A 55927-nucleotide genomic window follows, 5' to 3' on the forward strand; every position below is an offset into this window, starting at 1 on the left:
CAGGCGGCAAGCAGCGGCTGGGCAGCATCTCGAAGATGGGAGAGCGCACCATCCGCCGATTGCTCATTATCGGCGGCAGCTCAATGGTCCGGAGAGCATGTCGCCACGGTGCGCCAGCAGGCTCGTGGCTGGAGCGAATGCTTGCGCGCAAACCACGCATGCTCGTCACGGTCGCGCTCGCCAACAAGATGGCGCGCATGGCCTGGGCGCTGCTGACGAAAAAGGAGGACTACAGAGCTCCGGCGGCAGTCGCGGCGTAAAGTCGCGGCGGCAGCCAGAGGCGTCGGGGACGTAGGCGGATCGAAGGAGGGTATGGCACAACGGTCGATGAGACGGGGCTGGAAGAACCAGTGAAAGTCAGAGCGCCACCCAAGCGCGCAAAGCTGAAATGGATCCGGTCCGCGAACTCCCATACTGGCCCGCAGCTATGGCGCTGCTCATCGAGGCCGGACAGATGACAGCAACCGACTACGTGCCAACGTTACCCCGATTTACCGCTTGCATCCGAAGGGGCGTCCACAGATGACCTTCGGCCGTCCGAGCCCGGTTGGTCGTGATCCGACCCGTTGCGGACCTCTCCAGTGGGTTGGTAATCGTCGCGGGATGGAGCATGTGACGAAGGCTGCGCGGGTGCACGAGCACCTGCTCTCGCTGTGGGAGATACTCCGCCGAGAGCAGGAACATTCTCTCGCCCGCCTAATCGAAGGGGCCCTTGCCGAGATAGCCGACGAGGACTTGGTTCTCTCTGCTCGTGTTGAGCAAGCCGGGGTGGTCTGGCGGTCGCTATTGAGATCTGCGCGGGGCGGGCTAGCCGACTTCGGAATCTGGCGGGACGATGAGGAGGAGCGGCTTCGGCTCAACGGCGAGTTCCAGCGGCATATCGCTGCCCTCGAGTCCCTGCTGAACTAACGTCCGACTTCCACCCCGAGCCGTCATCCGAACGTCGGCCAAGCCTCAGTCGGCCTATCTGGCGAGAAGCGGACGTTCCCGCCCTGCGGGCGCCAGCTTCCGAGTCCGACCCATTGCTGCCGTCCAAGCGAGGCGGCACAGTCCGGGGCATGAGCGACGACGTCGAGCCTGTGACTAAGATCAAACGCAGGATTCCTCGGGGCATCTGGTTCGACGATGCTGCCGAGGCGCTCGTGACGGAGCGTGAGCTGGTTGCGCTGCTGCAATCCCGCAACGGGCATCTGACCGTTCTGACGACTTGGAACGGGGAAGCCTTGCGGTTCAGGAACGTGGAAGAGGCACCGTGGCTTGACCCGGAGACAGCCGAGTGGGCGCTCTTCGCGGCGCTCGATGGCATCCCGCTCCTGGCAGACGACCGCTACTCCTTCTACTCGACTGAGATCGTCCTGATTGAAGATGGCGCGAGCGGAGCCGTCCTCTTCACGCGCCGCAGCGCGACCAATGAATTTGAATACGACTCCGCTGCCGTCCCCCAAGGAGCATTGTTCGTCGCTGCTGACGAACCGCTGCTGATCTACCCATCGCTCCGCGCCGCAGAGCGCGCTTTGGAAGCCATCGACGTCGAGAACGGTGTCTACCCTGCTGCCTACGGACCGAATGGAGAGCCATACGGCATCGGAACCGATGGCCAACGGGTGGTCATCGAACGGACCGGCCAGTCTGACAAACCCGATGAACTGAAAGCGCTCCTGCTGCGGTATCTGCACGCGAACGGCAGCGCGCCTTCCGAGACGACCTCGCTTGGCGCGCTCACCACGGAGGTGTGGCGCATCGAAAGCGCGTTCTGGCGGGAACATGACCCGTATCGAGAGCGGCCCGGCTCCCGGATACCTTCGTGGGGCCGTATGGCCATCGTCGCCGGCTTCGCCGTGTTTCTCTACCTCGTGTTCCTCTGAGGGCGGGAAGGTCGCCTTTCCAGCCACTGCGGCCGTTCCGCTCGAGGAGGAGCTCGTGGCCGGTCGGTGGCCTGGAAGCGGACCTTCGCACTCAGCCGGCGGCTACTTCCGCTACCGACCCGTTTCAGCCGATCGGCTCGAGCTGAGCCCTATGACGGGTTCGTGGGAGGAAAGCCGACCTTCGGCAGCGCCGGCGCCGTTTGTCGTGCTTCGACCATTGTCGCCCTTCCAGCCCCCCGATACGGTTCAGGTCAGCGCGGGAGGAAGCGGTATGAAGCTTATCGAGTTGGTTGAACAGGCAGCCGGATGGGAAGACGACGACACGACGATCTATGTCTCCAAGCCGTGGACTATCGACGCTGAAGCTACGTTGGTTTGCCCCGCACCAGACGAAACTTCCCCGATCGAGCGCGATGGCCGGGTTTACCACTACTTCTTGGAAACGTTCATCGCTCGGGAGTTTCAAAAGGATTATGCCGCGTCCGTGGAGGGGCGCGATGCATCGACGCTACAGGTCTGCGAGTGGCTGATCAGCTATGCGGAGAACGATGCGTGAGGAAGGGCCGGTTTCCAGCCCAATGCGACATTGCGCGGTCGCTCCGTTGCCGCAGCCGGGAAGGACCGGCAAGGGTGGAAACCAGACCCACCGGTGAGATCAGAGTGGTCTTGGACAACGCTCCATGGCCCACTCGGAAGGGCGGAGATACACGGTTCGGCCGGTCCGCCGATTGGCTACGACGGTCCCCGAGTAGCTCCGCGTGCAAAGCAGAGTAGCCACTACATCCTGTGCCTCGCTCGCTTTCCAACCTGCTTCATCAAGAGCCTTGGCTGCCAGTTTTCCTTCCAACACACTTCGAGGGGCGATGCTGTCCAGCATTGGCCGCACCGCCTCAGGAGGGACGGTGAACGTCAGTTTCTGCTCGTTTGTGTCAAGATCATGGGTGTCGTGGAGGTCGCGCGCGTTCTTCGGGACGAATGGGGGCAGCCAGCCCCTCTCGACTGCTCCTGCGCGATTTGCTTCCGCCCAGGTGGCGTAGCGTTCCTCTTTCTGGTCGCTGCACGCAAAGAGCGACGTAACGACACTGACAGCTACGAGCTTCCTCATCCGACGAGCCTCGCCGAAAAGCTGAAGGGCGGCAATGGGTCGATTCACGTCGTCAGCCGCACGCGAATCCCTTGACGCTGAGCGTCCAGTCCGCCCTTGTGAAGCGGACCTTGGCGATCGTCGGCCGGAACGTCCGCTCAACCGGACAGCTGCGGACGATGGCGGAGCAGGCCTCGCACGTCGGCAATCCCAGGCGAACCCGACCATGCTCATGTCCCGCCCCACCGTCCGCTTCCGAGCAAGCCACCGGGCTCCGGGAAAATCGTGAAGTGGCGCTATGCCGACGGGCTGCTTAGGCGGACGCTGGTGCGGACGCCCAGGCCCGATCGTCAGCGGCCGTGATCGGCGCGGTCCGGATCGAACGCATCGTCCTCGCTGTAGCCCTGTCCGGTCGCGCGGAGGCAGTCGAAAATGAACCACGCGCATTCCGGGAGGAAGACCTTGTGCGCCGCGAACCAGTTGATCGTGTCGCCCACGGTGCACCAGATGACGAACAGCATCCCGCACAGGCCGAAGCTCCAGAGATGGATGGTGAACGGCTTGGCGAAGCCGCCGTGCCAGTTGGCGAACATCAGGAAGAGGAGGCGACTGACCAGGCCGGTCGCCGTGAGGGCGATCGCTAGCTCCACCAAGACCCCTACGCTGTGCACCGCCGGTCCTCCCGTCACGCCCGGACAAGTCTAGCATAATATCGGCGTGGAGTAACGACCCACTATCGCCGCCGCCTGCCACCCCGGCGCCCTCCGTCGACGTCCCTCCGCCCCCAAGATTGGTAGCGATTTCGGGCGGTTGCACCTGTCACGGTAACTCAGGTTACGCGGCCAGTTTACCTGATTCAGTAATTTCGCACGCCGGCCCCGCGTCCGCACCCGGCCGGGAGGGCCCGAGAGTCCGCTTCCGGGAAACTCACCGGTACGGTTGAAGGTCCGGAAATGGCGCATACCGGAAGCGCTTCACCGGCAGGCTCAATGAGGGACGATCCCCATCTCGACGCCGGTTTTGTCGTGCAGCGCGAAGCGGTCGACGAGGTCGGCGCTGGCCTTGTTGTAGCCCTCGATCTCGACCTCGGCGCCGCCGCGCCGCAGCCTGGCGACGATCTTGTCGAGGGCCGCGACCGCCGAGATGTCCCAGAAATGCGCGGCCGAGACGTCGATGCGGATTCGCTCCGCCGGCTCGTCGCCGGTGAAGGCACGGGTGAAACGGTCCACCGAGGCGAAGAAGATCTCGCCGCTCACCCGGTAGTTTGCCACGCGCCCTTCGTCGAAGACGTCCCGCTCGACCGAGAACATGCGCTGCACCTTGCCCGCGAAGAAGATGCCGGAGAGCAGGACTCCGGAGAGCACCCCGAGCGAGAGGTCGTGGGTCGCCACCACGACGACGACGGTGGTCACCATCACCACCGAGGAGGTCGGCGGGTGCCGGCGCAGGTTGGCAATCGAGTTCCAGCTGAACGTGCCGATCGAGACCATGATCATCACCGCGACAAGCGCCGGCATCGGAATCCGCCCGACCCATGGTCCGAGCACGGCGAGCAGGAACAGAAGGAAGGCGCCGGCCGTGAAGGTCGAGAGCCGCCCGCGGCCGCCGGAGGTGACGTTGATCACCGATTGACCGATCATCGCACAGCCGCCCATGCCGCCGAACAGGGCCGCGACGATGTTGGCGCTTCCCTGCCCGGCGCATTCGCGCTTCTTGTCGCTGTCCGTCTCGGTCATGTCATCGACGATCTGCGCGGTGAGCAGGGACTCGAGCAGCCCGACCGCGGCCATCGTGACCGAATAGGGCAGAATGATCCGCAGCGTTTCCCAAGTCATCGGTACATCGGGAAACGCGAGGCTCGGCAGGCCTTCGGGAAGGCGGCCCATGTCGCCAACCGTATTCACCGGCAGGTCGAGGCCGATGCTCAGCGCGCTGAGCAGGAGGATCGCGACCAGAGGCGACGGAATCGCTTTGGTAAGGCGTGGAAAGAGGTAGATGATCGCGAGCCCGGCGGCGACCATCGCGTAGGTCTGCCAGCCGACATGGGTGAGCTGTGGCAGCTGCGCCATGAAGATCAGGATGGCGAGGGCATTCACGAAGCCGGTGATCACCGATCGCGAGACGAACTGCATCAGCAAGTCGAGCCGGAGCAGGCCGGCGACGATCTGGATCAGGCCCATCAAGATGGTGGCAGCGAAGAGATAGGCGACGCCATGCTCGCGAACCAGCGGCACGACGAGCACGGCGACTGCCGCCGTCGCCGCCGAGATCATGCCTGGCCGCCCGCCGGTGAAGGCGATCACGATGGCAATGGCGACGGAGGCGTAGAGGCCGACGCGCGGATCGACGCCGGCAATGATCGAGAAGCCGATCGCTTCGGGAATGAGCGCGAGCGCGACGACGATGCCGGCGAGAATGTCACGGCGCGCGCCGACGGCATCGTTGAACCAGCGCGAGCGGGTAAGTAAGTCTTTCATCGGAAGATCCGCATCAGGGCAGGGCCGCGCCGGGGCAGGCGATCGGGACCAGGCGTGATGTTGTCCGGCGGGTCGGCGGCCGGAATAGCCACCCGGAATCTCACCGGGTCCTTGCGAGTTGCGGGCTGGTAGCCGGCGGAGTGAGCAGAACGCAAGGGCCACCGTCGTGTCAGCGGCTCGCCGGAACGTCGCTTCTCGGGAAGGTCGCGAGGGGTTCCAGCGCGGCGAACCGGCGCATCGCGCACTCCGCCGCTGCTTGAGCAACGCCCCACCCCCGCCGTCGCACGCCCTGTTCACGGCCGGGATCAGCCTCTGTTTCGGGCCTGATCCGCCACGCTCCGAAGCTCTCAAGGCCTGCGCCCGAAGGCCGCCGGCGGTCGCGCGACTCGCCTGCCGGCAGAGCGGATGCGGCCTCCACCCTGCCCCCGCCCCCCCCCTTTCGGCACCGGCGCCACGAGCCCGACTCCTGTAGATTCCCTGTTTTGGCAGGCGAACCGGCTCTGCGATGATCGCAATTTGACACTTGCGAAAATCACTACATCATGCTAGAACAGATAAAGAACATTCGAACAGGGCCGATCAGCGGCGAACGCGCCTGACGCGGCCACGGCAGCAATTTTTCCAGGAAACGCGAACATGCCCGACACGATCGACGCACCGGAAGAGGCCCCGCGCGGCCGTTTCGCGCCCGGGCAGAGCGGCAATCCGCGCGGGCGCCCTGCCGGCTCGCGCAACAAGGCCTCGATCGCAGTCGAGAAGTTGCTCGACGGCGAGGCCGAGGCGATCACCCGCAAGGCGATCGAGCTCGCCCTCGAGGGCGACCGCGCCGCGCTGCGCCTCTGCCTCGAGCGGATCGTGCCGCGGCGCCGCGACGTCCGGGTCACCTTCCCGCTGCCGCCGATCGAGACCGCCGAGGATGCCGAAAAGGCCGGCGCCGCCCTGCTCGCCGCCGTCGCCGCCGGCCAGGTCCCGGTCGGCGAGGCCGGCGCGATCATGGCGCTGATCGTCGCCCAGAAGGGGCTGATCGAGGCCGGCGAGCACGAGCGCCGCCTGACCCGGCTGGAGGAGAAGTTCGGGCGCCGCCGCCGGCCGGGCGGACCGGCGATCGAGCCCCGTCACCCGACGCAGAGCAAATGGGAGAAGACACATGGCGGACACGAAATTGGAAATGTCGATCGTCGACGATGAGCCCTCGCAGGGTTCGTCGCCCGGCGGGGCGGCAGCGCCGCGCTGGCACGTCGTCGTCCAGCAGCCCGGCCAGACCAGGGCCGAGGCGTTCGCAACCTATGGCCGCGATCGGATCGGCGACAACGATGCCGTCATCCTCGGCTTCGCCGATCCGGCCGCCGGCCGAGCGGAGGACGCGCCGCCTTGCCGCCTGCGCTTCCACCTGCCGCCGATCGAGACTGCGCAGGATTCCGAGCGCGGCGGCGCCGCGCTGCTCGCCGCGCTCGGCGAGAGCAGGATTTCGGTCGACGACGCGCTGACCATCATGGCGCTGCTCGTCGGCCAGTCCGAGCTGATCCAGGCGGGGGAGAACGAGCGCCGGATCGAGAGCCTCGGGGCGCAGCTTCGCCGCGGCAGATGATCCGACCGTCCCGATCGGCGCCCGGGGCGACATCGATCGCGCGCCGTATGCGAGAGGAGAAGAATCATGAGCAGGAAGGAAAGCCGGACCGAAGCGCTCGAGGCCGAGGCCGATCCGGCGGAGCAGGCCAGGCCGGTGCAATTCCACTTCGTCAACCTGCGTCCGGGCGAGACGGTGCGCGACGCCTAGGTCCGCTACGGAGAACACCGGATCAAGCCCGGAGATCAACGCATCTGCTGGAAGTATCTCTCGTCCAGCGGCGCTGTGTTCGATCCCGACCTGCTCCCGCAGGGCTGAGGCAAATGCCTGCCCCCGAGCCTTCGATCCATGCCGCGCTCGGCCATGCAACGTCGCGGAGAAGGGCAAGAATCGCCACGCCCCCGGCAAGGCAGGCGCCGCGCCCCGGCCCGGTAAGCGACAGATGAGCGATCGTCTCCCCGCATCTCGCTCGGGCTTGCGCCGCCGTAACGTGACAGATCGGTTACGGACCAAACTGTGGCCGCAAGGACGCATCCTCACGGTCAACATTTGGTTTACCACGATAGTCTGCAACCGCTCGGGACCAATCGGGTTAAACCTGTCTGCCGGGCTGCTTTTTCTTGCACGGCGGCTGTCTGGAGGGCGAGTCGATGGTCCTCAATTGTTGCGTTTACCTGGTCGAGGACGACGAGGCGGTCGCGCGATCGCTGATGGTCCTCCTCCAGATGAAGGACTTTCGGGTCGATCACTTCGCGTCCGCGGACGCGTTCCTCACCCGGGCCGACCAGCTGCCGCGCGGCTGCATCCTGCTCGACGTCTGCCTGCCGGGCACCGGCGGCCTCGAAGCCCTGCGGGAGCTGCGCCGGCGCGCCTGCGCCTGGCCGGTGATCATGATGACCGGCCATGCCGAATTCGACGTGGAGGTCGAGGCCAAGAGCCTCGGCGCCGCCGCGATCCTCGAGAAGCCGTTCGCCCCGGAGCTGCTCTTCCAGGAGGTGGAGAACGTGCTCGGGCTGGTCGCCGCCGGGGCCTAGCCGCGCCGCCGCGGCGCGGCCGCGCTCACCCCGCCGACGGCGTCGGCCGCGCCATGAACGGGCCCTCGACCTCGCCCGCCGCCGCCGCGGCCTCGTCGTCGTGAACGTCGGCCATCAGCAGCAGCAGGTCCACGCCTTCGGGATAGGCGCATTCGCGCGCCAGCCGCCGGTAATGGGCGGCGCGGCGCCGCAACTCCTCCGCGGGAACTCTTCCGGTCTGGTCGGCCATAGGGAGGTAGAACGAGAGCCGATCCGGGCCGTTCCTCGCCGTTTGCACAATCCGGCGGCGCGTTGCGCTGCGGGCACAGGAGCGCAGCCGATTGGGTATAACCTCCCGCGCGCCCGTGACATGCTGGATCGATCCAGCACCTCTTGGCGGCGGTCCGTCTCGACCACGAGCTGCTATTTAGCCCTTTGGCCGCTCGAAGTGATCTGGTACTGCATTGGTACTGTCCAATTTAAGTGCGGAATCGAGGGGCGGGTTTCGAGTGACGACGCGCGGAGGGACTTTATGCCGGCAGCCGGCGGCGCCGTGAGGCAGGGGCTTCGCGAAACCCGGATTGCGCGCGCGGGGCTCCAGGGCTGGGCGCATGCGTTCACCGGCCATCGCTCGGCGGGAGCCTCGGCCCGCCTTGGCACAACCACGTGGTGAGCAGCGCCGCGGACCTGAACGGATGACCATGAACGCGACCGCCAGCCAAAGCCTGATGTTCGCCGAAGCCGCCGCCGCTCCGCAGGTGGTGGCGCGGCAGCTCGAGAGCCGCGACCAGCGGCGCAGGATCGGCGAGCGGCTCCGCCGCACGCCGCCGACCCTGGTCGTCACCTGCGCCCGGGGAAGCTCCGATCATGCGGCGACCTTCGCCAAATATCTGATCGAGACGCGGACCGGCGTTCCCACCGCCTCCGCCGCGCCTTCCACCACCTCGGTCTACGAAGCGCGGCCGCGCCTCGAGGGGGCGCTGTGCATCGCCATCTCGCAATCGGGCAAAAGCCCCGACCTGCTCGCCTCGGTCGAGGCGGCGCGCGAGGCCGGCGCCTTCGTGATCGTCCTGGTCAACGACACCGGCTCGCCGCTCGCCGCACTGGCCGACGAGGTGGTGCCGCTCTGCGCCGGGCCCGAGCGCAGCGTCGCGGCGACCAAATCGTACATCGCGTCGCTGGCCGCGATCACCGGCCTGGTCGCCGATTGGGCCGAGGACGAGGCGCTGGCCGGCGCGATCGACGACGCTCCGCGCCTCCTCGAGCGGGCCTGGGACCTCGACTGGAGCCCCGTGGTCGACCTGCTGCGCGACCGGACGAGCCTCTACACGATCGGGCGCGGCGTCGCGCTCGGCGTCGCCCAGGAAGCGGCGCTCAAGCTCAAGGAGACCTGCGGCCTGCACGCGGAGGCGTTCAGCGCCGCCGAAGTCCGCCACGGCCCGATGGCGATCGTCGGCGCCGACTTTCCGATCCTCGTGTTCCGCCAGCGCGACAGGACCGCCCAGGGCGTCCTGGCCCTCGTCGAGGAGCTGGCCTCGCGCGGCGCCCGGGTCGCGGTTCCCGGCGACGCGCCGGGCGGCGCGATCGCTCTGCCCTGCCTCGAGTCCCATCCCGCGCTCCAGCCGATCCTGCAGATCCAGAGCTTCTATCGCGCCGCCAACGCCCTCTCGCTCGCCCGCGGCTTCGATCCGGACCGGCCGCCCCACCTCTCGAAGGTGACGGAGACCCTGTGATGCGGATGGCGCTGACCAACGGCCGGGTCCTGCTCGACGAGGGCTTCCGCCGCGACGTCGCGGTGCTGGTCGAGGGCGGCCGCGTCGCCGCGCTGCCGGCCGAGGCCGATCTGCCCGCGGGCATCGCGCGGCGCGATCTCGGCGGCGCGATGCTGCTGCCCGGCTTCATCGACACCCAGGTGAACGGCGGCGGCGGCGTGCTCTTCAACGACGTGCCGACCGCCGAAGGGGTGGCCGCGATCGGCCGCGCCCACCGCCGCTTCGGTACCATTGGGTTCATGCCGACGCTGATCAGCGACGACATCGAGAAGGTGGCGCTGGCCATCGCCGCCGTCGACCAGGCGATCGCCGACGGCGTCCCGGGCGTGCTCGGGATCCACATCGAGGGGCCGTTCCTCAACGTCGACCGCAAGGGCATCCACGCCGAGGACCGTATCCGGCGCGCCGATGCCGGCGATCTCGCCGTGCTCACGCAAGCCGGCCGCGGCCGGCGGATGGTGACGGTCGCGCCGGAGAAGGTGGATCCGGACCAGTTGCAAACCCTGGTCGAGGCCGGCCTTCTGGTCTGCGCCGGCCACACCGATGCGACCTACGCCGTCACCCGGCGCGCGCTCGACCAGGGGCTGCGCGGCTTCACCCACCTGTTCAACGCGATGTCGCAGCTCGGCAGCCGCGAGCCGGGCGTCGTCGGCGCCGCTCTCTCCGACGAGGCGAGCTGGTGCGGGATCATCGTCGACGGCGCGCACGTCGCGCCGGTCGTGCTGCGCCTGGCGCTGCGCTGCAGCCGGCCCGAGCGGTTCATGCTCGTCACCGACGCGATGCCGACGGTCGGCGCGGCGAGCAAGTCGTTCGTCCTGCAGGGCAAGACGATCGAGGTTCGCGGCGGCGTCTGCGTCGACGACGCGGGCACCCTCGCCGGCTCGGACCTCGACATGGCGACGGCGGTCAGGAACGCGGTGTCGATGCTCGGCCTCGACCTCGCCCAGGCGGCGCGAATGGCCAGCCTGCATCCCGCCGAGTTCCTCGGCCTGGGACACGAGCTCGGCCGCATCGCGCCCGGCTATCGCGCCAGCTTCGTCCTCGCCGATGACGGGATCAACGTCCTCGACAGCTGGATCGACGGGGTCTCCGCCAAGGAGGAACCGGCGCGCGCCACCGGATGACGCGCGCGGTGGATGGCCGGAATAGAGTCCTTTCAACTCTGCGCTAATTCTCCTTCGTAAGACCGCTACCGTCCGGACCCTGGGAAAGAAATTAATCCTTTCAGTTTCGCATTCAGCGGCCTTCAAGGGCGTCCCTATGGTCAAATAAAGTCCTTTCAGTCTCGGTCGGACTCGCTCCGTGCGCGCCGGCCAGGCGATCCATCTCGACCTAAAACTTCGTTCAGAACGGCACGAGCAAGCTCCAACCTGTCCGTTCGACGTCCTACCAGGCGAAGAAGTTTCGTTGGGGTCGGTGCATGCCCTCGCTCCATCTCCGCCGCAATCGCGGCCCGCATTTTACGCCGTAACGCATGGTCAGGTATCTCGACGACATTGGCTAGCGCAGCCTTGGTCTTAGGCAATCGGCTCAACGGCCTTTGAAGCAAATAGCCGCGAGGAATCGCGTGCGCCAGAGCATTAACCGTCACGCGCGCCGGAGGAGGCAACTGCCTGATTCGATCCGCCTCGGCATGCACATTTTTAGCAAGCTCATCGTCAACTTGTGTCCAGTCCGTCTTTGAAAAGCGCCGATCTGCCGCTACCGGAATATAGTACTTTTTCGGCGGCTGCCGATCTTTCCGCACCTTCTTCCGTCCCGACTTCGCTCCCCCCTGCGTACAGGGGGATTCGGAGCGTAGCGACCATGGCACATCAATGCCATGGGTCCGAGCAATGACTGCAACGGACGGCCCTGAGACCCCCAACTTGGATGCTATTGCTTTACAAGTTTCTCCAGCGGCGACCGAGGTTTCGAGGGTGGGGATTGCGGACGGGCCGAACGACCTCAGGCGAGGAGGATGCAACGTTCCGTCGTCATCCACACGACGGGTGTGAACATAGCCGCAGGAGCACTCGAACTCTCCGACATAAGCTCCCCTGTTCCGCCGAACCGTGATCTTCGTCACGGGCTTCTCGACCGCGTGCGCGATGAGCGGATTCGGACAGCCCCACGGTCCATCTCCGAAAGGCGTCGATGAAATTTGGGACTTTGGCAGGGGACTTACAAAAGAGAATACGATCGCTTGGTAGAACGGAGATTCCGACACGAGGCGACACCTCCAGGATCTCTCATGGGACTGCCCGGAAGATAGTTGCGGCCAGATCTCCAATACGGAACCGAAGTGTCGTACGATCGCGTCGCTTAACTGCGCCCGGGCTACCTGGCCTTTCTTTCGAGACTTGAACCCAGAAGCGATCACTAGCTGACGCAGGGTTGTACCATCTGTCAAAAGTGGAACTCGCCAGCTATCGAGCATCGCGTGCCCAACCAAGGCGATGCGGTTCAATTTGTCCATGTCGTCGCCTACTACTTGCGCAGAGAATGGACTAGAGGACGGACAATTCGCGGAATTGGCACTCACATAGTTCCTGACATTGCGCGAGACATCGACACTGCTATCTACCAGCAGCGATCCATGGCTCGGGCAGACGAGGCTCGTGTCCAACTGGTGCCGCCTCATCCAGTACGGCTCACCAAACTGTTGAAGCGCATCATCATTGCAGTCAGGGCAATAGCGCAACCTAGCGCGGGTCGCAGAACCGGTAGCCGCGCCAACCTTCTGCGAGAATAATGACGAAGCACCCGACATCAATTCAAGCAGCTCTTCGAGGTAGGCCGGTGAGCGAAATGCTGTGTAAAATGGCAAAATCGTGTTTTCCAACGCGACACGCCGGACGGTGATCTCCCTGCCTTTAGGGATTCGTTGAACGAAAGCATCCAGTCTCGTGGGAAGAAAGTAAGATGGCTTGGCTCCCTTAGTGCCAAACAGCACGTCAAGTGCCGCAGTTTGAGCAACGCCGGTATGTCGAATATAGCGTGCGATAACGCTATACAGGAGTTCGTCAGGATATATTTCTGGAAAGTACGATACCTCCTGAATTGACGACACCGGCTATATTCCTCTAATCTCAGTCCCAGCCTTGGGATCTCCATTCTCAAGCCCTAAGCAGTCAAGGCATCGCCGCCCACGTTTGATGCCAGGTGCTGGAAGACTCAAACTCGTGCCAGGGTCCGCATCGCACCATTCGTCAGCCGCTGGCTTCAACGTTCCTAGAGGCGGATGAGATTTATGCCTGCCGGTTCGAACACACCTTTGCGTTGGTCGGGAGGAGGCCTGTGCGGTGTACGACCCATGCATATGTCCGGGGTGGCGAAAATTTTTGTGGAAGCCAAGATGCCGAAATTACCTAGATCCTCCTTTCCGGCCACCCCAGTGCCTGAGGCCGGCTTCGGCGCTGTTTTCGGGAGGAACTTTGCACCGCAGGAATGAAGCCACTACGACGTACTCCGCAGGACGATTCTGGAAGATTCGGTGGCGGCTCAGGATCAGTTTCGTGCGATTGAGGAACTTCCTCTCGCTGTCGGAGAATGCAATTGAGGATAGGCGAGCTCGGCGCTGCGACAGACACCAAGGTGGAAACCATCCGCTATTACGAGCGAGTGGGACTCCTGCCCCGCGCCTCGAGAACCGCCGGCAATTACCGGGCCTACGACAGCGGCCACCTTCAACAACTCATGTTTATCCGACGAGCCCGCGAACTTGGGTTCGAGGTGCACCAGATAAGGGAGCTCCTGACTCTGTCCGACACGAAGCAATGTTCGGGTACGGCTTTCGCGGAAATCGTCGAGCAGAACCTGGTCGTCGTCAACCGGAAGGTGCGAGAGTTGCATGCCCTGGCGCGCGAGCTCGATCGCTTGCTCTCGGAGTGCCAGCGAGGAGCCAATCCGAAGTTCGGTTTTGCTGAAGCGTTGTCAGACGTTTCAGCCACCGACCCGGGCATAACCTAGCGAAGCGGCGCCGGAATGCCAACCTTGGTCCGCCGGCAGGCAAGGCAACCAGCGTGATCAGGGTTGTCCGACGCCTTCCCCCTGGGCACGCGCTAGGCACTTAAGCTATATCGGTGAGACCAAGCCATGCGCTTCAAAAACCTCGACAGATATCGCACCGGCGGCGCTGCCAATCAGATGCACCTGAGCCTTCCCGTGCCCAAGACCCCCGATGGCAGAGTCTATCGCTTCTCCCCGAACGAGAACGCCCACCCACGTCACTTCGTGCTCGGCGATCCGGAGCGGCCTGAGGATATCAGCGACGACAAGCGCGCTCGCATGAAGCTGGAGCCGGGTTCGTCTCAGACGGTCTGCCCGTATAGCGGCGTCATCGCCGACGACGACGAGTTCATCCACCCTGACGATCGCGAGGCAGCGATCGCGATGGTCAAAGATGCCGCCGTTCGTGAAGTTGAGGACGCCCTCACAAGCATGTTCGAGGGACTGAACCGACGGACGCCGCGCAAAAGCTTGGTGAGCATCGAGGCCAAAGTCAGGAACAACCCTCGCCCGCGGCTGCGCTTCTATCGCGACGATCTCCTTCGGGAGCTGATCTGTGATCATTGCGGTCGGGATTACGGTGTCTATGCCATTGGCCTCTTCTGCCCCGACTGCGGCGCGCCGAACCTGCGCCTCCACTTCGCGCGTGAGGTCGAACTGGTCGACGCGCAGGTCCAGCTCGCCGACGGCCTCGAGCCTGACCTCCAGGAGCTCGCATACCGGTTGCTGGGAAATGCCCATGAGGACGTGCTGACCGCATTCGAGGCGACGCTGAAGACGGTCTACCTCTTCGGGCGTGAAGCTGCTTTTCCCGGCGACCCGGTCGCCAATATCGGAAACGCTTTCCAGAATGTGGAACGAGGACAGAAGCAGTTCGCGGAACTCGGTTTCAATCCCTTCGATGTCCTCGAGGACGAGGAACTCGCGGCTCTGAAGCTGAACATTCAGAAGCGCCACGTCATCGGTCACAACCTCGGCGTAATCGATGCTAAATTTGCCGACCTATCGGGAGAGGCCGGCATCGGCGAGACGGTGCACCTGGTCGGCGAGGACACTCGCGCATTTGCCATCATCGCCCAGAAGGTGGTCGACGGCATCGACGGCTGGTTGGGCGGGGTCGCCATCCCACCCCGCGTGCGAGAGGCGCCACCACCGGGCGAGGAAACAGAAGTGACGAAAACGCCGGCGGCCGATCTGCGCCTGAGCGAGCTGGGCTACCGCCTCGGAGCGTGGCTTGCCGGTGCTTCGGAGAGGGGGCTCAACGGCCGCATCAATGCTGATGCCGTCCTGAGTGCCTTCAGCGACGTTCCGATACGCGATCTTCAAGACGCGGTGGCCGAGCTGGAGATGGACGGCTACATCTCGGCAACGACGGTCTCTGGCAGATCGCTCCCGCTGATGGGCTACCGGCTGGAGCTGTTCTCGACCTTCGACCCGCTGACGCGCAAGACGGACCCGACACTCGACGCGGCGATACTTGCCGCTCTCGCCCTGGACTTCGACGGCAACGTCAACGTAGCGGAGCTGCACGCGAAGTCCGGCTGGGACCACCGCCAGTTCAACCCGGCTCTCGGCGTTCTGGTCAGCCGCCTCGACGAGCGGCGGGTTAGTAAGACTCACGACGCCGAATACCCGACGAGGATGTTCATCCTAGGCCCGCAAGAAAGAGTCGAGCTGAAGCGATTCAAGGAACGCCATCCGCCAAGCACGAGATGATCCCTAGACGTCCTTAGGCGCGAAGTTCATCGAGATTCTCGGAACTGAGGAGTCACCAATGGCCGTGTTCTTAATCACGTACGACTTGGTCGCAGAGAAGAGCGGCCATGATTACGAGCCTCTATGGGAAGAGCTCGGCAGGGTCGACGCGGTCAAGAGCCAGCTGTCCGCGTGGCTCCTCGCCGCGAACAACACGCAGAAGGAGGTCCTGGATCACTTTCGAACATTCGTCGACGACGATGATCGGCTCATGGTGATCCAGGTCTCGAAGAAACCTAGTTTCAGCAAAGCGCTCAAAGGCACAAACGCCTTCCTTGATGAGCACTTCGGGAACTAAGCTTCGACATAGCGCCCGAAGCTGTCTCGGACGCGATATTCACTCGCCCGTCCAGTCCAGAGGTCATTCAGGGAGCGAAGGGATCGTCGGGTACGCCTAGATCGACCGCGATGAAGCGACGCGCCAGGCGACGCATCACATCTGCAGCATTCTCGAGCCTTCGCAGCTCAGCAGCCTCATCGGGGTCGGAAACCCGGTCCAGACTGGCATGGGCGACCGCCACCCGGCACGCGGCATAGATGTACTTCTCCGGGGAATCGGCACCGCAGGCAGCGAGGAATGTCGGTATTGAGTGCTGGTCACGAGGGTCGTCGAGCACGGCACTCAAATTGTCTGCGATCCACTTCGTACCGGCTTTCCAACCGACGTGCCGCAGTTCGATGATTTTGTAGTAATTGAGGACGGCGTAGCTCACGAGGAAATTCTGCTCGGCGTTCCTCGCCTCGCGGTAAAGGGCGAGCGCTCTCCGTACCTCCTCGGAAGCCGGCATCGACCTCGCAAAGGCCCATTGGTGAGTCGAGGTGAAGGCCAGGTTCCGGCGCGCTAAGGGGAGCGGAACGGGACTACCTGCCCAACCGCCCTCCACGACGGCGAATTGGTCATCGCACCATGAGAGCATGCTCAGAAAGCGGTTGATGACGGTCTGCGCCTGTTCAATGCTAAGCCGGTTAGAGTTCAGGTCGATGCTGATCGATTGCACGAACTCGTTGGTCTTCGGCATCAGCACGAGCCGGTATTGGTCGAAAGCGACGAGTTCCTCGTGTCGCGGCCAGGTCAATTGGTTGTCGACCCCGATGTTGAGGAACGTCGAGGACGGGGTGACGCCTAGGCGCTCCAGCCGCGTTCGTTCAGCCTCCTCAGCATCGTACTCGGAAGCATCCTTAGGCACAGGCTGCGGGTGGCGGCGATCTCTGGCGACGCGAGCCGCCAGCAAGTCGAAGAAGCGCCGGCTGAGAGCGATTTCTCGCGAGACCGAAGCATAGCGCGCAGCGGCATCAAAATCGATGTCGGCCCCTGGCTGCAGCAGGGTGACAGCCTCCTGCGGAACATAAGCCGCGCACTTCCGCGTTCCGCCGCTGTCATACGCGATTCTTGCCCAGCCACGGCTGTTGATAGCGATCGGAGCCAACGAAAGGTGCACGGCTACGACGCTCCCCCTTACTTCCGGATCTCCGATGATTCGGGTTAGGGCGGTGATGAATTCGCCGGCTCCCGCGAACGCGGTCTCGACCCCTCCGACCGGTCCATGACGCTGGAGGATCGCGCAAGCATGCCCTGCCCACTCCGGAATCAGAGGCGTCAGACCCAAGACCGCGAATGCGATCTCCTGGTCAGTAAGAGGCCGCCCTCGGTTTTGGCGGCCTCGAGGCAGCCGAGCGTAGCTACGAAGTGACGCGAAACGCCTCTGGAGGTCATCGAGCCCGTAGGGGCCGACGTCCGCATCACGGCAGAACTCAGCAAGGACGCTCTCAAGATGCTTGGCGAGCACACGCGTCAACCCGCCCCAAATCGCAGGTCTCCAGCCCGCCTGCCCTCAGCCGCTCGAGGAGATCGTTCATGCGCAGCATGATCAATGCCACTTCCATCTTGTGAACGATCGTCATCTTCGCGATCTGTGGACTGCCTGCACGGTAGCTATCGACAATTTCGCTGCGCCGGCGCGCGAACCGCACAAATTCGGCAGCGACAGCATTCCCGGCCTCCGCCTCAATCACGTTGCGACGGAACCGAGCCGGATCGTAGGTGGCGCAGAGGTCCGGCAGGAATAGTAGCTTCGGAGCGCCATTCAATTGCGGCGTGACGTCGAGCAGCTCGCCCCCAGGCGTGGACCAGATTCCATGATGCTCCGCCTCGTAATAAGCACCGCGCAGGTGCCAGATGGCCCAGCCATGCACGATGGAGCCACCACTGCGCTCGACTTCCCGTGCTACGTTGTCGAAGCAGGATCCGAGCACTGCGCCCGTCCCCGGCACCGACGGAACGAAGCACGGCGCTTCGTCGGAAATGGTTCCGCAGAAGGCCAAGAGTTCTGGAGTGAGTTCACGCGGCACCGTATCGAGCTGCAAGAGGATCGTCCTTCTACCCACGTCGTCGCATGCGACGGCAGCGTTAGCGCCACGCCAGAGGCTGCCGTACTCATTCTTATCAGATCGAACCTGACGCTGCAGCGTCCGTATTGCCTGCGACTCCATCCTCGACCGCTTGATGTCGCGGGAAAAGGGCCATCCTTCGTCCGTCATCGTCTCGACAGGAGCGTCCCCAACTACTCATGGCGAATAGGTGGACGAGCTTGAATTCTGCGAACGGACCATTGCCCTCCGGGACGAACGGCTGGACGTAGATGTGCGGACCGTCGAAATAATCATCCCCGTCTTCATCGATGTCGATGATTGATTCGTAGGGCAGCACCAGCATCAGCTCGTACCAAGCCCGGTTCCCCTCTGGCAGACTGCTCCACTGGTCAAAGGCTTCAGCTCGCGCCGCGTCAGTCTCAGGCCGCTCCGGGTCAGGCAAGGGGTCATCATGCGGCGGAGCGTCATTCATCCTTTCCGCGTAGTCCCAGTGCTCACCATCATCGTCGATGAAAGCAAAGTGCCGGCGGAAGAGGAGCTCAACGCCAAAGGCACCACATTTTCCAAACCTGTATACTGCCCATCGGCCGCGGACGCGGCGGGGCTGCTCTGTCCTGTCGAGGAACGGGTAGCGGTCGTCGCTCGCGTCCCGGACCATCACGGACGTGTGCGGCTGGAGGAGACGCTTCGCCTTCCGCTTCATGGCAAGCCGGCTGCGTACCTCGGTCTTGATAGATCGGCGGCGCGTCTGGAGGGAGACACCGAAATAGGCGAACAGCAGATGGTCGTTCTTAGGCTGGTAAAGCTGGTCTTCAATTTCGCCTTTCCCCCAAAGCTTCGCTTCCTGGAAACCAAGGTCCCGCGCCCGTGCGTAGAAGCGGTCTCTCGCCTCGATCGAAAAATCGCATGCGGCCGCGAATATGAGGCCGTAGAGCCGGGCTTCACGAGCGCTGGGCAGCCCTTCCAGGTAACCCTCGATCTTCTTCGGCCCGATCGCCTTCTCCCGCTTGCATTGTATGAGCCACTGGCGCTCTTCCACGGCGCCACCAGACAACGCACCCTCGAGGCTCTCCAATTCAACTGCTTCGGCGCCGTAGACGAGCTCCGTCGCACGCGCATCGAACCCCTCGTCGCTTCCGGTTCTTCCAGTCGCCTCGAGGTCCCGCCAGGAGCGAAAGTCGTAGAGGAGCTGCCTGACCAGATCCTCAAAGCGGTGAGGCTCAAGGTCCTCAAGGTGAAGCGGACCGAGCGTGCGAGTAACAGGGGCCATGGCTCTCTACCGTCCTGATAGTCATTTGAATGGTGAGCCGGCACCCAAGGCCCGACCTTTGAAGCGCCTCACGCTTCCGGGCGAGTGCCCGCTAAGTCTGCTTGCGAGAGGAACCCGTTTCCCCAGCATGATTCCAATCGGCGATCAGCTCGATCACTTCACAGCGGGAGGCTTTCCCTCCGGCGCACGATTTTGCAACCTTATTCAGTTCGTCTCGAAGCAGCTCCAGCTGCGCGATCCGCTCCTCGATATCGACAAGATGCCGTCGGGCGATAGCTCCGGCCTCGCCGCAGTCGCGATCTGGCTGGTCGGCCAGTTCCATTAGTGAGCGGATCTCATCCGTGGAAAAGCCGAGAGCCCGACCGTGACGGATAAACGTCAGCCGTTTGAGGTCGCTTTCCCGATATGTCCGCCGGCCCGAGGCCGTACGCGCAGCAGCCGGCATCAGGCCGATATCCTCGTAGAAGCGGATCGTGTTGACCTTGGTGCCGGTCCGCCGTGCCAGGTCGCCGATCATCAGCACGTTCGCCATGAACCATCCTCCAGTCGCTGGAGATAGAGACGCGCGGTTCGGATGGAAACAGCTTGTGCCCCTCGCCCCCTGGGGCTTGATCCTCCAGTGACTGGAGGTTGTACGAGCAGCGCATGTCAGAGAGCGAATCGGGCTGCTGCAGCTGCACAGGTGACGTCGGCCGTGCCGGGAACGACGCCGCTTACCGGCGCGCTCTCTGGTGGGTCGTGATCCTAAACGTCGGCTTCGGCCTCTGCGAGATCATTGGCGGCTTCCTCGCCAACAGCCAGGCGCTGAAGGCGGACGCTCTCGACTTTCTCGGTGACGGGTCGATCACCTTTGTGGGGCTCCTCGCGCTCGGATGGGCGCCCGGCACCCGTGCCAGAGTGGCTCTTACCCAAGGGCTATTCCTCGGCGCCCTCGGCGTATGGGTACTGGGAATGGCCTTTTGGCGGGCACTCAAGGCTGTGCCGCCCGAAGCCGAGCTGATGGGTGCTATTGGCGTAGTTGCTTTGGCAGTCAACGTGACCGCCGCGCTGATCCTAGCTCGCTTCAGAGAGGGCGGCGACGCCCAGGCGAGAGCGATTTGGCTGTTCTCGCGTAACGACGCTCTCGCCAACGTCGCAGTGGTCGCCGCCGCTGCCCTGGTGTTCGCCTTCGGCAGCGCTTGGCCGGATCTCATCGTCGCGGCAGCGATCGCACTGCTCTTCCTCCATTCGTCCTGGGAAATCACCCGTGATGCGAAACGCGAGCTTGGGGGACGCCGGTGACATGCTGAAGAAGGGAAAAGTGAATGGCGCCCGCGTTGCTCGCATTCTTCACGATCTTTTTCGTGACGGCCCTCGTGCTGCCCACGTGGCGGATCTGGAAGCGTGATCGGGTGAATGCGCTCGTTCTGCCGTACGACGACACCGCACAAGGACTGGTGGCGAAGTGGTTTCGAGCCACCCTATTCGCGATCTTCGCCGTCCTTCTGGCACTCTGCCTCGGTCTATCGTCCGACGCGCTTGGACGCTTGGCATGGCTTGAGGCAGCGCTCATCCGCACCGCCGGCGGGGCTCTGCTCGTGTTGTCGCTCCTCTGGGTCGTCGTGGCGCAGGCGCAAATGGGCGCCTCGTGGCGGATCGGCATCGACGCTGGTTTACAGCCCTCGCTCGTCAGCCGAGGTGTCTTCGGGCGGAGCCGTAACCCCATATTTCTCGGAATGCGGGGTGGTCTGCTGGGGCTGTTCCTGACGCTCCCCAACGCGGTGACGATGGCGATTTTTCTTCTTGGAGAGATGCTGATGCAAGTGCAGGTGCGGCTCGAAGAAGCTCATCTCGCTGCAACTTTGGGGCAGGATTACGCCTCGTACCGACGCTCCGTAAGAAGGTGGCTCTGATGGTTGTCTCGCATCGAGCCAGAACTCCGCCTATATTGGAGGGGATGGTCCTGTTGAAGCTCTGGAAGGCGATGGTTCGTGCCACGGCAGCGTTGCTGCTGATGGCGGCAATCGTCACGCCTGCGCTCGCGGAGATCGGCTGCGCGGAAGAGAGCGTCACTCACCTCTCGGAGGCTCTGAACGCCGGCGAGCATGCTGCCGAGGTCACGGCGGCAGGACAGTCGGGCGATCAGGACAACCAGGGCATGGCTGTCGGCCATTGCGCCTTCAGCCACGGCCATTGTGCCGGCCTGCCTTCGGTCAGCAACGCGACGGCTCCCTCGCCACGTGTGGCGGCAGCCTATGGCCTGCTGCGGACGAGCGCGCTCGCGCCGGCCTCCCTCGACACCCCAGAGCGCCCGCCGAACGCCTGAGATCCAGCCGCTCCCGCCCGACGGGACAGGTTCAATCCGGATCTTCAGGAACGACAATGACACGCACCCGATCGCGGGCACGCACCCTGTGCAGCAGCGCAGCCATCACACTGGCCGCACTGGCGAGCAGCGGCGTGATGGCCCGGGCCCTCACGCTCCCCGAGGCACTGGCACGCGCCGAGGAGAATTCGCAGCTGCTGCGGGCGTCGCAGGCCTCCGTCACCGCGGCTGAAGCACGGGCTCGCCAGGCCGGCGTCTCGCCCAACCCTGAGCTCGAGGTCGAGGTCGAGAATGTTCTTGGCACCGGCCCGTACAGCGGCTTTGGCGGCACCGAGCTGACGGTGGCCGTCGGACAGCGCTTCGAGCGCGGCGGCAAGCGGAACGCCCGGCGGATGCTGGCGAGGGCGGAAGTCGATCTCGCGACCGCGACCCTGGCGCGCACGCGCGCCGACCTGATCCGCGACGTGCGCACGGCGTTCGTCGACGCAGTCTCCACAGAGGAACGGCTCGCGCTTTCGCGGGAGACGGTCGCCCGCGCGGAGGAGCTTGCCCGCACCGCCCGCCTGATGGTCGAGACCGGCCGCGATCCGCCGCTCAGGCAGCTTCGCGCGGAAGCGGCGCTCGCCGAAGCCCGCGCGGCGGCCGAACAGGCCGGTGCCGAAGCCGGACAGGCCGAGCGCTCGCTCGCCGCCTTGACCGGCATCGTCGACGAGGATCTCGATCTCGAAGGCCCGGTCGCGGAAGGCTTCGTCCTCAATGCAGCGCGGGACGGCGAGCCGATCGCGATCCGCATCGCCGAAGCGGAGCGCCGCGTCGCCGAAGCCCGGATCGATGTCGAGCGCAGCACCGGCGTCGCCGACATCACCGCGCGCGCCGGCCTGCGGGGGCACAAGGAAAGCAACGACGTCGCGCTGGTGGGCGGCATCTCCCTCCCGCTGGCGATCCGCGATCGCAACCGCGGCGGCGTCGAAGCCGCTCGCGCCGAACTCCTCGCAGCCGAAGCCCGTGCCGCGCAGGCGCGGCTGGACTCGGTTCGCGAAGCCCGCGATGCGCAGGCGCTTCTAAGCGCCGCCGAGGCTCGCATGAGGGCGCTCGAAGGCGCCGGGCTCAAGCAGGCCGAGGAGGCGGTGCGCGTCGCGCGCATCGGCTACGGCGCCGGCAAATTCTCGCTCCTCGACGTCCTCGACGCCGAAGCGGCGCTCAACACCGCCCGCACCTCGATCATCGAAGCACGCCGTGACCGCGCGCGCGCCCTTGCGGCGCTCGAGCGCGCGCAGGCTCAATAAGGACAGGTCCCATGGACAAGAGGACACTCACCACCATCGCAGGCGTCGGCCTGGTCGCGGCGGCAGCAGGCGTCGGCGCCGGCTCGCTCATCTGGCGCGACGCTCCCGCAGCCGAGCATCATGAGGAAGGCGAGCACGCCGAAGGCGAGACGGCCGAAGGCGAGCACAAGGAGGGCGAGGCCGAAGCAGGCGGCGAAGGATTCGTCGCACTCCCTCCCGCCACGGCGGCCTCGGCCGGCGTCGAGGTGACCACCGTCGCACGCGGCGGCGGAGCCGAGCTCCTGATCCCGGGCCGGGCGGCATTCGCTCCCAATGCCGAGGCCGCTGTCGGCGCCCCTCTTCAGGGCGTCGTGGAAACGGTGCACGTCGCGGCCGGCACGCGCGTTGGCGCCGGCGCTCCGCTCGTCACGATCCGGAGCGCAGAAGGCGCGTCGCTCCGTGCTTCGGCGGACGCGGCGAGCGCCGACGTCGCTGCGGCACAGGCGGCGTACAGGCGCGAGAGCCGCCTCTACCAGGCGAGGGTGACGGCGCGGCAGGATCTCGAGGCCGCGCGCGCCACCGCCTTGAAGGCGGAGGCGAGCCTCAGGGCAGCTCGGGCGCAGATCGCAGCCGTCGGATCGCCGGGATCGGCGGGACGGATCACCGTCCGCTCGCCGATGGCCGGCACGATCACCTCCGTCGGGGCCGCGCCGGGTTCGGTCCTCGCGCAAGGCGCGACCGTCGCGCAGGTCGCGGACCAGAACCGCGTCGAGCTCATCTTCGAGGCTCCGGCCGGCGCCTCGCGCGCGATCCGCGTCGGCAGCCCGATCTTCGCGACGATGGCGGGCGGCGAAGAGGTCCGGGCCGTGGTGACGGCGATCTCGCCGAACGCCGCCACGGCAGGCGCGCAGGTGCGCGCCCGGCCGGTCGGTTTCGTGCCGCCTGCGGGGACCCCAGTGTCGGGCCGCGTTCTGACCGGCGCGGCGAACACGCTCGTGGTGCCGTCCGACGCCATCCAGAATGTCGAGGGCCGGTCCGTCGTCTTCGTCGTGGACGGCGCACGCTTCCGCGCGACCCCGGTCGTCGCCGGCCGCGCCGCGGCCGGACGAACCGAGATCCTGAAGGGTCTGACCGGCAACGAACGCATCGCAGGCCGCGGCGCCTTCCTCCTCAAGGCCGAGCTCTCCAAGGGCGAAGCGGAGCACGAGCATTAAGATGCTGGGACGTCTCGTCGACCTTTCGGTCCGCTACCGCTTCGCGGTCGCCGCGTTCGCCCTCGTCCTGCTGATCTACGGCGGCCGAGAACTCCTCCGGCTGCCGATCGACGCCGTGCCGGACATCACCAACAAGCAGGTCGTCGTCACGACGATCGCGCCGGCGCTGGGGCCGGAGGAGGTCGAGAGCCAAGTCACCTTCCCGCTCGAGACGGCGCTCGCCGGCATACCGGGCCTCGAGGGAACGCGGTCGCTCTCGCGCCACGGCATCTCGCAGATCACCGCGGTGTTCGAGGATGACACCGACATCTACTTTGCGCGCAATCTCGTCAATGAGCGCCTCCGCTCGGCGCAGGCGAGCCTGCCGGAAGGCGTCGACTTCACGATGGGTCCGCTCGCCACCGGCCTTGGCGAAGTTTTCATCTGGACCGTCGAGTTTGAACGACGCGCGTCTCAGGGGCCCTATGTGACGCCGGAAGGCGAGCGCCTCACCAACGAGATCGAGCGCGCAACCTATTTGCGCACGGTGCAGGACTGGATCATCGCCCCGCAGCTGAAGAACGTGCCGGGTGTCGCCGCGATCGACGTGCAGGGCGGTTATGTGAAGGAATATGCGGTCCGACCCGACGCGGGGCGCCTGGCGTCCTACGGCATCGGGCTGCGCCAGCTGGTCGATGCCTTGGAGCATGCGAACCAGGTCGCCGGCGCAGGCTATGTCACGCGCGGCGGCGAAGCCTTCATCGTTCGGGCCGATGCGCGCGTGCGGACGATCGAGGAACTCGCCCAGACGCCGGTGGGACGCCGGGGCGGACTCGTCATCCGGGTCTCCGACATCGCGACGGTCGGGGTCGGGCAAGCGCCTCGCCTGGGCGCGGCGAGCGAGAACGGGCGGGAGGTGGTGATCGGCACCGCGCTGATGCTGGCCGGCGAGAACAGCCGGACGGTGGCGGCGCGGGTCGGCGACAAGCTACGGGAGATCAACCGCAGTCTGCCTGCCGGGATCGTCGCGAACCCGGTCCTCGACCGCACGAAGCTGGTCGACTCCACGATCCGCACCGTGGAGCACAACCTCGCCTTCGGTGCGCTGCTCGTCGTCGCGGTTCTGTTCTTCATGCTCGGCAACGTCCGCGCCGCGATCATCACCGCCGCAGTGATCCCGCTGTCCTTCCTGTCCGCGGCGATCGCGATGCGAAGGTTCGGAATCAGCGGCAATCTGATGAGCCTCGGCGCGCTCGATTTCGGCCTGATCGTCGACGGCGCCGTGGTGGTGATCGAGAACACGCTGCGGCGGCTCGGGACGCTACGCGGCAATCTCGGCCGATCCCTGACCCTGCGGGAAAGGCTCGGCGCCGCGGCCCAGGCCACACGCGAGATGGCACGGCCAGCGGCCTATGGGCAGGCGATCATCCTGCTCGTCTTCGCGCCGCTGCTCGCGTTCGAAGGCGTCGAAGGCAAGATGTTCGCGCCGATGGCGAGCACCGTCATGTTCGCTCTCGCCGGGGCGTTCATCCTGTCGCTGACCTTCGTCCCCGCGATGGCGGCCCTGTTCCTGAAGGAGCCCGAGTATCCGGAGGAGGAGACGAAGCTCTCGGCCGCAGCGAAGCTGCGCTTCGAGCCGTGGCTTCGGAGAGCGGTCGCGGCGCCCAAGGCGGTTGCGGCCGCCGCCGGCATCGCCCTCCTCATCGGCGTGGTCGCTTTCTCCACGCTCGGGCGCGAGTTCATTCCGCAGCTCGACGAGCACGACATGCTCGTGCAGGCGATCCGCGTGCCCTCCACGTCGCTCGAGCAGGCGCAGCAGATGCAGTTCCGGGTGGAAAGGACGCTCTCGGCCATGCCCGAGGTGGCGCTGGTCTTCACGCGCACCGGCACGGCCGAGCTCGCCTCCGATCCGATGCCGCCGAACGTGTCCGACACCTTCGTCATGCTGAAGCCGCGCAAGGGATGGCCGAACCCGCGCCTGCCCAAGGCGGACTTGGTCGCGCGGATGGAGAAGGAGCTCGGCAAGCTTCTCGGCAACAATTACGAGTTCACCCAGCCGATCCAGATGCGGTTCAACGAGCTGATCGCGGGGGTGCGAGCGGATGTCGCGGTGAAGATCTTCGGCGACGACTTCGAGGCCATGACCACGCAGGCCAACCAGATCGCCAAGGTGCTCGGCAGCATCGAAGGCGCCGCCGACGTGCGGGTGGAACAGGTCAGCGGCCAGCCGACGATCACGGCGACGGTCGATCGGACCGCGGCGGCCGCGCTCGGAGTCCATGCCAGCGATGCCGCCGACGTGCTCTCGATCGCGATGGGTGGGCGCGAGGCCGGCCAGGTACTCGAGGGGGACCGCCGGTTCGACGTTGTCGTCCGCCTCGACGAGGCGACGCGCGGCGACCCTGCGGTGATGAACCAGCTGCCGGTGATCCCAGAGGAAGCGGAGATGGGCTTCACCGCCCCGGTGCCGCTGTCGACGATCGCCCGGTTCGACACCGCCGAAGGACCGAACCAGATCAGCCGCGAGAATGGCAAGAGGCGGATCACCGTCCAGGCCAATGTGCGCGGACGCGATCTCGGTTCGTTTGTCGATGAAGCGCGCAGCCGTGTCGCTTCGGATGTGAAAGTCCAACCCGGCTATTGGCTCGAATGGGGCGGCACATTCGAGAATCTGGAACGGGCAAGCCAGCGGCTGATGCTGATCATCCCGATGGTCGCGCTGCTGATCGGCATCCTGCTGTTCCTCGGCCTGGGCTCGGTCTGGCAGGCGCTGCTCGTGTTCGCCTGCGTCCCACTGGCACTGGTCGGCGGTGCGCTGGCGCTGCTGCTGCGCGGCATGCCGTTCTCGATCTCGGCATCGGTCGGCTTCATCGCGGTGTCAGGCGTCGCGACGCTCAATGGCCTGGTGCTGATGCAGGCGCTGAAGGAACGGCTCGGCGAGATCGGCGACCGTCAGGAGGCCATCGTCCAGGCCACCGTGGGACGGCTTCGCGCGGTGCTCACGACCGCGCTGGTCGCCATTCTCGGCTTCGTGCCGATGGCGGTGGCGAGCGGCGCCGGCGCCGAGGTCCAGAAGCCTCTGGCGACGGTCGTGATCGGCGGGCTGCTGACCGCGACGGTGCTGACGCTGTTCGTTCTGCCGGCGATGAGCCAGTGGGTGCTGCGTCCCGATCGGAAGAGCGCCGATCCGGAGCTCGAAACCAGCCCGGTTCCGGCCGAATGAGAGGAGCCCAGGCCATAACCGCGGCAGGGCGATACGCCGCTCTCGCGATTTTCCTAGCGGGGATCGGCTGCTCGAGCGCTTCCGAAGAGACCGAAGCGGCGGCGGTGCTTTGCGCGGCGGAATCGCTTTATCAATCCCGCCTGCCGGAGCGCACGACCGCCGAGGGCGACCAACTCCGCAGCCGCGCGGCGCGCTTTCGGGAAATGCTGCCAGCCGAGCAGCGGGACAAGGCGACGGTGCGGATAGACGCTCTGGCGGACCGACGACAGGAAAGCGCTCTGGCGACGCCGAGAGAATGCGACTCCATGCTGACCAGGCAAGCGCCTGGGGAAGGAGCCTGATCGTTGGCTCACTCCCATGACCATGCGAAGCACGACGGACATGCGCATGGCCCGGGGCACAGCCACGCCCCGGCGGATTTCGGACGCGCGTTCCTGATCGGGACAACGCTCAACATCGGCTTCGTCATCGTCGAGGCGGGCTTCGGCTTCGCCACCAACTCGATGGCGCTGCTCGCCGACGCGGGGCACAATCTCTCGGACGTGCTGGGGCTGCTCGTCGCCTGGGCGGCGGCGACGCTGGCGAAGAAGAGCCCGTCGGAGCGCTACACATACGGATGGCGCCGTTCCTCCATCCTCGCGGCGCTGTTCAACGCGCTGTTCCTGCTCGTCGCGATCGGCGCGATCGCGTTCGAGGCGGTGCGGCGCTTCTCGCATCCGCAACCGGTCGAAGGCGGCACCGTCATGCTGGTCGCCGGCATCGGCGTCGTCATCAACACCGTGACGGCCCTGCTCTTCGCCAGCGGCCGAAAGGGCGACATCAACATCCGCGGCGCCTATCTGCACATGGCCGCCGATGCGGCGGTCTCGGCCGGAGTCGTCGTCGCCGGCCTCGTCATCCTGCAGACCGGCTGGAGCTGGATCGATCCGGTGACCAGCCTCGCCATCGCCGTCGTGATCCTCATCGGCACCTGGGGCCTGCTGAAAGAATCGGTCGCGCTGTCGATGGATCGGGTGCCGAGCGGGATCGATCCCGAAGCGGTGACCACCTCGCTCGAGGGCCTGACCGGCGTCGCCCGGGTGCACGATCTCCACATCTGGCCGATGAGCACGACGGAGATCGCGCTCACCTGCCACCTGGTGATGCCCGGCGGCCGGCCGAAAGACGACTTCCTACGCGGGGCCGCGACCATGCTGCGAGAGCGCTACGGCATCGAGCACACGACCATCCAGATCGAGACGGATCTGGACGAAGATTGCGAGCAGGCTCCCCAAGGCACGCTATGAGGAGGATCAAGATGCCGAGCCCTGGAGAGAGGCTGCCGTGATGCGCTACCTCGGAGACCGTCCGCGCCTTGTGCTCGCCGCCATGGCGCTCGTGCTCGCCGCGATCCTGGCGACGCTGCTCCTGATGGACCGCGGCATGCGCGAACGGGCAGTCGATATGTTCGGCTACGGCGGCGAGCATAGCGACGAAAGCTACGGCGGCCGCGACCTCTTCCACACCGGCGTGCCGATCAGGAGCGAGCTCGCCGGCGAGACCTACGCAGCCTACGACGCTCGGCGAGACGCTAGCTCCCCACAGGGGGCCTTCCGAGGCTTTCCCTGCCTCGGGACGTGCGACGTATACGCGGCGGGCTACAACTGGGCTGCACGCCAGCGCTTGAACGAACCTCTGCAATGCCGTGGTCCGAGCTGGCCGTTCGTCGAGGGATGCGCAGCGTACGTGCTAGCGGCCGCCCCCACCGGCGCTGGGCTCTAGCCGGGCAACGTATCCTTACGAACTAGAACATCAAAGCAATGCGTACCCCCTCGCTCCTCCTCATCCTTACTGCTCTGACCAGCTGCGCGGCGACCAGCTCTCGCCAGCTGGATATTCGATCACAAGGCCAATCGCTGAGGGCTCGTCTTCTTGCGGCGGGGAGCCGCCCTTTACCGCGTGGCGGTAGCGAGGCTCGCGACCGGCAGATCTGTGCTATGAGTAGGCTATCGTCGGGACGATTTTCAGGCCTCAATTTCACCCTCGCCTCTCCGCCTGCAGTGCTGCTTCGGCTGCAGTGAGGCTCTCGAGCGCTGACGCTGAGTCGGTTTGAGCATCTTCCTTGGTGACGGCGGCGTCGGCAACTTTCGTATGGGCGATCCATCCCTCTGACCACTGGTAAGCTTGAACGAACCGGCTGGATGCCGCCGGCTCGCTGCGACATCACCGAGCGGCCGGCCTTGCTCTCCGCCTCAGCGCGGGCAAAAAAGAACTATGCGAATTTTACACACAAGCGACTGGCACCTCGGAAGACACTTTCACGGGATGCCCCTTGATGAAGACCACGACACCGTTCTCGCGCAGGTTGAGCGCCCCGGAAGAGCCGGCGACGACGCTCGAGGACGCGATTGCAGATATCGATGAGGCGCTTCAAGCATTAGGCGCCCCGAAGGACATCGCTTTGCTCGAGCAGAATGTTCAGAACGCCAAGACACAGCTGGATGCGGCATCAGCCGCGTCATCGAAGGCTGACGGCAGGCTGCAGGAGGCAAGGACCGATGAAGCGGTCGCCCGCCGCTCCTATGAGGACCACATCGCCGATGTGCCCGAGCGATACCGAGACGAGTCCGTCCTCCAGCAAGCCCAAGGCGAGATCGAAAAATCCATTGCTGGCCGAAAGAAGGCGGTCGCAGAGGCAGAGAACGCCCTACGAAAGGCGGGCGAAGCAAAGGCTAAGGCTGACGCTGACCTCACTAACGCCACAGCCCGGAGCAGCGATGCGGTTCGCGAAGCGGCCCGCGCGCGGAAACAGTTCGCGGCCCGCCTGCAAGAAATCGGCATCTCCGATCAGCAGTATCGGACCTTCGTGCAGCACGTGCCCGAGATCGAGGCCCTAACGTCCGTCGTAGACGAGCATGAAGTAGCATTGCGGACCGCTGCGGGTGCAGCCGCGCAAGCCTCAGCGGCCATCAAGAACACGCAGCGACCCGACCTCGCCATCTTGACGGGCACCCGGGACGCGGCACGCCAGGCAGCGGACGCCTCAAAGCACGAACATGCGGCGGCTCGTGCCATGTACGACGGACTTGTCGCCCTTCGAACGGAGCTATCGGAGGAACTAACCCGTCTCCGCCGGCTCGAGGAGGAAACCGGCCCCCTGCGCGCGCGGGCGGACGCGTTCTCCGGGCAAAACGAGATGAACACTGCGCTCGAGAGCTTCGCGATCGGTGCCATGTTCGATCAGGTGCTGGAGGCAGCGAACCTTCGCCTGGAGCCGATGACATCAGGTCGCTACCGACTCGAGAGGGACGTCGAGGCCGGCGGCGGACGAACTAAGCGAGGCCTCGACATCCGGGTTCATGATATCGAGACGGGGCGCCCGCGGGATCTCAGCACCCTCTCAGGGGGCGAGACCTTCATCGCGGCCCTGTCGCTCGCCCTCGGCCTCTCCGATATCGTCGAGGCCAGTCATGGTGCGATCCGTCTTGACACCATTTTCATCGACGAGGGCTTCGGAAGCCTGGACACCGAGAATGACAGCGGCACCTTGGACCGCGTGCTTCAGGTTCTACAAGATATCGTCGGTGCGAACCGAGCCGTCGGGCTCATATCGCACGTGCCGCTCGTTCAACAGGCGGTGCCGAACGGCTTTACGGTGCTCAAAGGCGTGGGAGGGAGTTCGATCGAAAAGCGTGCTGCCTGACGTACGACCGAGGCTGGCCGTGAGCAGACTGGCGGCTTCGGCCGGATCCGCGCAATGCGGAATTTACGACGGAACGGAGTGATTTCCGGCAACGGTCTCCAGTCATCAGCGGCAGACCCAAGGTGGTCCTCTGATTGGGCTCATCCTCCGACTCGTGGGCCGGCACACGAACATTCTGAGCCGCTATAGAGCAATTGGACTATGCTGGAGGCCGTCAGGCTCAGCCGGCGAAGCACATTGGCCAAGTGCCGCTGCTTGATCGGATGTTGATATAGTTCCGGCTCTTCGATCCCCAAGATCAGAGTAGGCGCATCGGGTGGAGCGGCCTGCTCATTGCCGTCACCTCCAGCCTCCCCTAGCTCGCCGACAGTTGTCGACGTGCGAGCGAGGTGCTGCAACAGAGTGAAGACGAATGCCCGCTGTAATCCGTGCCCTTGCCGGTCCACAGGACCGCCAAACCCATCGTCGCTGAGCGAGACATCTGCGACCGGTAAGGGGACGGGGAACTCCCCGACGGCCCTCCAACTGAGTCCAACTGCAGCCTCCTGATAGAGATTCTGTAAATCACCTGTCAGCCGCCCAGCCAGCAAACCAAGCTCCGGCATATTCTCCGGAGCAACAAGCTCTTGGTACCTTGTCGTCATTTCGTTTTTGAATTCGAGGATGTCCTGCCGTTGGAGAATGGAACTGCGAACAACGAGCTCCAAGAGCCGACCTATTGCGCTTGACTTAGCGTCGGCAGCGTCGGCCGCTGCCTCACGCACGGCTGGCACAAATACAAACGTCGTGAACTTTTGGAGAGCCCCTCGGCTAGCGTTTTGAAAGCCAAAGAACTGCCCGTCATCAAGGTGTAGCGTAAGCTGGTCGAGATGGTCTCCCTCCCAGGCTAGCAGGGCAGCGTCCACAGCTGCAGCGCTCGAGGCCGCTGGAAGCCCTGCGTAGTCGGGATTGTTCGCTCTAAGGTCTCGATAAGCATCTCGTTTCAAGCCTGCGGCAGTTTGCGAGCGGATGGGAATGAAGTCAGCATTTTGTAGAACGGCGCCATGATACCGGCCACTCAACGGCGTGGCGTCAAAGATCCTGGTCACCACGAGCTCGCCGTCTCTAACTCGGCTTTCGAATGCTTCGATCTCGGCTTGCGTCAAATGCCCAAAGGTTAGTTCGATCTCGATCGCCTGACTCTGGTCGCGTCCAAAAAAGTCGTCGGCGTCCAAGGATTTTGCGGTAGAATAGAAGCGCTCGATCGCTTTAAGAATGCTGGATTTGCCTGCCCCGTTGGCCCCGACGAGGGCCATGTGCGGCCCCATTGCCACCGAGACATTCTTGAGTGATCGAAAGTTCTTCACTCGCACATGGACAAGCTGCATACGCGTAAGATCCCCCCCAACGTGGAGTTTGCCAATGAATGATGCAATCATCAAGGCGATTGAGGATCGACGGCTGCTTACCTTTCGATACAAAGGTGTTGAGCGAACTGTCGAGCCGCACACGTATGGCTGCTCCCACAAAGGAGCCAACGGCCTATGCGCTTGGCAGCTGAGCGGAGGCAGTGCCTCGGGATATCGCCTCTTTCTAGAGCCCGAAATGGGGGATATCCAGGCGTCTGACCACCTGTTCGACGGGCCTCGTCCCGGCTATCACGCTGGTGACGACAGATTTATGACCATCTACGCAGAACTATAACTGATGATCGCGAGGGGTCTGCCTTTGGTGAGGCCCGAATCCCGGCACACGTAGGTATGCCCGCGAAGTGTCGTCCTTGCTTCCGACATCCGAGGAAGCAACGGTCAGAGAGGTCTAGTCGGAGACAGCTCCTCCTGCTCGTGGACGAGATGCTCGAGCGCGATCAGGTCCCAAAGCGTCGTAATCGCGCTGTCCGTACATTGACCCCGCCGGATGCCTGGCTGGCGCTCGGCGACAGATCCAAGGTCGCGCAAGAGCTGCGGGTCCATCAAGTGGGGTCGCAGCCGGATGCCGCACGTTGCCAAGGCGAGCTCCAGATGTCGGAAGATTCGGACGCCGCCCGCATCCATGTCGCCCCAGTGAAATATGGGCACATCTGCCAGTGAGGCAATTCGAACTATGGCGGCCAGCGCGGCCCGCGAGGGGAACCCACCAGTATAAAGGACTAGGCCGCCATCGGACGAGGAGATCTCGCGGACATGTCGGACGAAGGAAGCGTAGTTTTCCACCGTAAGCACGTAGGTCGCCGGTCCGGACAGGCCGACGCGGCTACCCTCCTCGGGAGGCAGGCCCACGAATGGCAGGGCCGGCAGGCTCTCCCCGTCCAGCACGATCGGACCCGCGAGAAGAAGTGGCTGGGCGAGCCGGACGATCCCAGCCGACGCCAGCCGCTCTGCAGGACGAAGCTTGAGGCCATCATCAAGCTGTGGGAACAGCGTCATCATGATGTGGACCACGGCGGGAAGCTGGCGCTCGAGCGCCTTGCTGTCTCGAGCCGTCCGCCTGGAGAAAGTGCGGTAATCCACCTCGGAGACATCCACCTCAAGGGAGCGGGCGCCTGCGGCAGCGGCGAGATCGAGCACCTGGCCGAGGCTGACGTCGTCCAATGGGGCGATACCGTATCGAGAAACGCCGCGCTCCCAGGCAGCGCCGACCTCGTCTATAACTTCGTGGGCGCCAGCAAGGAGGTCGGAACGTTGCCGAACGCGAGACAGAGCCTTCGCCACGGCGATGCGCGAAGGATCCCTTCCCAGGCGCCGGTATAGCACCTCCGGCTGAAGCAACGACACACCGGTCGCTGTCCACTCACCCGCGACCCGCCGCCGAACGACCTTGATGCCCCCCTCGCGCTCCAGCTCCGCCAGCTCGCCAAAGAACGCATCCTGCGTCTCGATGTTGGGAAAAGCCTCCAATTCGATCCGCGCGGTGAGGCGCGTGGCCGAGGGGTTGGCCTCGTGTCGCCTGATCAATTCCGACAGCAAGGCATCGGTCTGGAAGAAGCCCTTACGACTCACTCCGCTGCTCGCGCTCCCGGCAGCTGCAGCGCCAGCTCATCGTCACTGAGATGCTGCGGATTGGCGGCACGCATCTCCGCGCGTGCATGCGGCTTGATCCGCACGGACTCCGCAAACGCGTCGTCGCCGCTCCTGAAGACGTCGACTATGGTGTCCAGGTTCTCGTAGACGATCGCCCTCTTCTCGGTCGGCGCAGCGATCGCGACCTGGAGCCCGATCGAACGGTAGAATTCCAGGAGCGAACGCTGGTTGGGGCCGTCGAGCTTACTGAAGGCCTCATCGAAGACGGCGAGGCCCAGCCCCAGTTCCCGCGGGTCAGACATGCCGCGGATGCCATGATAGATGCTCGCGAGCGCCGCTCCGATGACAACATAGAAGGGAACCTGTCGCTCGGCGCCACTGGCAACGCCGCGCCGCTTCTCGAAGCTGTAGGACCGGCCAGTCGTAAGGTCGCGTGTCCGAAGGTCGAAACTGAAGTAATTTCGGTAATCCTGGAAAATTGTGAAATCGAGTTGGTCATCGCCCAAGAGCATCTCAACCTGCTTCAGGGCCCGAGCATGGCGTTCATCCCGGACCTCTGCGCGGCCGAACAGGGCGTCGAGGGCGCTCTCGTCATCCTCGCAGTCGCGCGCGAGGCGGTGCAAGTCCTCGAACTCGGGCCTGACGTGGGCGTGAAGGTGGTAGGTTTCATTATGGAGAGGGCGCGACCGTAGCGCCTGCCTCAGCATCTCCACCTCGCCCTCGAGCGATCGAAAACGGTTGTTCAGCTCGTGGACGAACGCGGTGCGGAAGAGGCGGGTGACGCGGTCCGTGGCCTCATCCGCCTGCCGACGGTACTGGACAAGCTCATTGCCCTCCAACGCCTGAATGCCGTCCTCGACCCAGGGCCGTACATCCGCGACGATCCTCAGCTCCGGCGATCCGAGGGGGGCGTCGCCGAAGTCAATCTTGTAGTGGCCAAGAGCCGAACGGATGTCCCGATCAAGCTCCCGATGCGCCTCACGGGCCGCAAGCGCCTCCCGTGCCATCTCATTCACGATCCGCGCCGGGGCCCGGGGTCGTAACGTTCGGTAGCGCTCTGCAAACGAAGCAAGCCTTGCACGGCTGGAGACCTCCTTGCGGAACAGTCTCCTGCGAGTAGCAAAGCAGAGCCGGGAGCCGACCTGGCCTTCACCGGCGCCGAGCTTCAGCTCCGTTTCCCCGCGTGCGTTGCGAAGCGAACCCCGCCTGTCGATCAGCTCCTCGCGATCCTTCTCAAGGCTCGTGATCATCGCCAACGCGCGACGTTCCGCATCCAGCAGCGCGGGATCGATCATTGCAGCGATGCGGGCAAGGCTCGCCCCCGCCTCCCGCCGCCGCTCTTCGAACCCATCGATCTCGCCGGCAAGGTGCTCGAGCCGATCACTCGCGGCCGGCTCGATCGCGAGATCCGACAAGCGCTTCAGCACATCCTCATAAAAGGAGACGTTCCTCTCATGGTTGGCGAGAAGACTCTGGAGTTCCTCAACCCGCCGATCGAGCTCGGCTTGCATGAGCGGAGCGGCGGCACGGCCGATCTTCAACCCTTGGGGGCGGCGCATCTCCGTGATCAGCCCGTCATAATAGGCGCCATCGACCATCACGGCCCGGCCGCCGCCGAGGAGAGTTTCCTGATCGTCCGCCAGAACGACGTTGCCGAGACGAAAGACGATGAAGGCCATCGCCAGACTGTCGTCGCTGCCCAGCGTGGCCGCGAGGGTCCCCGGACGCGCTTCACGCGCGTGACCATCCAGCCGACGCGTGTTCGCGACTCGGCAGCTGCCATAGGAGTCTCGCCCCCGCCTCAGGATCTCGACCGCCCGCGACGCATGCTCGGGGTCGACGATGATCGCCTCCCGATCCCGGCCCAGCAGCGCTTCGGCAGCGTTCCGCCAGCGCTCGTCGAGGACTTCTGACACCTCGCAAAGGGCGCGCGGCCGCATCCCTTCGCCGCGCAACGCATCCATCAGCCTGATCGTGGAGTCCTCGAGCGACACCCGGCCCGAGCGCGCCTGGTTCCGCCGCTCCACCGCTGCGGCGAGATCCTCCCGAACCTTCCCCATCCAGCCGATCGCATCGTTTCGGCGCTCGGTGACCTTCTGCAGGCGAGACACGGCTGCCGTGCGCACCGCAGCGATCAACTTCTCCATCGCGACCGGATCACGAGGCCAGTCGGGCGGCCCCTCCTTCTCGCTCGCGGCCTGAATCTCCTCGAGTCCGCGGATGAGTTCACCAGGCGCAATCGGCAGGAGTCGCTCCCGAAACGCGAGCAGCTGCGCGCCTCGTGCGACCTGCAAATACCGCGCCTGCAGCCGGGCCATGGCGGCCGCCCGGTCACGCTCAATCTCACGGATCTGGAGCTCAACGACCGCACGGCGACCCGCCGCGTTCTCTGCGGCCAGCTGCGCTCTCACGCCCTCCAATATCTCCCGCTGGCTCGCGATCTCACCATCGGCTCGCCCGATTTCATCGATCGTGAGCTGCAAGAGCCGTTGCCGCTCTCGAAGCTCGGCGGCATATTTGACCAAGGCCCCACCAGCCTCGATAAGAGAGGCCAGCTGCTCGACCCCCCTCGCGACATCTTCCTCCTCCTGCTTCGCGACAAACCGATCCACCAGGGACTTGAGCGAGCGCAGCGCCTCGAGCCGCCTCTCCAATTCGTGGATGGTCTTCTGAATCTCCCGATAGCGCTGGATGGACTCACGCAGCTCCCCGATGTCGATCGGGTTCGCCGCGAGCAGGTACGACTTGACGAACTGCTCGAGCGAGCTCTTATCGACGAACGAGAGGGCGAGCACGAATGCTCGTGCGAACCGCTCCGGCTCCGGGGTCCGTCGGCCGGTAAACAGGATCCGCATGTACTCCCGGATGTAATTGCGGGCCACGTCATGCGTCATGAGCGACTGGCCCGCGGCCGCGCACGCGGAGACTAGTCGCTGCCGGACCACCGTCCAGGATCCTGACCGCGGGCGCGATGCGCCCGGCTCCTCGAGCAGCATCTCACTGTCCAGGCTGATACCGGGAGCGACATATCGACCGATGACCTCGGCGCCATGAGCCTGCGACGCCTCGATGCACAACCCGATGCTCACCGGCGGCCGGCCCCCCTCCCTGTCCTCGAACACCAAGGCGATGTGGGTCCACGATTCTGGGCGCTTGAAGCTCTCCTCGTTGAGCTGGCCAAGAGCATAAGCGGCAAGGGTCCGTTCCGAGCGCCCGCCTCCCTCTCCAGCCGATCTGTTGAACCGGTAATAATGGCTCGATCCGCCGGTCATCACGGCTTGGATGAGATCGATCAGCGTCGATTTGCCGGAACGGTTCTGTCCCAGGATCGCGGCATCACCCCACAGGTCGAGGTCGGCCCGGTGGAAGAGGTGCCACTGGATCAGGACGATGCGGCGAAGCTCCATCAAAGCGCTTCACCCTTCTCGTCGCCTGCAGCCTCCGTGACCTCCACGGGCCTGGCGAGAATCTGGTCGAGGGACGCCACAAAGTCGTCGCCTGCCACGGTGGTGATGAGCGCCCTGACCGTCAGCTCCATGTCTTGCGCCTCGACATCGATCGGACCCAGGCGAACGATCGATCGACGCTCCAAGACCTCGATCACCTCACGAAAGGCGGCGACGCTGAGAGCTGCTCGTCGCGTGCCCGCGACAATATCCTGATACGCCAGATAGGCTTCGTTGAGCGTGGTCGGTGCGCTGCCATACGCATAGATCTCCCCGTCCTGGAGAGCTTCCTCCCAGATGCGCCGCATCACCAGCAACACGATCGTCTCGTCGATGCGGAGACGTTGGAACCCGATGCGCTCGACGTCCGGCAAAATCCCCGCCCACCCTTCCGTCTCGCGGACCACCAGCCGGTAGCCCGCGACATCGACGTAGTCGGCGACGAGCGTCGCAAGATGAGAGCGGTGCAGCGTCTCAAGCATGGACGCGCCGCCCCTGTCCTCCGCATGCACGAACTGATGCCGGACCAGATAGGAGATCAGCTGGGTGACGCGCTGAAGATCCCGCGGATCACGCTCTTCCAGTCGCTCGAATTCAAGCAGCACGCCGGACCTCCAATGTGACCGAATCGCCAAGGCGCCTGACAATGAAGTTAGGGCAGACGAGCCAGTCATTGTCGACCGGCGTGCCGGCGGCCGGCAGGAACTCAAAGCCGAGGGCAAGCTGCTCCGGGATCGCGTCAGCCCCAACGGCGAGGCGGAGCGCTTCAAAGGCGAGGAAATCATCGACCGTGTCGATCCACATTCCCGCCGCCGCCGCCTCCCCGAACGGCGGCACCCGCCGCTCCAGAAACCTCGCGATCTGCGCCGGCGAAACCGTCAGGCGATCGAGATAGTCCCGTTCCAGCTGGCGACGCAGCGCCCGAAGCGGATCGGGCGGAGGCAGAACCATATCCTCGCCGATGATTTGAGTTCGCACACCCCTGGGCCGCGCAAGGAGCGCCGGCGACAGCACCACCTGTCGCGGCTCGATCGGCGACGCGATCTCCCGCCTGGCATAAGGCGCCCCAGCAAACAGACGGTCGAGATGAAGGATGATCGCCTCGCTGCGCTGCAGGAACCCGCCACGACGCCCAGCGTAGCGCACGACGTTGCGCAGCTTCGTCTCAAGCCGTGACCGGTGTTGTTGAATGCGCCTGAAAGCGTCCTCGATCCTGTCGAAGACGCGACGGATACGGACGAGATCATCAATCACAAGGTCCCGGGCAGACCGCAGGTCAGCGGCCAGCTTTGCCTCGTGATACGCAGCCGCAAGCGCAGCCAAATCCAACTCTGCCTCTTCGAGCGCATCCAACGAAGCCAGAATCCGGTGCCGAAAGCGATAAGGATGGGACGTGCTCGCGATCGCGGAATAGTCGCGAAGCAGCACGCGCTCGATAAAATCCTCGAAATAGTGCCGCAGCCGCTCTCCCATGGTCTCCGAAGCGAGCAGCTGCCGGTCGATCTCCCTCAGCGCCGAGAGCACACTACGCAGATAGCGCCCGAATGCCGCGGCATCGCGAGCCGCCTTGTTGAGTCCCAGCGCGTTTTCCGAGGGGAGTGTGCGGACTCCGTCGAGGGCGTTTCGCACCTCCACGATCAGGCCGCCCAGCTGCTCGGACATGCCTTCCTTCATCGAGCAAAGGAACTCGGCCAGCCGCATCGCTCCCGAGGTCATGTCCACCGTGACCTTCAGCCCGTAGCGAGTCTGCTCCAGCCAGCCTGTAACGACCAGCCGCTTGTAAATGTGGCGAGCGCGGCCGATCAGCGTCCCGGTGGCGTCATCATCGGCACCGCCAACCCGGCGGCGCCTAACGCGCCGGCCGCTGCGCGGTACCAGGCGGTGCAGCTCCACCGGCGCTTCATCCTCCCGCCAAAGCTCAGGGGCTGCGGCAAGCGAGTTGTAGATCAACGTCACGACCTCGGCTTCAGATGGGAAGAGGAGGTCCGAACGGTAGAACTCAGAATAGATCGCCTCGATCATGCTCTCGTAAAGCTGCCGGTTGCCACCCGCGAGCGGGGTGAAGATCTCCGAGCTGAGCTGGCCGAAGAGCATCAGATGGTGAGTGCAAATGACACAGAAGGGCGATCCCGGCTGCCTGCCGAATCGTCAATCGATGAGAGGATCCCTGACTTGGAAACGCTGTCTACCACCACGCGCCGACTCCCATCCTGAAATAGGACCAGCGCCGACCCGTCCGTCAAGCGCCGTATTTTGGGTTAGGTTCGACGTCCACATGTTCCAGAAGGTCAACGGCGGCCGGAGCGTCAGCAAACGATGCCTTATCAGCACGAACATCGACGGAGTCAGATGGACGGCCCGCACCGGAATTTGCGGCCGGAGCGGCTCTTCAATTTAGTCACGCAATCGTCTCACCCCCTCTGATCGTAGGACCGGATCGGGAAGCGTAGATCATCGCCTAAACGGCAAGAGATGGCGCACTCCGGCCAGACTGCTTTCGGCCGAGCTGTCCGATCGCGGACCTTCCACTCTGGAGGCTGGGGCCTCGGGAAGCAGACGTGAAAGCCTAGGGTGCGGCAGCGCGCGTAGGCTCGCACGGTCTTTTCGATTATCATGGAAATGTTCGTTGACACACAAGCAGCAGACTCTTATTTCCATACACATCGAAATGAGGAGCTTACCTTGCAGTCTGCCACCGCCGTCAGCGCTCTCGGCGCTCTTGCCAACGAGCACCGGCTCGCCGTGTTTCGACTGCTCGTGCAAGCAGGAGAAGACGGGCTTGCCGCCGGAGCGATCGCGACTGCCCTCGCGGTGCCGAACTCGTCGCTCTCCTTCCACCTAGCCCACCTGACCCAGGCCGGGCTGGTGAAGCAGGAGCGCCGGGGACGATCGCTCATCTACTCGGCCAATTACGCCGCGATGAACGGCCTCGTCGCCTACCTCATGGAGAATTGCTGCGCGGCGTCCGGCTGCGGGCCCCGTCCAACCGCCGGCGACGCGCCGGCCGAACAATGAAGGAGCTGAACATGAAGAGGCTGCACGTGCATGTCGGCGTCAACGACCTCGATCGGTCGATCGCTTTCTATTCGACGCTGTTCGCCGCCGCGCCGGCAGTGGTGAAGCCGGACTACGCCAAGTGGATGCTCGACGATCCCCGGGTGAACTTCGCGATCTCGAGCGGCGATCACGTGGCGAAGGGCATCGAGCACCTCGGCATCCAGGCAGAGAGCGAGGCCGAGCTCGCCCAGGTCTACGGGCAGCTCAAGGCAGCCGACCGCCCGGTCCTCGAGGAGGGCGCCACCACCTGCTGTTATGCGAAGTCCGAGAAGAGCTGGATCGCCGATCCCGACGGCATCGTCTGGGAGGCCTTCTTCACCAGCGGCGAGGCCACGGTCTATGGCGACAGCCCCGCGCTGACCGCGATCAGCCCGGACGCCGCCGGCGACACTTGCTGCGCGCCGGCCGGCGCGACGGCGCCCGCCTGCAGCACCGGCTGCGCCGCCTGAACCCCACGCAGCGCCGGATCGATGCCACTGCCCCGGGTAGCAGAACCTAAAATATCTGCTATTCTCGATATATGGATATCGATTCGGCGCTCGCCGGCCTTGCGGCTCTTTCGCAAAGGACACGGCTCGAGACGTACCGTTTGCTCGTCAAGCACCAGCCGGACGGACTCCCGGCCGGCGAGATCGCGCGGCTCATGGACGTGCCGCAAAACACGATGTCGACCCACCTCGCGACCCTCGCCCGCGCCGGCCTGGTCGCGTCCGAACGGCAGAGCCGCTCGATCATTTACCGGGCCGATCTCGATCGCCTCCGCGCGCTCACCCTGTTCCTCGTCAAGGACTGCTGCGGAGGCGAGGCCGGGCTTTGCGAGAATTTGATTTCCGAACTCGTCCCCTGCTGTTGACCGACAAGGAGCCCCCGCGTGCAACCGATCGACATCGTCATCTATCACAACCCGGAGTGCGGCACGTCGCGCAACACGCTGGCGATGATCCGCAACGCCGGCATCGAGCCGCACGTCGTCGAATATCTGGAGACGCCGCCCAGCCGCGCCATGCTCGAGCAACTGATCGCGCGCGCCGGCATCTCGGCCCGTGACCTGCTGCGGCAGAAGAACGCGCCTTTCGCGGAGCTCGGCCTCGGCGACGAGAGCCTGACCGACGACCAGCTCGTCGATGCGATGATGGCGCACCCGGTCCTGATTAACAGGCCGCTGGTCGTCTCGCCGCTCGGCGTGAAGCTCTGCCGGCCGTCGGAAGCGGTGCTCGACATCCTGCCGGCGCCGCAGCAGGGCGCGTTCGCCAAGGAAGATGGCGAGCAGGTCGTCGGCGCCGACGGCCAGCGGCTCGCCTGAGGAACGAACATGAGCACAGCAGCCACGGCAGCCGGCCCGACCAAGCCGGCGATCAGCTTCTTCGAACGCTATCTCACTCTGTGGGTGGCGCTCTGCATCGCGGTCGGCATCGGCCTTGGCTACGCTCTCCCCGATCTCTTCGCCCTGATCGCCGCGGCCGAGGTCGCCCGCGTCAACCTGCCGGTGGCAGTCCTCATCTGGTTGATGATCATCCCGATGCTGCTGAAGATCGATTTCGGCGCGCTCGGCTCGGTTCGCCAACATTGGAAGGGCGTCGGGGTCACCCTGTTCATCAACTGGGCGGTGAAGCCTTTCTCGATGGCGGCGCTCGGCACCCTGTTCATCGGCTGGCTGTTCGCGCCTTTGCTCCCGCAGGCAGAGATCCCCTCCTACATCGCCGGCCTGATCATTCTCGCCGCAGCACCTTGCACCGCGATGGTGTTCGTCTGGTCCAACCTCTGCGACGGCGAGCCCAATTACACTCTGAGCCAGGTCGCGCTGAACGACATCATCATGGTGTTCGCCTTCGCGCCGATCGTCGGGCTGCTGCTCGGGGTGGCGGCGATCACCGTTCCCTGGGACACTTTGCTCCTGTCGGTCGTGCTCTACATCGTCATTCCCGTGGTCATCGCCCAGCTGCTGCGGCGCATGGTGCTCGGCAGCGGCGGCCAACCGGCGCTGGACCGTCTGCTGAACACGCTGGGGCCGATCTCGCTCGTCTCGCTGCTGACCACTCTGGTGCTCCTGTTCGGCTTTCAGGGCGAGCAGATCCTCGATCAGCCGCTGGTCATCGCGCTGCTCGCGGTGCCGATCCTCATCCAGGTCTATTTCAACGCCGGCCTTGCTTACTGGCTCAGCCGCCGCTTCGGCGTCGCCTGGTGCGTCGCCGCGCCGGCCGCGCTGATCGGCGCCTCGAACTTCTTCGAGCTCGCCGTCGCTGCCGCGATCTCGCTGTTCGGGATCAACTCAGGCGCGGCGCTCGCCACCGTCGTCGGCGTCCTCGTCGAGGTGCCGGTGATGCTCTCCGTGGTCAGCATGGTGAAGAAGTCGCGGGGCTGGTACGAGCGGGGTGCCACGGCATGAGGCTCCGCACGCTCACCGATCCGGACCATCTTCCGGCGCTCGATCCCGCCTACGTCATTCGTCGGCCGGCGCTCGGCCTCGCGGCCGACGAGCCGCCGCCGCGCTTCCTGCTCCTCTACGGCTCGCTCCGCGAGCGGTCCTACTCGCGTCTGTGCGTCGAGGAAGCGGCGCGGCTGCTGCAGTTCTTCGGGGCGGAGACACGGATTTTCGATCCTTCCGATCTCCCGCTCCCCGATCAGATCAATGGGGACGATCACCCGGCCGTTCACGAGCTGCGCGAGCTCTCGACCTGGTCCGAGGGCCACGTCTGGTGCAGCCCCGAGCGGCACGGTCAGATCACCGGCATCATGAAGGCGCAGATCGATCACCTGCCGCTGAGCTACGGCGGCGTCCGGCCGACGCAGGGGCGGACCTTGGCGGTGATGCAGGTCTCGGCCGGATCGCAGTCGTTCAACAGCGTCAACACACTTCGCATCCTCGGCCGCTGGATGCGCATGTTCACGATCCCGAACCAGTCGAGCGTCGCCAAGGCGTTCAACGAGTTCGACGAGGCCGGTCGCATGAAGCCGTCCAGTTACTATGACCGCATCGTCGATGTGATGGAGGAGCTGGTGCGCTTCACCGTCCTGCTGCGCCCCCACGCCGACCAACTCGTGGACCGCTATTCGGAGCGCAAAGAGGCCAAAGCAGCGGTCGATCCGGCGAGCGATCTATCGACCATCGCGACTGCCCGCCGCTAGCAAGGACGGTTCGCTCTTAGGACCGGCCGACTCACCGCTGAGCGTTCAAGAATGGCGCCAAGCTGGCCGGCGGCCTGTTCGCGGCCGTGTTATCGATGCTCCGCCAGGGAAGAGATGATCGGGCAGTCCGGACGGTCGTCGCCATGACATCGTTTAGCGAGATCGACCAGCGTCGCCTTCATTCGCTCCAGCGCCTCAGCCTTGCGTCCGAGATCCTCCGCACGGGCGAGGGCCAACGCCTTGACGTCCGCGCTGGATCTCCCTCGATCCTCCCAGAGTTCTAATAGGGAACGGATCTCCTCAATCGGAAAACCCAAATCGCGAGCATGAGCAATGAAGCGCAGCCGGTGCACATCACCGTCCGAATAGTCCCGGTAGCCGCTCTCTCGACGCGCGGCCGCCGGGATCACCCCGATTTTCTCATAGTGGCGAACCATCCGCTGCGAGACGCCGCTCGCCTCCGATGCCTGGCTGATGTTCATAGTCGCGCTCCGTTCAGCCTCAAGGCGTTGGTCACCACGGCGAACGACGACAGGGCCATCGCAGCTCCTGCAAGCATCGGCGAAAGCAGGATGCCCGCGAGCGGGTAAAGCACACCGGCGGCGACCGGCACGCCGACGCCGTTGAAGAGGAACGAGAAGAGCAGGTTCTGGCGGATGTTCTTCATCGTTGCTTTCGCCAGACGCCGCGCCCGAACCATGGCGACGAGGTCACCCTTCGTCAGCGTCATGCCGGCGCTTTCGATCGCCACATCCGTGCCCGTGCCCATGGCGACGCCCACGTCGGCCGCGGCCAGCGCCGGCGCGTCATTGATGCCATCGCCCGCCATCGCGACGACCGCCCCCTTCGCCTTCAGCTCGCCGACGATCCGGGCCTTGTCCTCCGGCTTCAGATCTGCGTGCACCTCATCGATGCCGCCGATCATCTTCGCGACGGCCTCCGCCGTGCCGCGGCCGTCCCCGGTCAACATTACAATGCGCAGCCCTTCGGCATGAAGATCGCCGATTGCGCTCCGTGCTGATTCTTTGATCGGGTCGGCAACCGCCAGAATGCCCGCAAGGCGCCCGTCAACCGCCACGAGCATCACGCCTGCACCTTCCGCCCTCCGGGCTTCAGCACGGGCCTGCACAGGCTGCGGATCAGCCCCAGCCGCCCGCATCATGGCGGCATTGCCGATCGCGACGGAACGTCCAGCAACGCGCGCCGACACGCCGGCACCGGTGGTGGAGGAGAAGTCCTCCGCATCAGGCACGTCTAGCCCACGCTCTTCGGCGGCAACGACGATCGCGTGTGCAAGCGGGTGCTCCGAGCGCTTCTCCACGGATGCCGCCAACGCCAGCAGCTCGTTCTCGTCGACATTGTCGAGGGTCTCCACGGCAACCAACTTCGGCTTACCCTCCGTCAGCGTGCCCGTCTTGTCGATAACCAGGGTGTCGACCTTCTCCATCGCCTGAAGCGCCTCGGCATCCTTGACGAGAACGCCGGCATGCGCACCCCGCCCGGTGCCGACCATGATCGACATCGGCGTGGCGAGGCCCAAAGCACAGGGACAGGCGATGATCAGCACCGCGATGGCGTTGAGGAGCGCATGGCCGAAGCGCGGCTCCGGACCGACCAGGTTCCAGACGATGAAGGTCGCGATCGCGATCGCAACCACAAGCGGCACGAACCAGCCGGAGATACGGTCAGCCACCGCCTGAATTGGCGCGCGGCTCCGCTGAGCCTCAGCCACCATCCGGACAATTCGGGCGAGCACGGTGTCAGATCCGATCGCCTGGGCCTCAATGACCAGGCTGCCGGTCGTGTTGACGGTGCCGCCGGTGACCTTGGCGCCGGGCTCCTTGACGACCGGCGCAGGCTCGCCCGTGAGCATGGACTCATCGACCGAAGAGCGGCCCTCCACGACCTCGCCGTCCACGGGGACGGCCTCACCGGGGCGGACGCGGAGCCGGTCACCGGCCACGACGTCTGCCAACGAGACTTCCTCTTCGCTCCCATCCGCCGCGATCCTGCGCGCCGTCTTCGGCGCGAGGTCCATCAAAGCGCGGATCGCGCGGCCAGTGGCGGCGCGAGCGCGAAGCTCGAGCACCTGCCCCAGAAGAACCAGCGTCACCACGACGCCGGCGGCCTCGTAATAAACGGGCACCATGCCGTGCATACGGAAGGTTGGAGGGAAAAGCCCCGGCGAGAGCGTCGCGACGAGGCTGTAAAGAAAGGCGGCCCCGACGCCGATCGCAATCAGGGTGAACATGTTGAGGTGACGGGTGCGGATGGAAGTCCAACCCCGCTCGAAGAACGGCCATCCGGCCCACAGCACGATCGGCGCCGTGAGCGCGAGCTGCACCCACGGATTCCAGGCCGGCGGCACGAAATGCAGGCCCAGCATCTCGGCGACCATGGAGACCATCAGCAGCGGCACCGTCAGGACGCCGGCAACCCAGGTCCTGCGCGTGAAATCGACAAGCTCCGGGTTGGGCCCGTCGTCGAGCGAGGGCTCCTCCGGTTCCAACGCCATCCCGCAGATCGGACACGTACCCGGCCCCTCCTGGCGGATCTCCGGATGCATCGGGCAGGTCCACATCGCGCCCGGCGTCGCTTGCGGCTCCGGCCGCGGCTCGTTCCCGAGATATGCGTCCGGGTTGCCGACGAATTTGGTCCGGCACCCAGCACTGCAGAAATGATATTCGTGACCCGCGTGGGTTGCGTGGTGGGCGGTGGTCGCCGGATCGACGTCCATTCCGCAGACCGGATCCTTCACGGTCGCAGCGGCGGTTGGCTTCTTCGAGCCGCCGCAACATCCACCTGCGTGCGAGTGGCCGGCGTGGGCAGCGTGGTGATCGTGGTTCATGTTCCAAATCCTCCAACGCTCACCCATGTAGGGTTTGACACCGTGTCAGGGTCAATAGGGTGTGTTGAGGTTATTCCTACGCAGCTCACCGCCCTTGCACTTACCGGAAATCCTCAATCGCGCCCCTCTTCCGCGGCCGGGAAGATTGCGCAATCAGGGCTGACGACGCAGATGGGCCCAATGCTCTACCTCGCCATCAAAGCCGCGCTCTCAGGAGTCATCGTCGCCCTCGTGTCGGAGATCGCCCGGCGAAATCCCGGCGCAGGCGGATTGCTGGCTTCCTTGCCGCTGGTGTCGGTCCTCGGAATGATCTGGCTCTGGCGAGATACGCACGACTCCGTCCGAATGGCCGCACATGCCGAAGCCACCTTCTGGTACGTGCTCCCATCACTGCCGATGTTCCTGATCATCCCGTGGATGCTCAGGCGCGGCATTACCTTTAGCATCGCGCTCGCCGTGGGGTGCGCGGTGACAATGGCACTCTATCTGGCAATGATCTCGATTGGGCCGCGCTTCGGCCTCAAGCTGTAGCCGGCGCCGTGTATTGGTGGCCGCTCCTCTCGCTGTTCGGGATTTCGTTTCTAGCCGCCACGTTAGTCCCGGCCCAATCGGAACTGGCACTTGGGGCGCTCATTTCCCTCGGGCGATATGACCCTTGGCTCCTCATCCTGACCGCCACCGCCGGCAATGTTCTCGGCTCGCTGGTGAACTGGGTGCTCGGCAGATTTCTTCACCAATATCGAGGCCGACGCTGGTTTCCCGTTTCAGGTCGCAGCTTGGAGCGCGCAGAGCGGATCTATCGCCGATGGGGTGTTTGGACGCTCCTGCTCTCATGGGTGCCGATCGTCGGAGATCCATTGACCTTCGTCGCTGGACTCCTACGGACACCGCTCAAGGTGTTTCTCCCGGTCGTTGCGATCGCAAAGGCCGCACGATACTGTGCCATCGCCGGGGTCGCGCAGCTTTTCTGACGCCCTCAACAGCTGGAAGAGACGAGCGCCGAGCATGGATCGCAGCCCGGCGCTCTCTCAAATCAGCAGTGGCCCATCGCCCGATGCTCGGGGGCGCACGTCGACGCGGCAGGCGCCTTCTCGGCTGCTTTCGGCTCGGCCTTCGCAGCAGCCTTGGGCTCTGCCTTCGCTGCCGCACGAGGCGCTTCGGCTTTGGCTTTCGGTGCCGGTGAGGTTTCACGCGGCTCAGCCTTGGCGGCGGTCTCCGGAGGCGATGCGGTGCCAGCAGCTGCAGTCGTGCCGCCTCCCGCGAGCATACGCTCGAGCTCAGCGATCTCCTTCGTCTGCTTGTCGGCGGTCTTCCGAGCCACCGCGGCGACCTGCGGATTGCCACCCTGTTCGACGACCATCTGCGACATCTGGACCGCTCCCTTGTGATGCTCGATCATCTTTCGGAGCCATGTTTCGGACGGGTTTGCACCGGTCGCAGCCATCATAAGATCGTGCATCTTCTTCTCGCCCTCGGCGTACGGGTTCGCCGGCGAGTTGCCGCTGACGCCGCCTTGCAGCATCCGCTCCAGTTCCTGAATTTCCTTCTGCTGGTCAGCCGACGTCTTCCGCGCCTTTTCTAGAACCGCAGGCTCGCCTCCTTGCGCGATAAGCACCTCAGACATGGCGATGCCGCCACGGTGGTGCTCGATCATCTTCCGGACGAACGTCTCGGCGGCATTCTGGCCTTGAGCAGCCATCATGCGCTCGTGCATCTGCATCTCGGCCTGCGCATACGGGTTGTTCGGATCCATCGCCATCGAGTTGTGGTCGGCGCTCTTCTGCTCGTTCGCGGCAGCGACCCTCTGCTGGTTGTTCTCGGTCCCGGCATCTGCGCCGCAGCCGGCAAGCAGCATCAGCACCGCAGTCGCAGCAGTCATGGTCTTCGTCTTCGTCATTAGAAATCTCCTTGGCGATGAAATTTTAAAAGGCAGCGTACCCGTTCAGGTTCGGGAGGCGCTGCGAAGCTCGTCCAGCTTGCGCCGTGCACGGTAAAGCCGCGTCTCGACGGCCTTCTCGCTGATGCCGAGCAGATCGGCGGTCTCCGCCTGAGAAAGTCCTTCGATAGCTCGGAGGATGAGCGGCTCCTTGAGCTTGATGGGCAGGGCCGACACAGCGCGCCAGAGCATGTCCAGTTCCTGCCTGTCAGCCGCCAAGTCGTCCGCTGCGGGCGCATCGTCCGCAACCTCGGCGGCCGCCGACGACCAAGGCGCAGATGATGAAAACAGCCTACGCACTGCCCGTCGTCTGCCCCAGTCGCGGCACTTATTGATCGCGATCCGAGAGAGCCACGCGCGAAGGGGCCGCTCGGGATCGTACCGGTCGAGATGCCGGAACGCAGATACGAAGCACTCCTGGACGAGGTCGAGAGCGTCGTCCTCATGACCCACGTGGCCCCTGATGAGCCTGTAGATCGGGTCGCGATGCCTCCGCATAATCTCGGCGAAGGCGTCCTGCCGCCCCGCCCGAGTGAGGGCGGCCAACTCGCCGTCTGAGAAGTCCACCAGACCGAAGCTCACTCTGCGTCGGCAATGAGGGACTCGACCACCACGCGGTCGAACTTCTGTGTCTGCTCCGGCCGCAGAACGGCACGCATGGCGAAGATATGGGACAGAGTCTCCTTCTGCAGCTCGCCCATCGCCCGATGAGACCGGTCGATCTCCGCCGTAACCCGGGGGCCGTAACCGTGCTCAGCTTCGATCGCCTCAGCCAATCGCGCGTTGTCAGCCTTGAGCTCGAGCTCCAGAGCCTTCCGCCGTGCCGCAAAGCGGGCCTCCAGCTCCTCAATTTGCGCAAGCTGTCGCTCATCGAGTCCCAGCTCCCGATGCAGAAGTTTGTGCACCTGATCCGGAGCGCGTTCCTGTCCGTCCACGAGCGCTCGGCCCAGGAGCACTCCAGCGAGAGCAGCTAGGAACGCGATCGCCGCGACGACCAACGTCCGCCGAAGCGAGCTGCTCATCGTCCGACGAGGAGCGTCGAAGGTGCCAGTTCGGACGCTCCACCCAACGGGGCGATAGCAGTTCGTGCCTTCGCTTCCCTAGAGGGCAGCGTGCCGGCGCCGATCCCGAAGACCAGGGCCGCCGCCACCAGCGCGATGCAGAACGAATTGCCACCGGAGGCGTGCTCGCCCATCTCACCCGAGATACGCACCAACACGGCCGTCTCGAGGTCGACAAGCTTGGCCGGCGTGGGTGTCTGGGCGAGTCGACGCAATCCATCATCAAAGTCGTACATGTCCGTCCCCATCCCCGTTGCGAGGGCTTTACGCGCCAAGGGCGCAGAGCCCTCAGATATGGGTGAGGGACAGCCAGTTTGGCCAGACGGTTCGGCTCAGCCCATCGCGGCCATTCGCTCGCAGCTCTCGGCACAGCGAAGGCAGGCCTCCACGCATTCCTGCATGTCGCCGAGTTGCTCGCAGCTGGCGGCGCAGGCGCGGCAGATCTCTGCGCATGCCCGGCAGACTGCGGCGTGCTGGGCGGAGTTGCGGGCCATGAAGTTCAGGGCGGTCTGGCAGATCTCGGCGCAGTCCAACATCAGCCGCATGTGGGCCAGTTCGACGTGCTTGCCGCCCATTTCGAGGCAGTGCGTCGCCGCCATGTGGAGGCAGGTCAGGTGGCAGTGATGGCAGTCCTTCATGCACTGCTGCATCTCGGGGGACATGTCGTGCTCCATTCCATGCATGAGTTCTTCTCCGGTTGCTGCCCCGCGTCGGGAACCCCTACGCACGCGCGCCGGAAATCCTTCGAAGGCCGGTCACATCTTCGACGAGGCGAACCAGCGGGAGGGTCAAGCGAATGCGTGAGTGCCAACGTCAGCGCTTGCGTATTAGCCCGACGAAAGGGAAACAGTTCATGCGTAACATCTATCAAGCGCTAGGACGGATGACCGCCGTGTGGCTGGCGATCGTCCTCCTCGCGATCGCGAGCCCCGCCTTCGCGCACGAAGACCACAACAAGCTTGGCGCGGGCCCAGGCCCCACAGCTGAAGAGCAGGCGGCCGAGAGCCGCGCGCCGGCGGCCGACATGGCGAACATGCACGAGAATATGGCCGACGCGCACGAAGAGGCGATGGAGCATCATGAAGAGGCCGCCGACGCGAACCGAACCTTCGGGCAGCGCCTGGTGAGCTGGCTCGGCCGGCTCCACTCCGTAATCGTCCATTTCCCGATAGCGATGTTCACCGGCGCCCTGCTGGTGGAGCTTTACGGCCTCTGGCGCAGGAACCGTGAGTTCGAGCGTGCCGCGCAGGTGATGCTGCTCGTAGGCGTCCTTGGTGCGGTCGCCGCCGCCTTCCTGGGCTGGTTTGCCGGCGGTTTCTATCTCACCGACCGAAACCCAGTCCTGATGGTCCACCGCTGGCTCGGAACCGCTATCGCCGTCTTCGGGTTTGTCCTCCTCTACATGGCGGGCATGTCACGCCGCGCACCGGAGCGGCCGCGTACCGTCTACTGGGTGCTTCTCGCGCTCATGACAATCGCGATCGCGATCCAGGGCTTCCTCGGCGGCACCTTCATGCACGGTGGCATCAATCATCTCGCGTTCTGACGACAGGAAGGGAAGAGACATGGAACAGCAGCACAAGATGGGCATGTCCTGGGGCCGCTTCGCGGCGATGATCGCGGCCTCGACCGTCATCATGTTCTTCCTCATGTACCAGCTAGTTTACTCGTCCGAGCATCTGATGTTCAGCATCAACCGCTTGGTGTCGTCCCTTGTGATGGGGTGCGTCATGACGGCCGTGATGCTGGGGTTCATGTGGTCCATGTACAGCGGCAAGGCGGCGAAGGTGGCCGTTCTTGCGGGCGCAGTGGTCCTGGGGATCGTTCTCCTCACCGTGAATCGCAGCCAAGCGCTGATCGGCGACGTCGGATTCATGAAGTCGATGATCCCGCATCATTCCATCGCCATCAATAACGCCCGGCGCGCGGACATTAGCGATCCGCGTGTGCGCAAGCTCGCCGACGAGATCATCGAGGGCCAAGTGCGGGAGATCGCGGAGATGAAGCTCCTAATCAACGACATCGGGCGGAACGGCGAGCGGGGAAACCAGCCGTTGCCAGCCCGCGAAGCCGTGGTCACGCCCGACATGCAGCCACAGATCCGGAAGGCAGTGGAGTGACCAGCCGCAAGATGGCCGACCGGTCGCTTCCTTGCGCCGCCAGTGCGCCGCCCCCTATATGGCAGATACGATGATCCGGCTCCTAGCCTCCTTCCTTGCAGCGCTCGCGCTATTCTTCTCGCCCTTGGCGATGGAGATCGGCGGCGGCGCGGCCATGGCTCACACGACCATGGCCCAGATGGACGGCGGCTGCGCCTCGACGCACCATTCATCGCCGGACGATCAGAAGTCAGACGTCCAGATGAGCTGCGCTATCGCTTGCGCAGCCATCCCTGCCGCCCCGGCGGGGCTTGCGGTGCAAACAACCGCCCCACGAACCGTCAACGCCTCTCTGCCGGCCCAAGTGCTGTCTGGAATTTGGCCTGAGGGGGAAACTCCCCCGCCGCGTATCGCTCCAGAGATCTGAACACATCGAATCCGATCAGATTTTCTGGAGTTACGTACATGAAGCTGTTTTTGACTGCGATCGCGCTTGCGTTCGCCGCTCCCGCCATGGCGCAGACCGCCACGGCAGATCCCCACGCCGGCCACAACATGGCCGCCCAGCAGACCGCTCCGGCAGCCGACCCCTGCACGCCTGAGCACGCTGCCATGGGCCACTGCACGCCGAAGGCCGCTGCGGCGCCCGCTGGCGATCACCATGCGGGTCATGACATGAAGGGCTCGATGCCCAGCTGCGACAAGGGTCCGGACGGCAAGATGGCCTGCTGCGAGAAGATGAAGGCAGAAGGCAAGAAGATGGACTGCTGCGCGAAGATGGGCGGCAAGACCGCCGACGCGCAGTCCGGCCACAGCGGCCACTAAGCCAAGGGTTCGGGAGGTGCTGGTCACGGCGCCTCCCGACTTCCTTCCACTGCACTTCGGCTCCGATGGAGCCGCGAAGGATCATAAATGAACCAGCTTATCGGACGGCGCGCTCTGCTGCAGGTGGGCGCACTCGGCGCCGCCGGCGTCGGCATGTCCAGCCTCTTCCCCGCCTGGGCAAAGAGCGTCAGCCCCGGCTCTGCGGCCAAGGGCTTTGCAACGCTCACCGGCAACGACATCCGCCTCGTTGTCGCCGGTACCGAGTTCAACGTCGATGGCCGCGCCGGTCACGCGATCGCCATCAACGGTACCATCCCTGCGCCCCTCATTCGCCTCAAGGAAGGCGAGCGGGTCCGGCTCACCGTCAATAACCAGCTCGAGGAAGACACCTCCATCCACTGGCACGGCCTGATCGTGCCGTTCGAGATGGACGGCGTCCCCGGAATCAGCTTCCCTGGTATCAAGGGCAAGTCGACCTTCACCTACGAATTCCCCCTGAAGCAGGCTGGCACCTACTGGTACCACAGCCACTCCGGTCTCCAGGAGCAGGTCGGCCATTATGGTCCGCTGATCATCGACCCGGCGGGGCCGGATCCCATCGCCTCCGACCGAGAGCATGTCATCGTCCTCTCCGACTGGAGCTTCCTCCATCCGCACATGATTTTCACGCGGATGAAGCAGGAGGGTGGCTTCTTCAATCGGCAGAAGATGACGCTCGCGGACCGGTTCTCGGGCAAGGCCGATCCGATGACGCAGGAGGAGCGCAACATGTTCGCTCGCATGCGCATGGATCCGACCGACATCTCCGACGTGACCGAGGCCGCCTACAAGTTCCTGATCAACGGCCACAGCCCCGGCGAGAACTGGACCGGACTGTTCCGCGCCGGCGAACGCGTGCGGCTGCGGATCATCAACTCGGCCGCGCAGACGACCTTCAACTTCCGCATCCCGGGCCTGCGGATGACCGTGGTTGCGACGGATGGAATTGAGCTCCGTCCGGTCGTCGTCGACGAGTTCCAGATCGGCAACGCCGAGACCTACGACGTCATCGTCGAGCCTGAAGACCGCGCCTACACGGTGGTCGCCGAGACGATAGACCGTTCGGGCATGGGCATCGCGACCCTGGCACCCCGCGCGGGTCTGCGCGCTGCCATCCCGCCGCTGCGCGAGCGTCCGACGCTCGGCATGAAGGACATGGGCATGGGCGACATGAGCGGCATGGATCACGGCGCGATGGCCGGTGACTCGTCGGCTCATGCCGGACATGGCGCCGGCGGCGCCGCGGGCGCACCAGCGGCTGCTCCGATGGACCACTCGAACATGGATATGCGGGACAAGTCCAAAGTGACGTTCCCGGTTGGCGTCGGCGTCGACATGATCGCGCCGATGCCGGTCGATCGCGTCGGCGACCCGGGCGTCGGCCTCGATGACGTTGGCCACAAGGTGCTTACCTATCGCGATCTGGTGTCGCTGAAGCCCCGCACGGACCGGCGCACGCCGACGAGACGCCTCGACATCCACCTTACCGGCAACATGGAACGGTTCATGTGGTCGATGGACGGGGAGCAGCTGAGCGAAAATCCGGAGCCATATCGGTTCGAGAGGAACGAGCGGGTGCGCCTGAGGCTCATCAACGACACGATGATGACCCATCCAATGCACCTCCACGGGCACTTCTTCGAGATCGTGAATGGGCACGGCGAGTATCAGCCGCTCAAGCACACTATCCGGGTGCTGCCAGGCGGTTACGTCGATCTCGACCTGACGGCGGATGCCCCGGGCGACTGGGCCTTCCACTGCCATCTTCTCTACCACATGCACGGCGGAATGATGCGGGTCGTCAAGGTCCGGCCGCTCGACGACGGAGACGCCGCATGAACCGGCTTCTTTTTCTCCTGCTGACGGGCGCCGCCACGCCGGCGCTGGCTCAGCACCAGGGCCATGACGCCGCTTCCGCTCAGGTGCTGGTGACAGCAGCGGCTCAGGCAGCTGCCCCCGCTGCTGACCCGTCCTGTCTGCCAGAGCACGCAGCCATGGGGCACTGCACTCCCAAAGCTGCAGCGCGCGCTACGGTGGCAACGCCCCAGTCGGCGGCACCCGCGTCCGACCCATCCTGTCCGCCCGAGCACGCGGCTATGGGTCACTGCACGCCCAAGGCGCCTCCCGCACCTGCTGCTCCGGCGGCGCCAACTCCAGATCCTCATGCTGGACACGCAATGCCCGCACCGCAGCCAGCGCCGGCAGCGGACCCGACCTGCCCGCCTGAACACGCCGCGATGGGGCATTGCACGCCGAGGACCGCTCCGGCGGCTCCAGCGGCGGCCGATCCGCACGCAGGTCATGCTATGCCGGCAACTCCCGCGGCCGATCCGGCCTGCCCACCCGAGCACGCGGCGATGGGACATTGCACGCCAAAACCAGGCGCGGCCCCAGAGATTCCCGTCGGCCCGCCGCCGGCCGCAGCGTTGAGCGGTCCGGAGCATGCTGCCGACCTCGTCTGGAATCCGGCGGATATGGCTGCCTCCAGGCAGGTGCTCCGGGATGAGCATGGCGACATCGAAGTCGGCAGGATCCTGATCGACCGGTTCGAGTGGGCGAACCGCAGCGGCAAGGACGGCTACACCTTCGACGGCCAGGCCTGGTGGGGCGGCGACATCGACAAGGTCTGGCTTAAGGGCGAAGCCGAAGGCACGTTCAACGAAGGCGCTGAAAGCGTCGAGGTTCAGGCCCTCTGGAGCCATGCCATCGACCCGTGGTTCGATCTTCAGCTCGGGCTCCGCCAGGATTTCACGCGGGGCCCCGATCGCACTTACCTCGTGGCAGGGGTCCAAGGGCTCGCTCCTTACTGGTTCGAGGTGGACGTCTCTGCATTCCTCTCGAACAAGGGCGACCTCAGCGCACGTGCAGAGGCTGAGTATGACCTCCGCATCACGCAGAGCCTGATCCTCCAGCCCAGGGTCGAGCTCGATCTCGCCGCTCAGGATGTGCCTGAGCTGGGCATTGGGTCGGGCCTCAGCACGGGTGAGCTTGGCGTTCGCCTTCGCTACGAGATCGAACGTCAGTTCGCCCCCTATGTCGGCGTGCAGTATGAACGGGCCTTTGGCGACACGGCGGACTTCCGGCGCGCAGCCGGCGAGAAGGCTGGTGGATGGAGCTTCCTGGTGGGCATTCGAAGCTGGTTCTGAGGAGGGGCAGACGGAGCGCCGCAAAGCGGGAGCTCGATACCGAAGAGGGCAGCCAATGATCCTGGCTGCCCTTTTTGCGTTACACGGCGCGACGGATGGGCAACGTCAGTGCGAAGGGCTAATGGGATCCCACCTTAAGAGGTGAGACGACCCCCCTCAGCGGTGCGATGTTGAAGATTTCACCGCGCTACGGGAGCCCTCACCAAACCGCTGACGGGCTAAGACATTGCAATTCCTCATGCATTTGAATGTCTGTTTCTATATTGACATGTATATGCATTTGCCGTCTGTTCCATCCATATTGGAATCAAAACAGACAAAGGGGGACGCAATGCGCCGAGTCGGTTTCACGCTGTTGGGAGCAACCATCCTGGCAAGCGGCGGCGCTCCTGCCTTCGCACAGACTGCGCCGGAGGCTCTGGAGCCGGAGACGACATCGACGACCAGCGCCGAGGCGCCGAGCACTCCATCCGAGCAGATCGTCGTGACCGGATCCCGAATTCGGCGCACAGAC

At 64.8% G+C, this 55927-nt stretch carries 57 protein-coding genes, 1 pseudogene and 1 other annotated feature (1 of these 59 cut by a window edge); of the genes and pseudogenes, 37 read left to right on the plus strand and 21 right to left on the minus strand.

Features of this window, described 5'->3' with window-relative positions; translation table 11 throughout:
* The 4 genes and pseudogenes from E2493_RS09720 to E2493_RS09735 form a co-directional block, all read left to right on the plus strand.
* Positions 1 to 260: pseudogene (locus E2493_RS09720) on the plus strand (IS110 family transposase); the annotation flags it as partial.
* 343 nt (positions 261 to 603) lie between these two features.
* A complete protein-coding gene (locus tag E2493_RS09725) occupies positions 604 to 909 on the plus strand; it encodes a hypothetical protein (RefSeq protein WP_135086192.1) in 306 nt (101 codons plus the stop codon).
* 149 nt (positions 910 to 1058) lie between these two features.
* Positions 1059 to 1865 (plus strand): hypothetical protein, encoded by an 807-nt coding sequence (locus E2493_RS09730; protein ID WP_135086194.1) that lies wholly within the window; start codon positions 1059 to 1061, stop codon positions 1863 to 1865.
* Between the two features lie 271 nt (positions 1866 to 2136).
* Positions 2137 to 2421 carry a hypothetical protein gene (locus E2493_RS09735; protein WP_135086196.1) on the plus strand — a complete coding sequence of 95 codons (285 nt, stop codon included), beginning with the start codon at positions 2137 to 2139 and terminating at the stop codon, positions 2419 to 2421.
* Between the two features lie 99 nt (positions 2422 to 2520).
* On the opposite strand, the gene E2493_RS09740 is transcribed toward E2493_RS09735, so the two are convergent.
* The 3 genes from E2493_RS09740 to E2493_RS09750 form a co-directional block, all read right to left on the minus strand.
* Complete coding sequence (locus E2493_RS09740) at positions 2521 to 2970, minus strand: hypothetical protein (protein ID WP_135086198.1); 450 nt, start codon at positions 2968 to 2970, stop codon at positions 2521 to 2523.
* A 329-nt stretch (positions 2971 to 3299) separates the two neighbouring features.
* Positions 3300 to 3599: a hypothetical protein gene (locus E2493_RS09745; RefSeq protein ID WP_135086200.1), complete on the minus strand. Its 300-nt coding sequence runs from the start codon at positions 3597 to 3599 to the stop codon at positions 3300 to 3302.
* Between the two features lie 336 nt (positions 3600 to 3935).
* Positions 3936 to 5426, minus strand: coding sequence for a SulP family inorganic anion transporter (locus tag E2493_RS09750; protein ID WP_135086202.1), 1491 nt, complete (start codon positions 5424 to 5426; stop codon positions 3936 to 3938).
* Positions 5427 to 5484: 58 nt separating this feature from the next.
* Positions 5485 to 5540, minus strand: a sequence feature (sul1 is cis-regulatory element that is thought to sense ions involved in sulfur or methionine metabolism; They are found in Alphaproteobacteria).
* Between the two features lie 522 nt (positions 5541 to 6062).
* Between E2493_RS09750 and E2493_RS09755 the strand changes: the two genes are divergently transcribed.
* From E2493_RS09755 to E2493_RS09765, 4 genes are all read left to right on the plus strand, one after another.
* Positions 6063 to 6614 (plus strand): DUF5681 domain-containing protein, encoded by a 552-nt coding sequence (locus E2493_RS09755; RefSeq protein ID WP_191992983.1) that lies wholly within the window; start codon positions 6063 to 6065, stop codon positions 6612 to 6614.
* Entirely contained in the window at positions 6574 to 7014 is a 441-nt protein-coding gene (locus tag E2493_RS09760; protein ID WP_135086204.1) for a hypothetical protein, read from the plus strand. Before E2493_RS09755 ends, E2493_RS09760 begins: the two co-directional genes overlap by 41 nt.
* Before the next feature lie 66 nt (positions 7015 to 7080).
* Positions 7081 to 7203: a hypothetical protein gene (locus tag E2493_RS22060; protein ID WP_263854074.1), complete on the plus strand. Its 123-nt coding sequence runs from the start codon at positions 7081 to 7083 to the stop codon at positions 7201 to 7203.
* 440 nt (positions 7204 to 7643) lie between these two features.
* Positions 7644 to 8027 (plus strand): response regulator transcription factor, encoded by a 384-nt coding sequence (locus tag E2493_RS09765; protein ID WP_135086206.1) that lies wholly within the window; start codon positions 7644 to 7646, stop codon positions 8025 to 8027.
* Positions 8028 to 8052: 25 nt separating this feature from the next.
* Here E2493_RS09765 and E2493_RS09770 read toward each other — a convergent pair whose 3' ends face one another.
* Positions 8053 to 8256, minus strand: coding sequence for a hypothetical protein (locus E2493_RS09770; RefSeq protein ID WP_135086208.1), 204 nt, complete (start codon positions 8254 to 8256; stop codon positions 8053 to 8055).
* A 445-nt stretch (positions 8257 to 8701) separates the two neighbouring features.
* Here E2493_RS09770 and E2493_RS09775 point away from each other — a divergent pair, with 445 nt between their 5' ends.
* Both E2493_RS09775 and nagA read left to right on the plus strand, forming a co-directional pair.
* On the plus strand, positions 8702 to 9739 hold the full coding sequence (locus E2493_RS09775) for an SIS domain-containing protein (protein WP_225421329.1): 1038 nt from the start codon (positions 8702 to 8704) through the stop codon (positions 9737 to 9739).
* Entirely contained in the window at positions 9739 to 10902 is a 1164-nt protein-coding gene (gene nagA / locus E2493_RS09780; protein ID WP_135086210.1) for an N-acetylglucosamine-6-phosphate deacetylase, read from the plus strand. Before E2493_RS09775 ends, nagA begins: the two co-directional genes overlap by 1 nt.
* Positions 10903 to 11057: 155 nt before the next feature.
* On the opposite strand, the gene E2493_RS09785 is transcribed toward nagA, so the two are convergent.
* The gene (locus tag E2493_RS09785) at positions 11058 to 12830 is read right to left on the minus strand and encodes a TnsD family Tn7-like transposition protein (RefSeq protein WP_135086212.1); all 1773 of its coding nucleotides are present in this window, start codon (positions 12828 to 12830) and stop codon (positions 11058 to 11060) included.
* Between the two features lie 479 nt (positions 12831 to 13309).
* On the opposite strand from E2493_RS09785, the gene E2493_RS09790 reads away from it, so the two are divergent.
* From E2493_RS09790 to E2493_RS09800, 3 genes are all read left to right on the plus strand, one after another.
* Positions 13310 to 13729 carry a MerR family transcriptional regulator gene (locus tag E2493_RS09790; protein ID WP_135086214.1) on the plus strand — a complete coding sequence of 140 codons (420 nt, stop codon included), beginning with the start codon at positions 13310 to 13312 and terminating at the stop codon, positions 13727 to 13729.
* Positions 13730 to 13855: 126 nt separating this feature from the next.
* The gene (locus tag E2493_RS09795; protein ID WP_135086216.1) at positions 13856 to 15484 is read left to right on the plus strand and encodes a hypothetical protein; all 1629 of its coding nucleotides are present in this window, start codon (positions 13856 to 13858) and stop codon (positions 15482 to 15484) included.
* 58 nt (positions 15485 to 15542) lie between these two features.
* Positions 15543 to 15821, plus strand: a complete 279-nt coding sequence (locus E2493_RS09800) for a CRISPR-associated protein Cas2 (RefSeq protein WP_135086218.1) — start codon at positions 15543 to 15545, stop codon at positions 15819 to 15821.
* A gap of 67 nt (positions 15822 to 15888) precedes the next feature.
* Here E2493_RS09800 and mauJ read toward each other — a convergent pair whose 3' ends face one another.
* The 4 genes from mauJ to E2493_RS09820 all read right to left on the minus strand — a co-directional run bounded on the left by mauJ (position 15889) and on the right by E2493_RS09820 (position 19695).
* Complete coding sequence (gene mauJ / locus E2493_RS09805; RefSeq protein ID WP_225421331.1) at positions 15889 to 17130, minus strand: methylamine utilization protein MauJ; 1242 nt, start codon at positions 17128 to 17130, stop codon at positions 15889 to 15891.
* Positions 17131 to 17290: 160 nt separating this feature from the next.
* Positions 17291 to 17887 (minus strand): hypothetical protein, encoded by a 597-nt coding sequence (locus E2493_RS09810; protein ID WP_135086222.1) that lies wholly within the window; start codon positions 17885 to 17887, stop codon positions 17291 to 17293.
* A 79-nt stretch (positions 17888 to 17966) separates the two neighbouring features.
* Positions 17967 to 19163: a PDDEXK family nuclease gene (locus E2493_RS09815; protein ID WP_135086224.1), complete on the minus strand. Its 1197-nt coding sequence runs from the start codon at positions 19161 to 19163 to the stop codon at positions 17967 to 17969.
* Positions 19164 to 19254: 91 nt separating this feature from the next.
* Positions 19255 to 19695 carry a MerR family transcriptional regulator gene (locus tag E2493_RS09820; protein ID WP_135086225.1) on the minus strand — a complete coding sequence of 147 codons (441 nt, stop codon included), beginning with the start codon at positions 19693 to 19695 and terminating at the stop codon, positions 19255 to 19257.
* Positions 19696 to 19808: 113 nt separating this feature from the next.
* Between E2493_RS09820 and E2493_RS09825 the strand changes: the two genes are divergently transcribed.
* The 9 genes from E2493_RS09825 to E2493_RS09865 all read left to right on the plus strand — a co-directional run bounded on the left by E2493_RS09825 (position 19809) and on the right by E2493_RS09865 (position 30831).
* On the plus strand, positions 19809 to 20444 hold the full coding sequence (locus tag E2493_RS09825; protein WP_135086308.1) for a cation transporter: 636 nt from the start codon (positions 19809 to 19811) through the stop codon (positions 20442 to 20444).
* Between the two features lie 23 nt (positions 20445 to 20467).
* Positions 20468 to 21055 carry a methyltransferase family protein gene (locus tag E2493_RS09830; protein ID WP_135086227.1) on the plus strand — a complete coding sequence of 196 codons (588 nt, stop codon included), beginning with the start codon at positions 20468 to 20470 and terminating at the stop codon, positions 21053 to 21055.
* Between the two features lie 53 nt (positions 21056 to 21108).
* A complete protein-coding gene (locus E2493_RS09835) occupies positions 21109 to 21468 on the plus strand; it encodes a hypothetical protein (RefSeq protein ID WP_135086229.1) in 360 nt (119 codons plus the stop codon).
* 56 nt (positions 21469 to 21524) lie between these two features.
* Entirely contained in the window at positions 21525 to 22754 is a 1230-nt protein-coding gene (locus E2493_RS09840) for a TolC family protein (RefSeq protein WP_135086231.1), read from the plus strand.
* An 11-nt stretch (positions 22755 to 22765) separates the two neighbouring features.
* The gene (locus E2493_RS09845) at positions 22766 to 23947 is read left to right on the plus strand and encodes an efflux RND transporter periplasmic adaptor subunit (protein ID WP_135086233.1); all 1182 of its coding nucleotides are present in this window, start codon (positions 22766 to 22768) and stop codon (positions 23945 to 23947) included.
* 1 nt (position 23948) lies between these two features.
* A complete protein-coding gene (locus E2493_RS09850) occupies positions 23949 to 27149 on the plus strand; it encodes an efflux RND transporter permease subunit (protein WP_135086235.1) in 3201 nt (1066 codons plus the stop codon).
* 344 nt (positions 27150 to 27493) lie between these two features.
* Positions 27494 to 28435: a cation diffusion facilitator family transporter gene (locus tag E2493_RS09855; RefSeq protein WP_135086237.1), complete on the plus strand. Its 942-nt coding sequence runs from the start codon at positions 27494 to 27496 to the stop codon at positions 28433 to 28435.
* A 37-nt stretch (positions 28436 to 28472) separates the two neighbouring features.
* Positions 28473 to 28910: a hypothetical protein gene (locus E2493_RS09860; RefSeq protein WP_135086239.1), complete on the plus strand. Its 438-nt coding sequence runs from the start codon at positions 28473 to 28475 to the stop codon at positions 28908 to 28910.
* Between the two features lie 553 nt (positions 28911 to 29463).
* Positions 29464 to 30831, plus strand: coding sequence for an SbcC/MukB-like Walker B domain-containing protein (locus E2493_RS09865; RefSeq protein ID WP_135086241.1), 1368 nt, complete (start codon positions 29464 to 29466; stop codon positions 30829 to 30831).
* Between the two features lie 140 nt (positions 30832 to 30971).
* Here E2493_RS09865 and E2493_RS09870 read toward each other — a convergent pair whose 3' ends face one another.
* The 5 genes from E2493_RS09870 to E2493_RS09890 all read right to left on the minus strand — a co-directional run bounded on the left by E2493_RS09870 (position 30972) and on the right by E2493_RS09890 (position 39370).
* The gene (locus tag E2493_RS09870) at positions 30972 to 32198 is read right to left on the minus strand and encodes an AAA family ATPase (protein ID WP_135086243.1); all 1227 of its coding nucleotides are present in this window, start codon (positions 32196 to 32198) and stop codon (positions 30972 to 30974) included.
* 420 nt (positions 32199 to 32618) lie between these two features.
* The gene (locus E2493_RS09875) at positions 32619 to 33809 is read right to left on the minus strand and encodes a Wadjet anti-phage system protein JetD domain-containing protein (protein WP_135086245.1); all 1191 of its coding nucleotides are present in this window, start codon (positions 33807 to 33809) and stop codon (positions 32619 to 32621) included.
* A complete protein-coding gene (locus E2493_RS09880) occupies positions 33806 to 37237 on the minus strand; it encodes an SbcC/MukB-like Walker B domain-containing protein (protein ID WP_225421333.1) in 3432 nt (1143 codons plus the stop codon). The genes E2493_RS09875 and E2493_RS09880 overlap by 4 nt, the downstream gene beginning before the upstream one ends.
* On the minus strand, positions 37237 to 37881 hold the full coding sequence (locus E2493_RS09885) for a DUF4194 domain-containing protein (RefSeq protein WP_167737469.1): 645 nt from the start codon (positions 37879 to 37881) through the stop codon (positions 37237 to 37239). Before E2493_RS09885 ends, E2493_RS09880 begins: the two co-directional genes overlap by 1 nt.
* Positions 37871 to 39370, minus strand: a complete 1500-nt coding sequence (locus tag E2493_RS09890) for a Wadjet anti-phage system protein JetA family protein (RefSeq protein WP_135086251.1) — start codon at positions 39368 to 39370, stop codon at positions 37871 to 37873. Before E2493_RS09890 ends, E2493_RS09885 begins: the two co-directional genes overlap by 11 nt.
* Positions 39371 to 39958: 588 nt before the next feature.
* Between E2493_RS09890 and E2493_RS09895 the strand changes: the two genes are divergently transcribed.
* The 6 genes from E2493_RS09895 (at position 39959) to arsH (ending at position 43459) form a co-directional block, all read left to right on the plus strand.
* Positions 39959 to 40291 (plus strand): ArsR/SmtB family transcription factor, encoded by a 333-nt coding sequence (locus E2493_RS09895; RefSeq protein WP_191992984.1) that lies wholly within the window; start codon positions 39959 to 39961, stop codon positions 40289 to 40291.
* Positions 40292 to 40302: 11 nt separating this feature from the next.
* Positions 40303 to 40782, plus strand: a complete 480-nt coding sequence (locus E2493_RS09900; RefSeq protein ID WP_135086254.1) for an ArsI/CadI family heavy metal resistance metalloenzyme — start codon at positions 40303 to 40305, stop codon at positions 40780 to 40782.
* Between the two features lie 71 nt (positions 40783 to 40853).
* Positions 40854 to 41186, plus strand: coding sequence for an ArsR/SmtB family transcription factor (locus E2493_RS09905; protein ID WP_135086256.1), 333 nt, complete (start codon positions 40854 to 40856; stop codon positions 41184 to 41186).
* Positions 41187 to 41213: 27 nt separating this feature from the next.
* Positions 41214 to 41636 (plus strand): arsenate reductase (glutaredoxin), encoded by a 423-nt coding sequence (gene arsC / locus E2493_RS09910; RefSeq protein ID WP_135086312.1) that lies wholly within the window; start codon positions 41214 to 41216, stop codon positions 41634 to 41636.
* A gap of 9 nt (positions 41637 to 41645) precedes the next feature.
* A complete protein-coding gene (gene arsB, locus E2493_RS09915; protein WP_135086258.1) occupies positions 41646 to 42719 on the plus strand; it encodes an ACR3 family arsenite efflux transporter in 1074 nt (357 codons plus the stop codon).
* Positions 42716 to 43459: an arsenical resistance protein ArsH gene (gene arsH, locus E2493_RS09920; RefSeq protein WP_135086260.1), complete on the plus strand. Its 744-nt coding sequence runs from the start codon at positions 42716 to 42718 to the stop codon at positions 43457 to 43459. The genes arsB and arsH overlap by 4 nt, the downstream gene beginning before the upstream one ends.
* 89 nt (positions 43460 to 43548) lie before the next feature.
* Here the strand turns inward: arsH and cueR are convergent, their stop codons facing one another.
* Both cueR and E2493_RS09930 read right to left on the minus strand, forming a co-directional pair.
* Positions 43549 to 43941 (minus strand): Cu(I)-responsive transcriptional regulator, encoded by a 393-nt coding sequence (cueR, locus tag E2493_RS09925; RefSeq protein ID WP_135086262.1) that lies wholly within the window; start codon positions 43939 to 43941, stop codon positions 43549 to 43551.
* Positions 43938 to 46307, minus strand: coding sequence for a heavy metal translocating P-type ATPase (locus E2493_RS09930; RefSeq protein WP_135086264.1), 2370 nt, complete (start codon positions 46305 to 46307; stop codon positions 43938 to 43940). Before E2493_RS09930 ends, cueR begins: the two co-directional genes overlap by 4 nt.
* A gap of 180 nt (positions 46308 to 46487) precedes the next feature.
* Here E2493_RS09930 and E2493_RS09935 point away from each other — a divergent pair, with 180 nt between their 5' ends.
* Positions 46488 to 46838, plus strand: a complete 351-nt coding sequence (locus tag E2493_RS09935) for a DUF3147 family protein (RefSeq protein WP_135086266.1) — start codon at positions 46488 to 46490, stop codon at positions 46836 to 46838.
* An 8-nt stretch (positions 46839 to 46846) separates the two neighbouring features.
* Positions 46847 to 47278, plus strand: coding sequence for a YqaA family protein (locus E2493_RS09940; RefSeq protein ID WP_135086268.1), 432 nt, complete (start codon positions 46847 to 46849; stop codon positions 47276 to 47278).
* 62 nt (positions 47279 to 47340) lie between these two features.
* Here the strand turns inward: E2493_RS09940 and E2493_RS09945 are convergent, their stop codons facing one another.
* From E2493_RS09945 to E2493_RS09965, 5 genes are all read right to left on the minus strand, one after another.
* On the minus strand, positions 47341 to 48204 hold the full coding sequence (locus tag E2493_RS09945) for a DUF305 domain-containing protein (RefSeq protein WP_135086270.1): 864 nt from the start codon (positions 48202 to 48204) through the stop codon (positions 47341 to 47343).
* Positions 48205 to 48249: 45 nt separating this feature from the next.
* Positions 48250 to 48825 carry an RNA polymerase sigma factor gene (locus tag E2493_RS09950; protein WP_404828311.1) on the minus strand — a complete coding sequence of 192 codons (576 nt, stop codon included), beginning with the start codon at positions 48823 to 48825 and terminating at the stop codon, positions 48250 to 48252.
* The gene (locus E2493_RS09955) at positions 48822 to 49265 is read right to left on the minus strand and encodes a periplasmic heavy metal sensor (RefSeq protein ID WP_135086271.1); all 444 of its coding nucleotides are present in this window, start codon (positions 49263 to 49265) and stop codon (positions 48822 to 48824) included. The genes E2493_RS09950 and E2493_RS09955 overlap by 4 nt, the downstream gene beginning before the upstream one ends.
* Positions 49262 to 49540 (minus strand): hypothetical protein, encoded by a 279-nt coding sequence (locus E2493_RS09960; RefSeq protein WP_135086274.1) that lies wholly within the window; start codon positions 49538 to 49540, stop codon positions 49262 to 49264. Before E2493_RS09960 ends, E2493_RS09955 begins: the two co-directional genes overlap by 4 nt.
* A 96-nt stretch (positions 49541 to 49636) precedes the next feature.
* Complete coding sequence (locus E2493_RS09965; protein WP_225421337.1) at positions 49637 to 49966, minus strand: four-helix bundle copper-binding protein; 330 nt, start codon at positions 49964 to 49966, stop codon at positions 49637 to 49639.
* A gap of 230 nt (positions 49967 to 50196) precedes the next feature.
* Here E2493_RS09965 and E2493_RS09970 point away from each other — a divergent pair, with 230 nt between their 5' ends.
* The 7 genes from E2493_RS09970 to E2493_RS10000 form a co-directional block, all read left to right on the plus strand.
* Positions 50197 to 50850 carry a DUF2231 domain-containing protein gene (locus tag E2493_RS09970; protein WP_225421338.1) on the plus strand — a complete coding sequence of 218 codons (654 nt, stop codon included), beginning with the start codon at positions 50197 to 50199 and terminating at the stop codon, positions 50848 to 50850.
* A 19-nt stretch (positions 50851 to 50869) separates the two neighbouring features.
* Positions 50870 to 51424 (plus strand): DUF305 domain-containing protein, encoded by a 555-nt coding sequence (locus E2493_RS09975; protein WP_135086278.1) that lies wholly within the window; start codon positions 50870 to 50872, stop codon positions 51422 to 51424.
* Positions 51425 to 51482: 58 nt separating this feature from the next.
* Complete coding sequence (locus E2493_RS21790; protein ID WP_135086280.1) at positions 51483 to 51830, plus strand: hypothetical protein; 348 nt, start codon at positions 51483 to 51485, stop codon at positions 51828 to 51830.
* A 38-nt stretch (positions 51831 to 51868) separates the two neighbouring features.
* Positions 51869 to 52228, plus strand: coding sequence for a hypothetical protein (locus tag E2493_RS09985; protein WP_135086282.1), 360 nt, complete (start codon positions 51869 to 51871; stop codon positions 52226 to 52228).
* An 87-nt stretch (positions 52229 to 52315) separates the two neighbouring features.
* Entirely contained in the window at positions 52316 to 54106 is a 1791-nt protein-coding gene (locus E2493_RS09990; protein ID WP_135086284.1) for a copper resistance system multicopper oxidase, read from the plus strand.
* A 587-nt stretch (positions 54107 to 54693) separates the two neighbouring features.
* Positions 54694 to 55413, plus strand: coding sequence for a copper resistance protein B (locus tag E2493_RS21795; RefSeq protein WP_225421340.1), 720 nt, complete (start codon positions 54694 to 54696; stop codon positions 55411 to 55413).
* Between the two features lie 331 nt (positions 55414 to 55744).
* A protein-coding gene (locus E2493_RS10000) for a TonB-dependent receptor (RefSeq protein WP_135086288.1) crosses the window boundary here: on the plus strand, positions 55745 to 55927 show its start. The gene runs 2538 nt beyond the window's last position; only the first 183 of its 2721 coding nucleotides appear in the window; it begins with the start codon at positions 55745 to 55747; its stop codon lies beyond the right edge, outside the window.

Origin of the sequence: Sphingomonas parva (ex Maeng et al. 2020) (genome assembly GCF_004564275.1) — a bacterium.
Classification (GTDB): Bacteria; Pseudomonadota; Alphaproteobacteria; order Sphingomonadales; family Sphingomonadaceae; genus Allosphingosinicella; species Allosphingosinicella parva.

What these genes read in the sequence shown, in the direction of transcription:
- E2493_RS09930 (WP_135086264.1), bottom strand. Translation starts at nt 46,307, where the DNA reads ATGAACCACGATCACCACGCTGCCCACGCCGGCCACTCGCACGCAGGT.
- E2493_RS09825 (WP_135086308.1), top strand. Translation starts at nt 19,809, where the DNA reads ATGTCAGAGAGCGAATCGGGCTGCTGCAGCTGCACAGGTGACGTCGGC.
- E2493_RS09900 (WP_135086254.1), top strand. Translation starts at nt 40,303, where the DNA reads ATGAAGAGGCTGCACGTGCATGTCGGCGTCAACGACCTCGATCGGTCG.
- E2493_RS09775 (WP_225421329.1), top strand. Translation starts at nt 8,702, where the DNA reads ATGACCATGAACGCGACCGCCAGCCAAAGCCTGATGTTCGCCGAAGCC.
- E2493_RS09815 (WP_135086224.1), bottom strand. Translation starts at nt 19,163, where the DNA reads ATGGCCCCTGTTACTCGCACGCTCGGTCCGCTTCACCTTGAGGACCTT.
- E2493_RS09840 (WP_135086231.1), top strand. Translation starts at nt 21,525, where the DNA reads ATGACACGCACCCGATCGCGGGCACGCACCCTGTGCAGCAGCGCAGCC.
- nagA (WP_135086210.1), top strand. Translation starts at nt 9,739, where the DNA reads ATGCGGATGGCGCTGACCAACGGCCGGGTCCTGCTCGACGAGGGCTTC.
- E2493_RS22060 (WP_263854074.1), top strand. Translation starts at nt 7,081, where the DNA reads ATGAGCAGGAAGGAAAGCCGGACCGAAGCGCTCGAGGCCGAGGCCGAT.
- cueR (WP_135086262.1), bottom strand. Translation starts at nt 43,941, where the DNA reads ATGAACATCAGCCAGGCATCGGAGGCGAGCGGCGTCTCGCAGCGGATG.
- E2493_RS09865 (WP_135086241.1), top strand. Translation starts at nt 29,464, where the DNA reads ATGAAGACCACGACACCGTTCTCGCGCAGGTTGAGCGCCCCGGAAGAG.
- E2493_RS09905 (WP_135086256.1), top strand. Translation starts at nt 40,854, where the DNA reads ATGGATATCGATTCGGCGCTCGCCGGCCTTGCGGCTCTTTCGCAAAGG.
- E2493_RS09800 (WP_135086218.1), top strand. Translation starts at nt 15,543, where the DNA reads ATGGCCGTGTTCTTAATCACGTACGACTTGGTCGCAGAGAAGAGCGGC.
- E2493_RS21790 (WP_135086280.1), top strand. Translation starts at nt 51,483, where the DNA reads ATGGCAGATACGATGATCCGGCTCCTAGCCTCCTTCCTTGCAGCGCTC.
- E2493_RS09735 (WP_135086196.1), top strand. Translation starts at nt 2,137, where the DNA reads ATGAAGCTTATCGAGTTGGTTGAACAGGCAGCCGGATGGGAAGACGAC.
- E2493_RS09740 (WP_135086198.1), bottom strand. Translation starts at nt 2,970, where the DNA reads ATGAGGAAGCTCGTAGCTGTCAGTGTCGTTACGTCGCTCTTTGCGTGC.
- E2493_RS09820 (WP_135086225.1), bottom strand. Translation starts at nt 19,695, where the DNA reads ATGGCGAACGTGCTGATGATCGGCGACCTGGCACGGCGGACCGGCACC.
- E2493_RS09890 (WP_135086251.1), bottom strand. Translation starts at nt 39,370, where the DNA reads ATGCTCTTCGGCCAGCTCAGCTCGGAGATCTTCACCCCGCTCGCGGGT.
- E2493_RS09955 (WP_135086271.1), bottom strand. Translation starts at nt 49,265, where the DNA reads ATGAGCAGCTCGCTTCGGCGGACGTTGGTCGTCGCGGCGATCGCGTTC.
- E2493_RS09880 (WP_225421333.1), bottom strand. Translation starts at nt 37,237, where the DNA reads ATGGAGCTTCGCCGCATCGTCCTGATCCAGTGGCACCTCTTCCACCGG.
- E2493_RS09935 (WP_135086266.1), top strand. Translation starts at nt 46,488, where the DNA reads ATGCTCTACCTCGCCATCAAAGCCGCGCTCTCAGGAGTCATCGTCGCC.
- E2493_RS09850 (WP_135086235.1), top strand. Translation starts at nt 23,949, where the DNA reads ATGCTGGGACGTCTCGTCGACCTTTCGGTCCGCTACCGCTTCGCGGTC.
- E2493_RS09975 (WP_135086278.1), top strand. Translation starts at nt 50,870, where the DNA reads ATGGAACAGCAGCACAAGATGGGCATGTCCTGGGGCCGCTTCGCGGCG.
- E2493_RS09985 (WP_135086282.1), top strand. Translation starts at nt 51,869, where the DNA reads ATGAAGCTGTTTTTGACTGCGATCGCGCTTGCGTTCGCCGCTCCCGCC.
- E2493_RS09725 (WP_135086192.1), top strand. Translation starts at nt 604, where the DNA reads ATGGAGCATGTGACGAAGGCTGCGCGGGTGCACGAGCACCTGCTCTCG.
- E2493_RS09965 (WP_225421337.1), bottom strand. Translation starts at nt 49,966, where the DNA reads ATGTCCCCCGAGATGCAGCAGTGCATGAAGGACTGCCATCACTGCCAC.
- E2493_RS09990 (WP_135086284.1), top strand. Translation starts at nt 52,316, where the DNA reads ATGAACCAGCTTATCGGACGGCGCGCTCTGCTGCAGGTGGGCGCACTC.
- E2493_RS09830 (WP_135086227.1), top strand. Translation starts at nt 20,468, where the DNA reads ATGGCGCCCGCGTTGCTCGCATTCTTCACGATCTTTTTCGTGACGGCC.
- E2493_RS09750 (WP_135086202.1), bottom strand. Translation starts at nt 5,426, where the DNA reads ATGAAAGACTTACTTACCCGCTCGCGCTGGTTCAACGATGCCGTCGGC.
- E2493_RS09730 (WP_135086194.1), top strand. Translation starts at nt 1,059, where the DNA reads ATGAGCGACGACGTCGAGCCTGTGACTAAGATCAAACGCAGGATTCCT.
- arsH (WP_135086260.1), top strand. Translation starts at nt 42,716, where the DNA reads ATGAGGCTCCGCACGCTCACCGATCCGGACCATCTTCCGGCGCTCGAT.
- E2493_RS09870 (WP_135086243.1), bottom strand. Translation starts at nt 32,198, where the DNA reads ATGCAGCTTGTCCATGTGCGAGTGAAGAACTTTCGATCACTCAAGAAT.
- E2493_RS09790 (WP_135086214.1), top strand. Translation starts at nt 13,310, where the DNA reads ATGCAATTGAGGATAGGCGAGCTCGGCGCTGCGACAGACACCAAGGTG.
- E2493_RS09760 (WP_135086204.1), top strand. Translation starts at nt 6,574, where the DNA reads ATGGCGGACACGAAATTGGAAATGTCGATCGTCGACGATGAGCCCTCG.
- E2493_RS09845 (WP_135086233.1), top strand. Translation starts at nt 22,766, where the DNA reads ATGGACAAGAGGACACTCACCACCATCGCAGGCGTCGGCCTGGTCGCG.
- E2493_RS09795 (WP_135086216.1), top strand. Translation starts at nt 13,856, where the DNA reads ATGCGCTTCAAAAACCTCGACAGATATCGCACCGGCGGCGCTGCCAAT.
- E2493_RS09960 (WP_135086274.1), bottom strand. Translation starts at nt 49,540, where the DNA reads ATGTACGACTTTGATGATGGATTGCGTCGACTCGCCCAGACACCCACG.
- E2493_RS09770 (WP_135086208.1), bottom strand. Translation starts at nt 8,256, where the DNA reads ATGGCCGACCAGACCGGAAGAGTTCCCGCGGAGGAGTTGCGGCGCCGC.
- arsB (WP_135086258.1), top strand. Translation starts at nt 41,646, where the DNA reads ATGAGCACAGCAGCCACGGCAGCCGGCCCGACCAAGCCGGCGATCAGC.
- E2493_RS09765 (WP_135086206.1), top strand. Translation starts at nt 7,644, where the DNA reads ATGGTCCTCAATTGTTGCGTTTACCTGGTCGAGGACGACGAGGCGGTC.
- E2493_RS09945 (WP_135086270.1), bottom strand. Translation starts at nt 48,204, where the DNA reads ATGACGAAGACGAAGACCATGACTGCTGCGACTGCGGTGCTGATGCTG.
- E2493_RS09755 (WP_191992983.1), top strand. Translation starts at nt 6,063, where the DNA reads ATGCCCGACACGATCGACGCACCGGAAGAGGCCCCGCGCGGCCGTTTC.